Genomic DNA, 57,671 nt, shown 5'->3' with positions numbered 1-57,671 from the left:
TTGTGTAGGCGAAATCAAACTATGTGACAATAGCGATACTTAAGCCTTTTTTTGATATTTCAGCATAAATAATTCAATGCTGCTGGTAATAATCTGCTGCCTTTCCTCAGCAGTCGGCACAGTCCGAATCCCCAGCAGGACTTCATGATGACGCATGCCAAATAACAGGGAAACAATCAGTAAGGTCAGGGTTTTTACATTTTCAGTCTGGATAAAACCCAGTTCAATCGCCTGTTGAAAGAAGTTTTCCCACAGGGCTTGCATGCGCAGATGCGAAGCATTGTAAAACTCTAGTGCCAGCGGGTTTTGTTCATTGGCCAGTTCCAGCTTGATGGCTTCAGGCAAATTGGTGATATTCAAAGACAGTTCACAGGCATACGTAAAGGCTTTATGAAAATCACTGTCTGCATGTAAATGCAGGGGGCGGGCATTGATCAATTCTTCACAGGTGGCAGCAATGGCACAGACAAAGAGATTGGCTTTATCCTGAAAATGATTATACACCGTCAGTTTGGTAACACCGGCTTCCTGGGCAATCTGATTCATGCTGGAACCATGATAGCCAGATTTCAAAAACAAGCTTTTTGCCGCATTTAAAATCCGCTGACGTTTTTCCAGGTCTTTGGGGCGCCCCACATTTATTTGCACAATTTTTTCCAAAAAAATGAAAAAGGTCATTGATTTGACCCGATAGTTCTAATTAATGTACCGATAAGTATATTAATTAAAAAACGATCAATTTAAGATACTCCTTATTTTGCCCTAAAAAACATTTTTAAATAAGAGCGAACTTCATGAGCACAATCAAGATTGCCGTGGCCAGCATGATTATCGTTTGCAGTGTGACCTTAAGTGGATGCAGCACGGATGCAACTGAAACAGAACAAGTCCCGTTTGTGATGGTGACGCAGCCCAACAGTAGCCATAATGAACAGAAAAGTTATGCCGGTGATGTACAGGCTCGCCAGCAAACCGCTTTGGCATTTCGAGTGGGCGGACAAATCACCGAGCGTTATGTCGATGTCGGCGATCAGGTCAAAGTGGGTCAGGTACTGGCAAAACTGGATGTCAAAGATGCTCAGCTGCAACTGAATGCGGCCAAAGCGCAATTGGAAAGTGCGCAATCTGCAGCACAGATTGCTGAAGATGAATTGAAACGCTTTAAGCAGTTGCTGCCGATCAATGCCGTGAGTCGCTCGCAATATGACGCGGTAGAGAACCAATATAAATCGGCGATGTCGTCCTTAAAACAGGCGCAGTCTAATTATGCAGTCAGCAGTAACCAGACCGGTTATAACCAGCTGATGGCCAATAAAAATGGCGTGATAACCGAGCGCAATATTGAAGTGGGGCAGGTGGTTGCGGCAGGTCAGGTAGCCTATCAAATGGCGATTGCCGGTGATCGTGAAGTGGTGATTGGCGTGCCTGAACAGGCCATTTCAGAGATTAAAGTCGGGCAAGCCGCTTGGGTCACCTTATGGTCTCAACCGGAAGATAAATTTGCCGGCTATGTGCGAGAGATTTCTCCGGCAGCTGATCAGTCTCGAACTTTTAGTGTCAAAGTCGCTTTGCGTGAGGGTAATGCCGCCATTCAGCTGGGGCAAAGTGCACGGGTGTTTTTTAGTCACATTGAACACAATGTACTTAGCGTGCCTTTGTCCAGCGTTTCGGCCAATGACCAGCAGGCCTATGTCTGGGTGGTGAAACCGGATCAGACTATTCATAAAGTTGCGGTGACTTTAGGTGCCTATGGTCGTGACAGCGTACCGGTTTTATCCGGTTTAAAGGCGGATGATTATGTGGTGATTGGCGGCGTACACTTACTGCGTGAGAAACAGAAAATCCAGCCGATTGACCGTGAAAATCGTGCCGTACATATTCAGGCAGGGACTACATCATGAAGCAAGACATAAAGTCTGAATCTCGTTATAACCTGTCTGAATGGGCACTGAAAAATAAAGGCTTGATCCTTTATTTTATGCTGTTACTGGGCATTGTCGGAATGGTGTCCTATTCCAAGCTGGCACAAAGTGAAGACCCGCCCTTTACTTTTAAGGTCATGGTGATCCAAACCTATTGGCCGGGTGCAACTGCACAAGAAGTTTCCTTGCAGGTCACTGATCGTATTGAAAAAGAATTGATGAGTACCGGTAACTACGAGCGCATTATGGCCTATTCACGACCGGGTGAGTCCATGGTGACCTTTGTGGCTAAAGATTCGTTGCGTTCCAGTCAAATTCCAGATGTCTGGTATCAGGTGCGTAAGAAAATCGGAGACATCAAACAGCAATTGCCCAATGGTGTACAAGGCCCTTTCTTTAATGATGAATTTGGCGATACTTTCGGTAATATTTATGTGCTAACCGGTAAGGATTATGACTACGCGGTATTGAAGGAATATGCCGACCGTTTGCAGTTGCAGCTGCAACGGGTCAGGGACGTTGCGAAAGTCAATCTGGTGGGCTTACAGGACCAGAAAATCTGGATTGAACTGTCCAATACCAAAGCAGCACAACTCGGTATTCCAGTCACGGCCATTCAGCAAGCGCTACAACAGCAAAATAGCGTGGCCAGTGCCGGTTTCTTTGAAACAGGGACGGACCGCATTCAGATGCGGGTCAGTGGACAGCTCAACAGTGTCGATGAACTGAAGCAAATGCCATTATTGGTGGCGGGGAAAACCATTCAACTGGGCGATGTCGCCGAGGTCTATCGCGGTTTTAGTGAACCGGCTCAACCGCGGATGCGTTTTATGGGAGAAAACGGTATTGGCATTGCCGTTTCGATGCGTAAAGGCGGAGATATTCTGGCTTTAGGCAAAAACCTGGAAACAGAATTTTCCCGTTTGCAAAAGTCTTTGCCTTTAGGCATGCAGCTGCAAAAAGTGTCTGATCAGCCGGTTGCGGTAAAACGCAGTGTCAATGAATTTATGAAAGTGCTGGCAGAAGCGGTGATTATCGTCCTGTTGGTGAGTTTCTTCTCTCTTGGTTTCCGTACCGGTTTGGTGGTGGCATTCTCCATTCCCTTGGTGCTGGCCATGACTTTTGCCGGTATGAACCTGTTTGATGTCGGTCTGCATAAAATTTCACTGGGTGCCTTGATTCTGGCACTGGGTTTATTGGTCGATGATGCCATTATTGCCATCGAGATGATGGCGGTGAAAATGGAGCAGGGCTATAGCCGGATAGAAGCGGCAGGTTTTGCCTGGAAAACTACTGCTTTTCCAATGCTGACCGGAACTTTAATTACAGCTGCCGGTTTCTTACCGATTGCCACTGCGGCTTCAAGCACCGGTGAATATACCCGTTCCATTTTCCAGGTGGTGACTATTGCCTTGATCGTCTCCTGGTTTGCCGCCGTACTGTTTGTTCCTTATCTGGGCGATAAACTGCTACCTGATTTTAATAAGGATCTGATCCAAAAAGCACCGTGGTATCAGCGTCTATGGGCCCGTTTGCGCAAGCAGCCAGAACCACAGCCAGTCGTGCATCATGCCGGTGAGCATCATGATCCTTATCAAAGCGGGTTCTACCAAAAATTTAGAGCCTTGGTGAATAAATGTATTACCTATCGTAAAACCGTGATTGCGACCACAGTGGGTATTTTTGTACTGTCGGTATTGATGTTTAAACTGGTGCCGCAGCAGTTCTTCCCGCCGTCCAACCGCGCTGAAATTCTGGTGGATTTGAAACTCGAAGAAGGGGCATCGTTGACCTCAACCGAACACGCAGTGAAGAAAGTCGAGAAATTCCTGTCGACCCAAAAAGGGATCGACAACTATGTGGCCTATGTCGGCACAGGTTCAACCCGTTTCTATTTACCGCTAGATCAGCAACTGCCACAGGCCAGTTTTGCCCAGTTTGTAGTTTTAGCTTCATCACTGGATGACCGTGATGAAATCCGTAAATCTCTGGATGAACAAATTCGTAAATTGCTGCCGGATGTGCGTACTCGGGTTTCACTGCTGGAAAATGGTCCGCCAGTCGGTTATCCACTGCAATATCGTGTGTCTGGTGAAGATCTGCACTTGGTCCGTCAATGGGCACACAAGGTGGCTGCTGTGATTGCGGAGGATCCGAATAACACCAATGTGCATCTGGACTGGGGTGAGCCAAGCAAGGTGATTCATTTAAATATCGATCAGGATCGTGCCCGTCAAATGGGGGTATCTAGCCTAGATTTGGCCAATTTCTTAAACAGTTCGATTAGCGGTGCAACTATCAATCAATATCGTGAAAAGCGTGAACTGATTGAAATTCGCTTGCGTGGTGATCAAAACGAACGGGTCAATGTCGAGTCTTTATCCAGTCTGGCGGTACCGACAGCCAGTGGAAGTTCTGTCCCTCTGGCGCAAATTGCGAAAATTGAATATGGCTTTGAAGATGGTTTGATCTGGCATCGTAACCGTTTACCGACTATTACAGTACGTGCCGATATACGAACCAAGTTGCAGCCCGCGACCGTGGTGGGGGAACTCGCCGACAAAATGGATCAATTGCGTGCTGAATTGCCAAGCGGATATCTGGTTGAAGTCGGAGGTACGGTGGAAGAGTCAACTCGAGGACAAAGCTCGGTGAATGCCGGAATGCCATTCTTTCTGGCTGTGGTGATGACCCTGTTGATGATCCAGCTGAAAAGTATGTCACGTGCATTTATCGTCTTTTTGACCGCACCTTTGGGCATTATTGGCGTGGTGTTATTCCTGTTATTGTTCAACAAACCGTTTGGTTTTGTCGCGATGTTGGGCACCATCGCACTTTCCGGCATGATCATGCGAAATTCTTTAATTTTAATTGATCAGATTGAGCAGGATATTCAGGCGGGACACGATCCATGGACAGCAATTCTGGATGCAACGGTTCGCCGTTGCCGTCCTATTGTGCTGACAGCACTGGCTGCGGTACTTGCGATGATTCCTTTATCACGCAGTATTTTCTTCGGTCCGATGGCCGTGGCCATTATGGGGGGATTGATTGTGGCTACCTTGCTCACGCTGTTCTTTTTACCAGCATTGTATGCACAATGGTTTAAAGTGAAAAAAAATAGTCAGAGTGTGTAAATTTTGTCAATAATCAGGTGCGAAATATTGAAAAGTTCAATATAGTAGCACCTGGTATTTGTATACATTTTTATAAAGCAATTTACTGCATATTAAAAAATAAATCGTGTGGTAAATGGGGTTAAAAAGCACATGACGCAAGACAACTTAATTCGACTTCGCCGTTCTATTGCGATTTCCTATGTCTTCATGTTCTTTGCTTTATTTACTGTGATCGGTGGCATATTTGCTTACTGGTTTGCGCGTAGAGTCACACAAGTTGAAGATGTTGAAGTCTGGCTTCAGGCCCAAGCGCTTTGGGTGATGCGTAATATTACGATTTATTTAATTTTGGTTTGCTTTGCTGCACTTTGGTTTATACCGCTGATTTTCTTTTATTGGGATAGCGCACTTTGGGTGACAGGCTGTACGGTCGCCGGTGTGGTGTTTAGCTTGATCGCCTTTCTATTTTTATTAAATGCCTGGCTCAAAGGGATTTCCCGTTTCTTTAAAAATAAAGCCGTTTTCTAATCTGGATAAATTTTTTCCGGTATTGCCCTTGTAAAATTGGTTTTGACCCCCAATTTCACTCCACAGTTAAGTATTAAACAAAATTCCGTGAGGAGCATCGCCAGACATGGCTAAACGTGATTATTATGAGGTTTTGGGTGTCGCTAAAACCGCTAGTGATGATGAAATTAAAAAAGCCTACCGTAAGTTGGCGATGAAATATCATCCAGACCGTAACCCGGATAACCCTGAAGCTGAAGAAAAATTTAAAGAAGCTGCAGAAGCGTATGAAATTTTATCTGACAGCGAAAAGCGCAGCATGTATGACCGTATGGGCCACAATGCGTTTGAGGGTGGCATGGGCGGCGGTGGCTTCGGTGGCGGTTTCAGCGCAGAAGACATTTTTAGTCAGTTTGGTGATATCTTTGGTGGTGCATTTGGCGGTGGTGGCCGTGGCCAGCAACGTGCACGTCGTGGATCAGACCTGCGCTATGTGATGGAACTCACCCTTGAAGAAGCTGTGAAGGGCGTTAAAAAAACTATTACCTTTACTGCTCCTGCACCTTGTGATGCCTGTGATGGTAAAGGCTCTAAAAATCCGAATGATGTGGAAACCTGTAAAACCTGTCATGGTGCTGGCCAAGTGCGTATGCAGCAAGGTTTCTTCTCTGTCCAGCAAACGTGTAGTACCTGTCGTGGACAAGGCAAGATCATCAAGAACCCATGTACCAAATGTCATGGTTCAGGTGTTTCTGACCGTCAACAAACCCTTGAAGTTACCATTCCCGCCGGTGTGGACAATGGCGACCGTGTACGTTTAAGTGGTAAAGGCGAAGCCATTCGTGACGGCCAGTCAGGTGATCTATACGTGGAAGTGGTGGTGCGTGAGCACGAAATCTTCCAGCGTGATGGTGCAGACCTGTATATGGATGTGCCTGTTAGCATTGCCGATGCCGCTTTGGGTAAAGAAATTCAGATTCCAACACTGGATGGCCGTGTCAGTTTAAAAATCCCTGAGGGAACTCAGACCGGCAAACTGTTCCGTTTGCGCGGTAAAGGGGTGAAACCGGTACGTACCAGCATGCAGGGCGATTTGCTTTGCCGTGTCGTGGTCGAAACACCGGTCAACCTGACTGCACGTCAACGTGAGTTGTTGAAAGAATTGCAAGAAACGATGGAAGGTGATGACAACAAATCATCGCCGAAGAAAAAATCGTTCTTTGGTCTGTTTGATTAATTTCGAGCAGTAATCAAAAAAGGGTGATCGTAATATCACCCTTTTTTATCTGCGCTGAATGCATTATTGGGCGATGGGTTGATCAATCGCATCAACATCGACCATTTGTGCTGCGGGTTCCGTGGTCGGTTTTTGCTGCGTTGCTGGCTGATTATTTTCAGTTTGAGCAGGTGTAGAACTATGGGTACGAATATCTATTTTTACCTGAGATAAGCTTTCTAAAGTATCTCCTGCCTGAATTGCAGGCTCTGCCCACGCAGCAGTAGTCACCATTGTTACCATTAAAACAGCGAACGCAATTTTTTTCGAATGCATCTTGATCTCCTTATAATTCATCTTTTTATCATTCGTGATCGCTAGTCTGCGTAGTAATGTTTACAGTGAGATGAAAATCTGCAACTAAAGCATTTATTATTTTAGATTAAAGTTTGCATCGTGGATGGTGCGGACGTGTGACAGGCCTGCCGCATGTATGCTGGGTGAATATTCAGATAAGTAGGTAAAGTTGATAAATTTTGGATGAAATATTTGAGCTTGCAACTTAGTCTTGCTACAGAGTTTTGATATAGTAAGAACAATTTAGAATCAGCATTAGGAATATGTTATGTCAGCAGCTCCACGCATTGGTGTATTAGGTGCAGGCGGTCGTATGGGACGCATCCTTATTCAAGCCGTGAAAGAAGCGGGTTATCAGCTTGCAGCAGCAGTTGAACGCCCTGAAAGCAGCTTGATTGGTGCAGATGCCGGAGAGATCGCGGGTATAGGGGCTGTAGGGGTCAAGGTTGTTGGCAGCTTGCAAGAAGTCTTAAAAGATTGCGATGTGGTGATTGATTTTACTGCACCGGTTGCTACTGCACAGCATTTAAAATTATGCCGTGAAGCTGGTGTGGCCATCGTGATTGGTACCACTGGTATGAATGACGAACAAAAAGCCTATCTTGAAGACACTGCAACTGAAACACCGGTTGTGTATGCAGCCAACTATTCTGTCGGTGTCAACGTTTCGATCAAACTGTTGGAACTTGCTTCTAAAGTGTTTGGTGATACAGTCGATATTGAAGTGATTGAAGCGCATCACCGTCATAAAGTCGATGCTCCATCTGGTACTGCACTGATGATGGGTGAGGCAATTGCGGGCGCTTTGGGTCGTGATCTGAAAGAAGATGCCGTGTATTGCCGTGAAGGGCATACCGGTCCGCGTGAGCGCAAAAGCATTGGTTTTCAGACCATTCGTGGTGGAGACATTGTCGGTGAGCACACAGCAATGTTCATTGCAGATGGCGAACGCGTTGAAATTACTCATAAAGCGACCAATCGTATGAACTTTGCTTCAGGTGCTGTACGTGCTGCTGCTTGGGTGGTGGGACGTGAAGCGCGTAAATATGATATGAAAGATGTACTTGGTTTTAACGAGATTGAAGTATAAAAATCTGTCAAAATCATTTATAACAAAACAACAAAATTAAAATAAGAAGATCAATGGAATGAAAAAAGTGATATTGATGGCGTGTACTGTAGCGATGTTGGCTACAGTACAGGCTAAACCTGTCGATAATGCCAAGCTCAGTATTAATAAAAATAATATTAAAGTCTGGACCTATCAAAATAGTCAAAACCCGGTGTTTTTATACAAAGCGGAAACCACCTACGATATTCCTTTAGAAAAAGCAGTTGGCCTGATTTTAGATGTCGATCATGCGGTGAAATGGGTGCCGTATATGGGCAGTGTCAAGGTACTGTCGCGAGATGACAAAAAAGGCGAATTTTTACTGTATATGGTGCTGGATTTTCCTTTTCCACTGAAAGATCGTGATTTGGTGGTGCAAGGAAAAATGGTGAAAGATGCTCAAGGGATCATCAGTATTAAAAATAAAGCCGTGGATAAAGGCTATGCTAGAAACCCCAATTTTGTGCGCTTAACTCATTATGAAGGCGACTGGACGTTCCAGAAACTGGCCAATAATAAAGTCAAAGTCTCGACCTATGGTTATGCCAATCCTGAAGGCTCTATTCCTTTAACCTTTGTAAATATGTTTGTGCAGCAGCAGCCTTACCAAATGCTGCAAAAGATGAAAGTGGAATTAAATAAACCGACGGCTATTCCTGTTTTGCCCGAAGTATTACGTTAATCCGCAGCATCCAAAGTCCGCATCAGGTGGACTTTGGATTTCATTATTTTATGAACACTGTGCGGCGTTCATTTCCTTCTGGGCTACAAGCTTCATCTGAACTAAAACCAGCACCAAGGCCAGCGCGCTTAATCCTGCTCCCGCAAAGGACACTGCCGTATAGTTGAGTCCCATATTCAGTACACTCGCTCCGGCAATGGCACCCAAGGCATTACCCAGATTAAATGCGCCAATATTTACGGAAGAGGCTAAGCCAGGCGCTTCGTGGGCCACTGACATTACCCGCATTTGCAGTGGTGGAACTACAGCAAAAGCCGCCGCACCCCAAATGATTAAAGCCAATCCCGCACCAATCGCAGTGGTCGCTAACACAGGAAATAGCAGCATCATCAGCATGAGCAGCACTAAAAAGCTGATCAGGGTTTTATCTAGAGACAAATCGGCAAATTTACCGCCCAGATGATTGCCAATGGAAAATCCGACTCCAATCAAGACCAGCATCAGGGTAATCAGCTCGGGAGATGCCTGAGTAAAGCTGTTTAGGCTTGGTGCAATATAGGTATATAAGGCAAACATGGCACCCGCACTCATCACGGTGGTCAGCAAGGCCAAGATCACAGGCAGACGGGTTAAAACGCCCAGTTCCTGTCTGACATTGGGTTTCATGCTGCTTTGCCCTTCGGGTAGCGCTTTCCATAAAGAGAAGATGGTGATGAGACCGAGCAGGGATATCCCCAGAAACGCCATGCGCCATCCAATATGTTGACCCACCCAGGTAGCAAGCGGTACCCCACCAATATTGGCAATGGTCAGCCCCATAAACATCATTGTGACCGCACTGGCCTGTTTGTCTTTCGGCACTACACTGGCTGCCACCACCGATCCAATACCAAAGAAAGCGCCGTGATTTAAACTGGTGATGATACGTGCACCTATCAAGCCTAAATAGCTCGGGGCTAGCGTGGCCAGAAGATTGCCCAGCGTAAAGATCATCATCAGTAAAATTAAAGATTTACGTTTGGAATAGTGACTCAGCCATAGCGTCATCAGCGGCGCACCCAGCATCACCCCCAAGGCATAGGCACTAATCAAGATCCCGGCACGGGGAATGGAAACGCTCAGGTCCTGTGCAATCTCCGGCAGAAAACCCATCGGTGAAAATTCGGTGGTGCCAATCGCAAAGGCGCCAATTGCCAGCGCCAGTAAAGGAAAATTTATTTTCATCGCTTAATCTTCATCCCAAAGTGGGGCCAATGCTTCCGGATTTACCTCACGGCCATTACGTTCCAAATGCCTGATGGCCGCCATTTCCTCTTGAGTGAGCTGAATGTCCTGAGCTGCAAAATTAGCCATCATGTGCTCGCGTTGGGTAGAAGATGGAATCACGGCAAAACCTTGCTGTAAGGCCCACGCCAAGGCAATTTGGGCACTCGATGCCTGATGCTGGGCCGCAATTTCCTGCAGCACAGGATCGTTCAGCACTTTGCCATAAGCCAAGGTCATATAAGAGGTCACATCAATATTTTGTGACTGTAAAAATTCTATCAGACGATGATTTTGCAGATAGGGACTCAGTTCAATTTGATTGGTTGCAATATGCTCGCGCCCAATACATTCAATGGCTTGCTGAGTGAGTTCAATATTGAAGTTGGAAATCCCAATATGTTCAGTTAAGCCTTGCTGTTTAGCCTGTAAAAGTGCCTGCATGACTTCAGCAATAGATACTCCCAGTTTCGGTGCCGGCCAATGAATCAAGGTCAGATTGACCGCATCGGTCCGCAGTTTCTGCAAACTGTCTTTTAAACTCGAAATCAGCTTTTCCGGAGCATAATGTTCAGTCCAGATTTTGGTGGTGATAAACAGATCATTCCGCTGAACGGGACTTTCAGCAATCGCTTGACCCACATCTGCTTCATTGGCATAAATCTGCGCGGTATCGACTGCACGGTAACCGACCTCAAGTGCAGTCGTGACTGAATCAATGAGAGTTTGGCCGGACAGACGAAAGGTGCCCATCCCAAATTTTGGAACAATCATAATGCAATCTGTAAGTTTTGAAGATAAGTGCAATTTTGAAGCTTTTATTGTTGCTAAAAAATACGTTAATTTGCAAAATATTATTGACTAAAAATCAAAAAATGAGTGGCAGATGAAATCAACCATTGAGGAACTCCATGCTTTTGTCAGCATTGTCGATAGTGGCTCTATTGTCATGGCCGCAGAGCGTCTGGGGCAGACCACTTCGGGGGTGAGTCGTGCCTTGCAACGACTGGAAAACAAGCTGCATGTGACCCTGCTGGAACGGACCACGCGTAAACTTAAACTGACCCAGGAAGGGCAACTGTTTCTTGAAAAAGCCCGTAAAATTTTAAATGATTTGTCTGAAGCGGAAGATGCCTTGCTGAAATCGGATAGTGATACTGCCGGTCTGATTCGGGTGGATTCAGCCACACCATTTGTTTTGCATGTGATCGTGCCGCTGATTCAGGAGTTTATCCAGCACTATCCGCATATCGAAATTGAACTGAACAACCATGATCAGGTGATTGATTTACTGGAACATAAAACCGATGTTGCCATCCGCTTTGGTGAACTGCACGATTCCAGCCTGCATGCCCGATTACTGTGTCGCAGCCGTTTATATGTGGTGGCGAATCCTGCTTATTTGCAACAACATGGCACACCGCAATCTCCGGCCGATCTATCTAGCCATACTTTACTGGGCTTTAGCCAGCCGACACATTTAAATACCTGGCCGATTCAGGTCAATAGCGAACAGGTGAGGGTTCAGCCTAAAATCAAGGCCTCAAATGGAGAAACCGTTCGACAGCTGACTTTGGAGGGTATCGGGATCAGCTGTTTATCTCAATTTTTGATTCAGGAGGATGTGCGTTCTGGTCGTCTGGTGGCCTTATTTGAAGACTCTATTCAGCTACAGTATCAACAAATTCATGCGGTCTATTATCGCCAAGAGCATCTGCCGAAACGGGTGCATCTGTTTATCGAGTTTCTGGCGCAGAAGCTAGCAAGTTATTTATAAGGGATTGAATGGATGTAATGTCCGAGTCATCTGCCAAGCCATCCAGTCTTGGCAGATGAGATTCACATTTTAATTAAAATCCAGAAGCAATTAAAAATCAGCTTTTAATACAATGCGATAACGGGCTTGGCCTGAATGCAAATGTTCAATGGCCTCATTGAGCTGTGACATCGGGAAGACTTCAATTTGTGGCGCGATATTTTTACGTGCTGCAAATTTTAATAACTGACGCAGGGCAGCAGGAGAACCTGTGGGAGAGCCCGTCACCGATTTTGCCCCGCCAATCAGCATTCCGGCAGGAATTTGCATCGGTTCAAGTGCCAGACCCAGCATATGGACAGTGCCGTTAGGCGCCAGTGTATTTAAATAGGCAGGCCAGTCCAGAGTCACATTCACGGTACTGAGTAACAAATCGAATTTACTGCGCTGGGCCTTCAGTGCAGTTCCATCACGGCTATTAACCACATGATCTGCACCCATGGCTTTCAGTTCATCGGTTTTGTCTAAATTGGAGGTAAAGGCGGTGATTTCACAGCCCCAGGCTTTGAGCAGTTTAATCGCCATATGACCCAAACCGCCAATGCCAATCACACCCACATGGTGAATTGCTTGAATCTGATGTTTGAGAATCGGGTCAAATACGGTAATACCGCCACAAAGTAGTGGACCAGCGCTTTCAGGATCCAGATCTTCGGGCAGGGGAATCACCCATTGCCAGCCGGCACGGACTTTGTCGGCAAAACCACCGGCATGACCAACAATCGTCGCTTTTTTCTCACCGCTACACATGACTTGCTGACCAGATACACAGGGATCGCAATACTGGCAACTTTCAGCTGTCCAGCCAATCCCGACCCGTTGCCCAACTTGCAAACCTTTGGCTTCTGAACCCAGTTGAGTGATAGTACCGATAATTTCATGCCCAGCCACCACCGGATAAACTGAAGATCTCCAGTCATTATTGATCACTGAAATATCTGAATGGCATAAACCGCAGTATTCGACTTTGACTTCAACTTGATGGGGCAGTAGTTCACCTGCATCAAACTGATAGGCTTCAAGTGCTGCACCGGCTTGCATGGCTGCATAGGCCTGAATGATGTTATCGCTCATGGTAAAATCCTTTTATAATCCAATCGATGAATCAAGATGTTTTAAAATGGCAATGGTTTTCGTGGTCATTGACCATGCCGACGGCTTGCATAAATGCATAACAGGTGGTCGGTCCCACAAATTTAAAACCTTTCTTTTTTAAGGCTTTGGAAAGTGCAATGCTGATGTCAGTTTGGGCAGGTGCTTGGCGGTAATCCGCAACATCATTGTTAAGTGGCTGCTGCTGAACAAAATGCCATAACCAGTTACTGACAGTCAGCTGTTGGGGTTTTAATTCCTGGATTAAATGTTGCCAGGCAATCGCATTATCCCGAATCGCTGTCAGCTTGCCGATATGCCGGATCAGACCTGCATCTTTAAGTTTCTCTTGCAGATCCGCATCACTGAATTGGGCAATCTTGGCAATTGGATATTGGAAAAAATGTTGCCGATAGCTGTCCCGTTTTCTTAGCACGGTAATCCAGGATAAACCGGCTTGCTGACCTTCCAGACACAGCATTTCAAATAAATGCGCTTCATCATGACTGGGAACTCCCCACTCATGGTCATGATAAGCAATATAAAGAGCATCATTTGAGCACCAACCACAGCGTTGAATCGACATATTTGATGCTCCATGGATGGTTTAGAGTTTAAATTCGGTCCATTGATCTTGCTGGTTATCCCAGTAATACAATTCTGCTTGCGGTAAATCACTGAACTGAATCCACATGTCTTTGCCGGTTTTTTCTGCAAAACCGGTACTGATCAAAAGCGCGTCTTCGGTAATTTCCATCACCCAGCCCTGGTAGGTTTGTCCCGCCAAAACAATTTTCTGTTGATTGCCTGATTCAGCAAATTCGACCAAACGGTTGATCAACGCTTCTGACATGAATAGTTCCTAAAAAATTAACGTAAATACGGATAGGGATTGACCACGCCACGACCTTTACCGTCAAGATAAATGCCGTAATGCAAATGGGGAGCGGTATGCCGCGCATTGCCGGTATTGCCGACATAACCAATCAGATCACCCTTTTTGACATAATCTCCAACGCTTAAACCGCGTTTATGCTCATCAAGATGTGCATAGTAATGCCAAGAGCCACCCGGTCCCATAATCCACACCACTTTACCACCCAAATTGTTATTGCGTAAGTCGGCAATTAAGCCTTCGGTTGCACTAAACACTTTTGTTCCACGTGGAGCCATGATGTCAATGCCTTCATGGGTACGACCACTGCTGCGGGATGCTCCCCAAGTATCCTTTAACTGTTTGGCTTTTACATGCTGTACCGGAATAGGCAAGGATGATTTCAGCTGCATACTTTTCAGTTTTTTGACTTGCTCGGCTGGCAGTGGGGTAGTTGAAGGCTTTTGGGGGCTAGAAGTACAGGCAGCAATCCATAAAATGCTAAAACCCAACAATAAGGTCGAAATCAAACGTCGCACTGTGCATCCTTTTTCATTCTAATTAATGTGAAAATTCTTCGAAGTACAGTGCCTGACTATGTCATAGATTCACGGCAGAGATCAATTTTTTCATGGCCGTAGGAATACCCATACTCGTTACTGTTTCTGGGCTGAGCCAACTGCCGCTCAGTTCAATAGCCAGATGTTCTTGCTGATCCGCTTCGACTTCAAAGCAGACGGCTTCCAGTTGCCAGGTAAAATGGGTAAAACTATGCGTGATTTCAGCACGTTGAAGGACTTTTTTGAGTCCTAAAGATTGGCAGAGTGCCGTAAACTCGGTTGGATCTTCAATAATCGGCAAGCACCATAAACCGCCCCATAAGCCGCTATTCGGGCGCTGTTGCCATAACCATTGCTGCTCGGACTGAATCAGCAGAACCTGTGCCGATTTTACTGGAACAGGCTTTTTGGCTTTTTTAAATGGCAGTTCAGTTTCCAGCCCTTGTTGATGGGCTTTGCAATGTGCTTGCATCGGGCAATATAAACATAACGGTTTTTTCGGTGTACAGATGGTTGCCCCCAGATCCATAATCGCCTGAGTGTAGTCATGATTGCGCTCTGTGGGGCAAAGCTGTTCAGCCAGTTGCCACATGGCACGTTCATGCACAGGTTTGGATAGATCATCCTCAATGGCAAAAAAACGCGCCAATACCCGTTTGACATTGCCATCCATAATGACACCATACTGACGCAGACCCAGCGACATCAATGCTCCCGCAGTGGAAGGACCAATCCCGGGCAGTTCCATCCATGCTTCACGTGTAGCGGGAAAATGCGCTTGACGGGCCACGATGCCTGCTGCTTTATGCAAGTTGCGTGCACGTGCATAGTAACCCAGTCCAGCCCAATAGGGAGCGACATCATCCCAACTGGCGTGGCCTAAATCTTTTACAGTCGGAAAGCGCTGAATAAAACGCTCGAAATATTGCAGCACTGTTTTGACCTGGGTCTGCTGTAACATGATTTCAGAGACCCAGACCTTGTAAGGATCATCTGCCACTTGCCAAGGCAAATCATGACGACCATGCACGTCAAACCAGGAAAGAAGGGCGGTGGCAAAAGAAAACTGTGACATGTGAACCGGGTATGAGGGATAGATGAATAGTATAACGAAAATTGGCGTGACACTGTGCTTGTCACCCGACATAAAAAATGATGCCGAAGCATCATTTTTTTATTTTGGATGAGCGTTTAAAACGATATTTTATTTACTGCTCATGCCCCAGCGTTCATCCAGTTGCAAGGCTTGACCTTCATAGCGCGGAATAATATGAATGTGCAAATGTTCCGAAGCTTCACCAAAGACCGTACCATCATTGAATCCAATATGAAAACCCGCAGGATGGTGGCGTAATTGCAGCTCGTTACGGGCCAGCTCGAGTAAGGACATCAAACTTTTACGCTCATTTTCGGTAATATCAAAAAAAGAGCTGACATGACGTAGAGGAACGATGACGGAATGACCTTTCGATAAAGCATGTGGTTCAGGCAAAATCACACCGAAATCATTTTTATCAATGATGTCATATTCATCAAAGTTGCAATAGGCACAATTTTTTTCAGTCATTATCGAATCCTCTTTTTAAAATACCCAGATCACTGGATGGGTAAAGATAGCGAAACTATCTTTACCTGCATTATTATTCACCAAGTCGATTTTTTAATAATTCGTACATGGCAGATAAGCCTTGTTGTTCTGCAGCAGCATTATAGCCCAGATCAACACCATTGGCTTTGGCGCGCTCATCGGCAAGCGGGTTGCTAAAGCCATGTTTTGCACCTTCAAAAACAATTACTTGATGCTCAACTTGGGCAGCATGCATTTCCTCTTTAAAGCGTGCCACATCGTCCAGGCTGACCATGCTGTCAAGTTCACCATGCAACACTAAAATTTCTGCCTTGACCTGTCCGGGTTGTGCAGGGGCTTTGGGAGTCAAGTTGGCATGGAAAGTCACCACAGCTTGTAGATTTGCACCAGAACGTGCCAGATCAAGCACCACTTTGCCACCATAACAGAAGCCTATTGCTGCCAGTTTATCTGCATTTACTTCTTCTTGCGCAGCTAATGTGCTTAAACCTGCAGACGCACGAGTCACAATTGTTTCAGGATCTTCAAAGGTTTGCATCATCCATGCACTGGCTTGAGGCACGGCAGTGGTGACTTTTTTATCACCATACATATCAATGGCTAAGGCCGCATAACCATGTTCAGCCAGTTCTCGTGCACGCTGCTCAGTATATTCATTTCGTCCCCACCATTCGGGTGAAACGATCACCCCCGCGACTGGTTTTGCTGATTCAGGTGCTGCAAAGTATCCAATTAAATGTGTTCCATCTGCTGCAGTGTACTGAATTTCGCGAGTTTTAATGGTGAAAGCCATGAATTCAATCCTTGTAATGAGTATGTAAAAGTTTTGATTAAATTAATTTCTTAATTGATTGTACAAGATTGGGAGAATTTTGATGGCATACAATTATCAATAAATTGAAACATGCTTTTAATGATGGCTGATCTTAACTAAATATTTAATACATATGATTTTAGTGGTATTGAAGCTTTAAAAAAGTGAAAAATAGTGAGATGGAATTGAAATAATGGCTGGAGAATGTCAGCTTGGAATTAAACACAGATTGAAGCATTTTTAAAGTATAGTGAGTAGGACTCAGGTCATAGAATCACGCTACTCGCTATTTTCAAAACTCATTTATTATTTAGAGGGTTGAGGTGAAACTTCAAGCAATTCAACGTCAAAAATTAAAGTGCTATTGGGTTCGATGACATCACCGGAACCAATTTGGCCATAGCCCAGTTGTGCTGGAATGAAGAAACGGTATTTTGCTCCTTCTTTCATCAGTTGCAAGCCTTCAGTCCAGCCTTGAATCACTTGGCTGACCTGAAATTCAGCAGGCTGATTTCGGGCAATCGAACTATCAAATACAGTACCATCTATGAGTCGGCCTTCATAATTGACTTTAACTGTAGAATTGGCCTTAGGTGATTTCCCCGTGCCTGGTTTCAAAATTTGATATTGCAAGCCAGATTTGGTGACTTGAATACCTTCTTTTTTTGCATTGGCTGCTAGAAATTCCGCGCCAATTTTGGCATTGGCTTCGGCTTTTTGTTTGAGTTCAATCAGTTGTTTGGCTTCACTCTGCTTTTTATGCAGGGTCAGGACACGTGCCATTTCTTCATCAGTTAATGCTGATTTGCCGCCTTCACTGGCTGTTTTCAAACCCAGCATGAAAGCATCCAGATCTAAATCTTTAATTGATTCAGCATTGCTGCGCCCCATTAAATAACCAAAGCTGTAACCAACCTGTTCTTTTTGACTACTGGTATTGGTCACGGTTTTTGTAAAACCTGTTGTGCTAAAGATACATAAACAAAGTAATGTTATAGATGTTTTCATTCTGATATCTCAAGATAAATAAGGAGAGCAAGCGCTCTCCTCTGAGTTTGTTATTTTACTTTGATCAGTTCCACATCAAAAATTAGGGTGCTATTAGCAGGAATCATGCCTGGAACGCCTTGTTCGCCATAGCCCAATTGCGATGGGATATACAGCGTTGCTTTACCACCTTCTTTCATTAACTGAAGACCTTCAGTCCAACCCGGAATAACTTGATTTAATGGAAACTCAATCGGTTGACCACGTTCAATGGAACTGTCAAACACTTTACCATCAACCAGCTGGCCTTTGTAATGTACAGTGACTACAGAATTGGCAGTAGGTTGTTTACCTGTACCTTCTTTGGTGATTTTGTACTGTAAACCGGAAGCTGTGGTTTTTACACCAGGTTTTTTGGCATTTTCAGTCAAGAATGAATCGCTAGCAGTTTGCACTTGCTGAGCTTGCTGAACTTGCTTTTGCTGCATTTCCTTCTGGAATTGCTGGTAAGCCTGTTGTAACTCTTGTTCAGTATAAGCGGGTTTGTTACGAGCATGGCCTTCGCGTACACCTGTAACAAAACTGTTAATATCAAGTTCAGGTGGTGTTTGATGTGCAACTTCATAGCCAAGTGCATAACTGATTTTTTCCACAGCAGAGGCATTTTTTGATGCTTTTGATGTCACAGTAGCAGGGTTTTGAGTTGCATAATAAACAGGTACAAGAGCAGCACCGCCTAAAATAATAGCGACAGCGATGGGTAAGGCTTTACTCATAGGTTTTCCCAAATTCATTTTATATTAAAAAAGTTGCATTAATTTTAGCAGACTTTTCTATCCAACACCTTTTGTGTATGTCGTATTGGTAGAAATCCAATATATTCTTATCAACACCAATATTCTATAACAGTCTGAATATATAAAACATTTCTCATACAATAAAATATTTATTTTATTTAGAAAATGAAATGTTCAGTTTTAAAAACTGTAGACTGAGCGTTTCATGGCGGCAGTTAAATAACACCAAAAACAAAAGCCAGCGCTGGGCGCTGGCTTTTGAGTATAAGTTTAATCAGTAGATCTCAACTCATTTTACTTAATCATGATCTTTGGATGCTTTATAGCCATAAGCATAGTTGTAGCCATAACCATAACCCGCGCTACCACGCTGGATATCATTTAAAATGAAGCCATTCACCTTGACATCAACTTGTTCGAATCGGTTAATGGTCAATTCGAGTTCTTTCATTTGTGATTTAGCATAACGTGCAATGACCAGATTCACGCCAGCATATTGTGAAATGATAATACCATCTGTCACAGCTAATACTGGTGGGGTATCAATAATAATATGGTCATATAGCGGTGAAATTTTATCTAGAAGTTCAACAAATTTTGCAGAACTGAGTAGCTCGGATGGATTTGCCGGACTTTTACCCCGTGTAATCACATCTAATTGAGGCACTTCTGTGGATTTGACAATACTTTCGAGTGCTTGTAGGCCATTTAAATATTCAGCCAGACCTGATTGATTATCCTGATTAAAGTATTTATGCAAATAACCACGACGCATATCACCATCAATAATTAGCACCCGTTTATTGCTTTGTGCCAAAATTGTTGCCAGGTTGGTCGAAATAAATGATTTACCCACTTCAGGAGCAGGGCCAGAAATCATGATGATATTGTTTTTGGCTTTACTTAATGCAAAATGAATTGCAGTACGCATGCTGCGTAAACTTTCAATGGCAATATCATCACCATTTTTAATGGCTAAAATAGGAATATGCTTTTTCTTCTTCAGCAGTTTAATACGGCTTTCCTGAATCGGTGAACGAGGAACTGTTGCATAAACCGGCAGATCCAATTCATTTTCAATCTGCTCGGAATCTTTAATTCCTGAGCGCATCATGTTACGTAGTAATGCTAACAGGGTACCGAGGAAGCCACCGACAAAAATAGATAAAATCAGAACAATCAGTTTCTTCGGTTTAATCGGTTCAATTGGCAATACTGCGGTATCGACAACTCGGACATTACCAATTTCACCCGCTTTGGCAATACGGAGTTGTTGGTACGAGTTAAGTAAAGCAGTATACAGTTGTTGCTTAACCTCAACTTCACGATAGAGCTGTAAGTAACGGCGTTGTAAATCAGGTAATTGTTTGAGGGTGTTATTCAACTCAGCAATTTTTGTGTTAATTGCTCCCAGTTGTGCGCTCATTTGCTGCATCACCGGATGTTCATTGGTGTATTTGGCTGCGGCTTCTGCCAGTTTTTGTTCCAATTCAGCTTTCGATGTTTCAAGTTGAATGCTTTGGGTCAAATACAGTTCTGATTCTTTGGTGACATCAACGGTATTATATTGTTGACGGAATTTGTTGAATTCTCGTTCAGCAACGTCCAGTTGTTGTTTTAATTCTGGTAATTGTTCTTCAAGGAATTTCAGCGTTTGGGCAGTTTCGGCAGAACGACGCTCAATGTTCTGATGGCTATATGCGACCAAAATAGCGTTAAGGACTTGGGTAATATGTTCTTTATCTTGACCTTGATAATTTAAACCTAAAATACCGGTCAGTTTGCCTTTTTCAGCTACAGAATAATTGTCCGTAATTGATAGCATAGCCGCTGGTAACGACATTTTTTGAATTTGATAGCTGTCTTTTAGTTGGTCACGGGTATAAATGGCGACTTTCCAGATTCCAGATGCAGTAGAAAGCTGACTTTCTTGGTTAATTGGTGCAGTCAAAACAACTTGACGTGTTTTTGCATCTGTTAAGCTAAATTTATTGGCTTCAAAATTCAGCAATAGCTCTTTGTCGAGGTAGTCGACAGGAACATCAAATTTTCGTACATCAAAAGATTGAGTATCGTCTTTAAAAAGGACTGATTTGTGTTGGTATTGAGTTTGATATTCATGTGGATTTAACAAGCGATCAAAAAAGCTATTTTCTGTGCCAGAAATGCTTAAATCCAGATTCAAGTTTTTGATGACAGAGCCTAGGACTAAACGGGACTTTAGCAGTTCAATTTCAGTCTGAGCAGGTTGTTTCTGCTCAATCATGTCTGACAAATCACCCAATAATGCAGCAGAAGCACCTTTGCTTTCTTCCACTTGTACTAAAGCATCTACTGAATAGGTGTCAGGTGTTGTTCTAAGATAAAGTAATGCACACACCAAACTTAAAATGATACAGAGTGCAATGAGTTTCCACTGAGCAATCAGGGAAAAGAAGAGTTCTTTTAAATCAATGGTGTCTTCAGTATTGGTATTTTGGCTCATAATCTTGCTATCAAAAAGTTAAATATGTTGTGTCCAGTCGCTAATACAATCTTGGATTAACTGACAGGTTTCATCAAAGATCAACTGATCATGCTGGAAAGGGTCGGGAACATTTTTACCCTGCCAATGCCCCAAGCGGAAAGTTTTGCCCTTTGCAAAGGGCCAGGTTTGCTCGATATGCTTTTGCTGGTTTTGACTCATGACCAAAACCAAGTCCGCCTTTTTGATCTGGCTTGCATTCAGTTTTTTGGCAACATGTGCACTCATATCAATACCCAAACGCTGCATGCAAAGATGAGCCTTTTGATCCGCTGCATGACCGGTTAAACCGGAAATACCAGCTGATTCAATATGAAGATTCGGGTATTGCTGTTTTAGGAAATATTCTGCCATAGGGCTACGGCAGATATTACCCACGCAAACGACAAGAATACTTTGAATATTCATATTAGTTGCCTAAATTGTTGGCGGTATTCACTAGGCTAGAGAATGGAACCATTTGGTTAACAATACGTTGCCAGCGTGCCAAGCCTGAAGCATCAATATATACAATATCATTGCTGTGCATTTTGAACTTATTGGCTAAACCGAAATCAGCAATACTGGTGAGATCCAATTGATATACTTCTGTAGAAGTATCAACGGCATTGCTACGCACTACATAAATTTTGCTGCGACTTGCAGAGTTTGGATTTAAACCCAAACTTTCCCCCAATACATCACTTAAACTCATGCCTTGATCACGCATTGGAATAGACTGGTTTTTGCCAGATTCACCCATCACATAAATTTTTTGATTTTCACGTGAATTGACATACAAAGTGTCATTCGGCTGAATCAGCAAGTTATGTAGCGACAGTCCGGCTTTTTCCAGCTCGATACTATTGAGTTTATAGGTACGACCTTGTCTGACCAGGGTAATGGAGGTGTTATCTCCTTGTTGAGCATTTACCCCGCCTGCCATACCTAATGCAGTATAGACACTGACAGGTTGATCACTCAGCGCAAATTGACCGCCTTTCATCACATTACCTTGTACTGAATAACGTTGTCCCTGATAAGACAGGACGCGAGCAATGACATCCGGCGTTTTTAAATAACGAGAAAGTTGGCTACGCAATTCCTGATTAACTTGTGTTAATGATTTTCCTGCAGCTTTGTATCGGCCAATCATAGGAAATTGAATATAACCACCTTGGTCAATTTGATAACCATTGGCCTGAATACCTTGTTCGTTATTAATGTTATTTGTAGGCGGAGTAATTTCAGGATAGGCCCATAGATAAATAGAAAGAATATCTCCAGGACTTAATTTGTAATTTTTATGTGAGCTATTAAATAAATGTGCGTAATCCTGACGAATATTGATTTCGGCTGGTTGTACTGCAAATAAGGATTCCTGGGTGAGTTTGACTACATTGACCTGAGTGCCCAAATCAGTTTGATAAACCCCTTCGCTTGGTAAGTCATAAGTTTGAAGACCTGATGTAATGGCACAACCAGTCATTCCTAAACTAAGTACAAACATAATGCTATAACGGTAGTAACTCACTCGAAATCCTGTTTATAAAAATAATTTGAAATTAAAATAGAGGCACAATTAGCCGGAAATATATAATTTTAACACGATTATTTTATATTATTAATCTCTTGTTACATAGCATAATATGTTATTGAATCGTAAGATGTTTAATATATCAAGGAAATCAAGGTCTTCTTGTGGTTAAATAGAAGAATTATGAGAAATTTAAAATTACTGTAACTGCGCATATTCTCAAGTATCATTTTAAGATCGAGCTAAATTGCCCCTTTGAATGGTCAGGCATATAAAGACAATATTTTACAATTAAAATCACTGAAATTTCTGCTATATTATAATGCTATTTACAACGTCACGATGAGTCAAAATTCATCGATCGCATAGGCTTCTATATGTTACAACTCTCTGAACTGAAAATAGCAATTATTGGGCTAGGTTATGTAGGTTTACCCTTAGCTGTAGAGTTTGGAAAACAAGTCCCTGTTGTTGGTTTTGATATCCATCAAAAACGCATTGATGAATTAAAAAGCGGTCAAGATCATACCTTAGAGGTATCACCTGAAGAATTAAAACAAGCGAACCAATTAGCTTATACTGCAAATCTAGAAGACTTAAAAGACTGTAACTTCTTTATTGTTACCGTACCAACGCCAATTGACCAATATAAACAACCGGATTTAACCCCGTTGGTGAAAGCCTCGAACAGTATTGGTAAGGTGTTGAAAAAAGGCGATATCGTCGTTTATGAATCTACGGTTTATCCGGGAGCAACAGAAGAAGTCTGTATTCCTGAACTGGAAAAAGTCTCAAACTTGAAATTCAATCAAGACTTCTATGCTGGTTATAGTCCAGAGCGCATTAACCCGGGTGATAAACTGCACCGCGTGACCAATATTCTCAAAATCACTTCAGGCTCAACCCCTGAAGTGGCTGACTTTGTCGATCAAGTCTATAACCTGATTATTCAGGCAGGCACACATAAAGCGGCCAGCATTAAAGTGGCGGAAGCCGCTAAAGTGATTGAAAATACCCAGCGTGATGTCAATATTGCCCTGATTAATGAACTTGCCTTAATTTTCAACAAGATGGGTATTGATACTGAAGCCGTACTTCAGGCGGCAGGAACCAAATGGAACTTCCTGCCTTTCCGTCCAGGTCTGGTCGGCGGTCATTGTATCGGTGTCGATCCTTACTATTTGACTCATAAAGCACAAGCGATTGGTTATAACCCGGAAATTATTTTAGCTGGTCGCCGTCTGAATGATGGCATGGGCGCTTATGTGGTGACTCAGCTGGTGAAAGGAATGCTGAAAAAACGCATTCAGGTTGAAGATGCCAAAGTGCTGATTTTAGGCCTAAGTTTTAAAGAAAACTGTCCTGATATCCGTAACACCCGCATCATCGATATCGTCAATGAACTGAAAGAATATCACGTGAATGTGGATGTTTATGATCCATGGGTGAGTGCCGAAGAAGCTGAACATGAATATGGTATTCGTCCGGTGTCGACTTTAACAGACAACAGTTATGACGCAGTCATTCTGGCAGTTGCACATGAGCAGTTTAAAGCGATGGGCGTAGAGAAAATTCGTACCTTGGGTAAAGCACAACATGTTTTATATGATTTAAAATATGTGCTTGCGCAGTCTGAATCTGATCTTCGTTTGTAATTTAAAAAGTGTTAGGAAGCATAGCCATGAGTCAATATCACCTCGTTTGTGAACAGTTAAAACAAGCACCGAAAACGTGGTTGGTCACGGGCGTAGCCGGTTTTATTGGCTCTAATCTGTTAGAAACGCTGTTGAAACTCGATCAGACCGTGGTTGGTCTGGATAATTTTGCCACAGGTCATCAACATAATTTGGATGCCGTGCAACAGGCAGTATCATCTGAGCAATGGGCGAAATTCACTTTCCATGAAGGCGATATTCGTAAACTGGAAGATTGCCAAAAAGCCTGTATCGGTGTGGATTATGTGCTGCATGAAGCAGCGCTGGGCTCTGTGCCTCGTTCAATTGCTGACCCGATTACCACCAATGACACCAACATCAGCGGTTTCCTGAATATGTTGACGGCTGCACGCGATGCCAAAGTGTCCAGCTTTACCTATGCCGCCAGCAGTTCCACTTATGGTGACCATCCGGCATTGCCTAAAGTAGAAGAAAATATTGGCAATCCTTTGTCGCCTTATGCGGTGACCAAGTATGTCAATGAGCTGTATGCCGATGTCTTTGCCCGTTGTTATGCCTTTAAAGCCATTGGCCTACGCTACTTTAATGTCTTTGGGCAGCGTCAAGATCCTGAAGGGGCATATGCTGCAGTGATCCCGAAATGGACCGCAGCCATGATTGCAGGCGATGATGTCTTTATTAATGGTGATGGTGAAACCAGCCGCGATTTCTGCTTTATTGAAAATACTGTGCAAGCCAACATTTTGGCAGCGACCACGCAAGACGATGAAGCAAAAAATCAGGTCTATAACGTTGCCGTGGGTGACCGTACCACCTTGAATGATTTGTACCGTGCCATTCAAAATGCACTTGCGGAAAATGACGTGAACTATGTGAAAGATGCGGTCTATCGTGACTTCCGTGCCGGAGATGTGCGACATTCACAAGCCAGTATTGCCAAAATTGAAAACGCCTTGGGTTATGCACCTGAATTTCGAATTGATGCCGGTATTCAGCTGGCTATGCGTTGGTACGTTAAAAATCTGACATGATTGCGCGTATTTTTGCCAAATATCAATCTATTGGCTTAATCACGTCGAGTTTATTAGTAGGTGCGATAATTACATTTATCGCACTTCCTTTTTTAACGCGTCTCTATTCGGTTCAAGATTTTGGTGAATACGGCATTGCCTTGGCCGTTGTCAGTGTTTTATCCACCATTGCCAATTTACGTCTCGATCAAGCCTTATTGGTCGCGGAAGAGCAGGACAAGAAAAGTCTGATCTTTGAAGGAACCATGTTCTCTGCAGGTATTGTCGCGGTCAGTGCCATCATTTTAAGTTTTATTTTTGATGCTGCTGTGGTCGCTGCAATTTGCAGTGGCGTGTTGGCCAATACTTTGATTCAAAGTGTCTATAACTACAAGTTTGCTGCACATGCCGAATATTTTTGTGCCGCATTAAATATTTTCCGTAGCCTGATTGTGGTGGTGGTACAGCTGGGCTTGCCCTTCTTGATGAGTATTAGTCTGGTCAACAGTTATAACGTCAGCTCGGTGCTGATGCTGCTGTTTGTATTGCTGTATATTGTGAAAAATCAGCTCTATCAGGTCAGCTGGCAAGCGTTTAAGCATTATAAAGATTTTATTTATTCCAATACCCCGCATGCCTTGCTGAACAGTTTTTCGCATAACTTGCCATATTATGTGGTGTCGCATTTTGTCGGTGTTCAGGCGATGGGCTTCTACGCCATTGTGGAACGGACATTGCGGGTGCCGATCAATTTAATGTCGCAAACCATTCGCCAGTTCTTTATCCGCAAATTTAAAAATGTCGAACAGAGTCAGGAAGCCCTGAAAAGCAGTATGCTGCTCAGTGTGCTGTCTTTGCCCCTATTTGCCGTGTTCTTTGTGTTGCCGGAATCCTTGTATCTCTGGGTATTTGGCAAAGAGTGGGTAGGCATCTCGACCTATTTCCAGATTTTGGCCTTGGGCTATTGGGCGATTTTCTGTAATCCGCCCAGTTCGGCCTTTTTGATTGCGCAGCGCCATAGCCACATTCTGTTTAGATTGCAGGTGATTGAGTTATTGATTAAATTTATTTTATTTTTCGGCTTATATGTATTGCTGGAAAATAAAATCTATATGCTACTGGCCGTCCCGGTTGCGCTGATTTTCTATAACTTTGCCATTTTATTTTCTGTGTGGAGTAGCAAAAAGTGATGTTTTTTAAAGTTTTAAAACTCATGAACTGGTTCACCGCGCAATGCCGTAAAGCCCTATATAATCAGGCTTTTAGCACGAATTTTAAATACTTTGGTAAAGGTAGTACGCTTGAAATTGCCGGGCAGGTGAAGATTGGAAAAAACGTCTATATTGGCGATCACGTCAGCCTGATTGTGGAAGCGGGCGCATCGCTTACTATTGCCGATAACAGTTTTATTGGTGAAAGTTGTTATATCAAATGTTTTGGCGGTGACATTGCCATTGGTCGTGAAGTCAGTATCAATTCCAAGTCGTTTATCAATGGCTGTGGTGGGGTCAGTATTGGCGATAACACCCGTATTGGCACGCAAAGTATCATCATTGCCAGTAACCATAAATTTGATGACCCGGATACCTTGGTGAAAGATCAGATTTCCAAGCAGGGGGTCAGCCTGGGTGAAAATATCTGGCTGGGTGCCCGGGTAACGGTACTGGATGGCGTGCATATTCCGGATAACAGTGTAATCGGTGCCTGTAGTTTGGTTTCCAAGACACTGAATGAATCTGGGGTGTATGTAGGTGTGCCTGCCCGAAAAATCAAATAAGCCTGTCAGTGCAATCATATGCCTCATACCAATTTAGGCGTAAAATACTGCACTTGTCTTCTGTTTTTGTTTCGCTGCTATAAAAGGTCATGCGCATGGCATTGATAAAATCCGTTTTCAATACGCTATTGGACTTGGTCTATTTTATGGCCAAAGGCAGTGTGGCTTTTGCGCGGAAAAAAGGCGTCAACGTGGGCGAACATTGTCGCATCTATATTAAAAGCTGGGGTTCAGAACCGTTTCTGATTTCCATTGGCGATCATGTCACGGTAACTTCCGGGGTGAAATTTATCACCCATGATGGCAGTACCTGTCTGGTCAAAGATCAGAATGGCAAACGCTATCAACGCTTTGTGCCGATTCAGGTCGGTTCGCATGTGTTCATTGGGGTCAATAGCATTATTATGCCGGGTGTCCACATTGGTTCCAATGTAGTGATTGGTGCGGGGTCGGTAGTGACCAAAGATATTCCGGACAACAGTGTGGCGATTGGTGTACCGGCCAAGGTGGTTTCAAGCTTTGTGGACTATGCCGCCAAGATTCAAGCCAGCTGTGCCAGTGATTCTGAACTTGCTGGCATCCCCGATTATCAGCAACGTGTGCAACGTGCGATGGATCTGCAAGCCTCCAAAAACGCTCATTAATCTCTCCCATTTTCAGGTACTGTTATGCTCAATAAAATCATGTTTTTTTTGCCGACCTTAGGGGGCGGCGGAGCAGAACGTACCGTGATTCAATTGGCCAATAATCTGGTCCAGCAAGGGCGAGCAGTAGATGTGGTGGTCTGTGATATTACCGGGATAAAAGGCACTTTACTGCCCGAAGTAGACCCACAGATTCAATTGATCGACTTAAGCTGTGGCCGTGTTGCCAATGCCATTTTCCCACTGAAAAAACGCTTGCAAGCGGTGGACTATGATGTGCTGGTGGCGACCCAAACCCATACGAATATCATTGCAGCATTGGCCAAGCGTTTAGCCAAAAGTCAGGCCCGATTGATTTTACGCGAGGTTTCAACCCCTTCGAAAAATATGAAATTACAGGGCATGGCAAAATGGCTGCTCAAAACACTGGTCAACATGAGCTATCCATCTGCCAGTCAGGTGGTCTGTGTATCCCAAGGCGTAATGGAAGATTTTCGTGAATATTATGCTTATCGCAAAGACAATTTAGTCACCATTTATAATCCGGTCATCGATGATGCCTATTTTGAGAAACTGCAAGTGCCGGTGGAGCATCGTTTCTTTCAGCCTGAAAATAAAGTGATTCTGGCGGTGGGACGTTTAACCGAAGCCAAAAATTTTGGCTTTCTGATTCGTGCTTTTCATGCCTTACATCAACAACATCCGGAAACCCGATTGATTATTTTGGGTGAAGGTGAATTAAGAGCGGAGTTTGAATCTCTTATTCAAGAACTGGGTCTAAGTGAAGTGGTGGATTTGCCGGGCTTTGATCCTAATCCCTATGCTTATTTTAAATATGCGGAGCTGTTTGTCTTAAGTTCTAACTGGGAAGGCTTGCCAGGCGTACTGATTCAAGCTTTAGCCTCAAAAATTAAAGTGGTGAGTACCAATTGCCCGAGTGGTCCCATGGAAATTTTAGACCATGCGAAATTTGGCTTATTGGTGCAATGTAATGACCAAGCCGGTATGACCGCGGCGATGCAACAGGCGATTTTCGGGGATTATGTTCATTATGATGAAACTGAATTGACTGCACATTGCCTGCAATTCCATAAACATACGGTGCAACAGCGTTATTTGGAGCTGATGGAGAGCTCTGCATGAATCAGCAAAAACAGACTATTGTGCATGTGATTACCAACTTTGCCGGCGTGGGTGGGGCAGAGATGATGCTGGCACGTCTGATTCAGCAGACTCAGGACCAGTATGCGCATGTGATTATTGCGCTGATGAAAACGTCGGATGTTTATGCAGAAACTTTAGTGCAATGTCAGTCCTATTATGCATTGGGTTGGAATGGTCTGAATACGTTGGGGACGATCGCCAAACTGCGGCATTTACTCAAATCCATCGCGCCAAAAACGGTGCAATGCTGGATGTACCATGCCAATGTCTTGACCAGTTTAAGCTGTATTGGGCTAAGCTCAAAACCGAAGATTTTTTGGGGTATTCATCATTCGCTGGCCTCTCCCAAAGAAGAGTCGCTGAGTACCAAAATCGCCTTGGTAATGAGTAAAGTCTTGGCACAGCAGCCGAGCGGCGTGATTTATTGTGCGCATTCATCCTTGCAGCAACATCAAAGCTTTGGCTTGAACAATAACAATGCCCAGGTGATTGCCAATGGCGTGTTTTTGGACATGTTTCAGCCCAATCCTGAATTACATGAACCTTGCGTGATTGGTTTTGCTGGACGTTATCACACAGCAAAAGGTTATCCCTATCTGTTTGCTACCATGGCCCAACTGAAAGATCAGCCGATTATTTTTAAAATTGCCGGTAGCGGCGCAAGTCTGAATCATCCGGAAGTGAAAGCCTTGTTTGAGCAATATCAACTGGATGAAAGCAAAGTCCATCTGCTCGATCAGATTTCCGATATGCCGGCATTTTATCAGTCCATAGATGCCTTTTTGATGACCTCGATTACCGAAGGTTTTCCCAATGTTCTGGTCGAAGCAATGGCATCCGGTTTGCCTTGTATCAGTACCGATGTTGGGGATGCCAAATATATTGTTGATGAGCTGGGCAGCATTGTGCCACCGCGTGATCCTGAGGTCTTGGCGAAGGCGATTCTCGATTATGTGAAGCTTAGCCAGACTGAAAAATTACAACTCAAACAAGCCACGCGTGCTCGGGTAGAACAGAATTTTAGTATTGCCAGCGTGAGTCAGCAATATATGCAGATGTGGAGCAAAAACGCATGAGATTTTTAATGATTTGTAGTTATTTGCCTTCAGCTTTGAACTTTCGGGGAAAATTATTAGAAGCGATTCATGCCAAAGGCTATGAAATTCATGTGTTTGCACCGGACTTAACGGATTTTCCTGATGAATTAAACCGGTTGCAACAACTCGGTTATCAGGTGCATGCGATTCCCATGCAACGCGCTGGCACCAATCCACTGGCCGACCTGAAGTTGCTGAAAACCCTATATCAAATGATTCGTCAGATTCGGCCGGATGTGGTGTTGTCCTATACCATTAAACCGGTGATTTATGGCACCTTGGCGGCATGGCTGGCGCGAGTGCCGCGGCGTTTTGCCCTGATTACCGGTCTGGGCTATGCTTTCCAAAATGTGGAATCAGGCCAACGCAGTCTGTTCCAAAAACTGGTGCATGGCTTATATGCACAAGCTTTAAAATATGCCGATAAAGTGTTTTTCCAAAATCCGGATGATTTAAAGCTCTTTCAAGACATGCAGTTGCTTGACGTGAATAAGCCGACTGTGGTGGTGAATGGTTCAGGGGTGAATGTACAGGATTTTGCAGTGCTGCCGTTACCAAAAAATGCGCAAGGTCAGGTGAAAGCATCCTTCCTGTTGATTGCCCGTTTGCTGGGAGATAAAGGCGTACGTGAATATGCCGAAGCGGCACGCATCATCAAAGCCCAATATCCTGAAGTGGAATTTCATCTGGTCGGCTGGATTGATGACAATCCCTCTGCCATTGCCCAAGCGGAACTGGACACGTGGGTGGCTGATCAAACCCTCAAGTTTTGGGGTAAACTGAGTGATGTACGTCCCGCCATTGCGGCAAGTTCAGTCTATGTGCTGCCATCCTATCGTGAAGGAACGCCACGTACCGTTTTAGAGGCCATGGCGATGGGTCGTGCCATTATTACCACAGATGCTCCGGGCTGCCGTGAAACGGTAACTCATGGCGTAAACGGTTATCTGGTGGCGGTTAAATCTGTCGATGATCTGGTCAGCAGCATGCAGTATTTTATTGAAGATCCCAAACTGATGGCGTATATGGGGCAGCGTTCACGTGAAATAGCACTCAATAAATATGATGTGCATCAAGTGAATAAACATATGATGACGGAAATGGAGCTGATCTGATGCTGAAACGTGCTTTAGATATTGTGGTTGCTTCAACTGCCTTGTTGATGCTGTCTCCGTTATATCTGTTTGTAGCTTATAAGGTACGTAAGAATTTAGGCTCACCGGTGCTGTTTCGTCAGGTACGTCCGGGTTTGAATGGCAAACCGTTTGAAATGATCAAGTTTCGCAGCATGAAAGATGCCGTGGATGAAAACGGAAATCCATTACCTGACAGTGAGCGTCTCACTCCATTTGGTCAAATGCTGCGTTCAAGTAGTCTGGATGAAATGCCAGAACTGTGGAATGTGATTAAAGGTGAGATGAGCATTGTCGGACCACGTCCGCTATTGATGGAATATTTACCCTTATATAATCGCGAGCAAGCCAAACGCCATAATGTCCGTCCGGGCATTACTGGCTATGCGCAAGTGAATGGCCGTAATGCGATTTCTTGGGAAAAAAAGTTTGAACTCGACACCTGGTATGTGGAGCATCAATCTGTGTGGCTAGACTTTAAAATTATGCTGAAAACCGTGCAAAAAGTGCTCGCCAAGGATGATATCAGCGCCGAAGGCGAGGCAACCATGACTAAATTTACCGGCACACCGGACCATAAAAATGACTAAACTCTATGCCGTATATGGCGCCTCGGGCTGCGGCCGGAGTCTGATGCCTGTGGCGCGTCAGCAATTGGTCCGTGCACAGGACGCTTCTGAAATTGTGTTTATTGATGATTCACTGGCAGAAATTACTCGGGTCAATGGTCATCGTGCCATGAATTATACGACTTTCTTAGATGAAACCGCGGATGAGAAAGCTGTACAAATTGCGATAGCCAATAGCCGTGTACGTGAAAAAATTGCCAATCGTCTGGAAGCTGATGGCATTCAGCTCTGGTCGATTATGGCGGATAATGTGGTGCTGATGGATCAGATCGAGCTTGCAGCAGGTGCCGCCTTAAGTCCCTTTGTCAGCATTACCTCGAATATCAAGATTGGCAAATGCTTCCATGCCAATTTATACAGTTATGTGGAGCATGATTGTGTGATTGGGGATTTTGTTACCTTTGCCCCGGGGGTAAAATGTAACGGCAATATTCATATTGAAGATCATGCCTACATTGGTGCTGGTGCCATGATTAAGCAGGGCACGCCTGATCAACCCTTGGTGATTGGGCGTGGTGCGGTTGTCGGTATGGGCGCCGTGGTGACTAAAAGTGTCCCTACAGGTGTGACCGTGGTGGGGAATCCGGCTCGTATAGTCGAATCCAAATAGAATTTAAAGCTAGGAAAAGTCCATGTTAAACAGTGCATTTGAGCCGTGGCCAAGTTTCACGCAAGCAGAGGCAGATGCGGTCTCAAAAGTTCTTTTATCCAATAAAGTGAATTATTGGACCGGTCAGGAATGTCGTGAATTTGAAAAAGAATTTGCACAATTTGCCGGAACGAATTATGCCGTTGCTGTCGCGAACGGTACTGTAGCACTAGATTTGGCTTTAAAAGCACTCGATATTGGCGCCGGTGATGATGTGATTGTCACCTCGCGGACCTTTCTGGCATCGGCCAGTTCGATTGTCACTGCAGGGGCCAACCCGGTCTTTGCCGATGTTGAGCTGGATTCTCAGAATATCTCGCGCCGTACCATTGAAGCAGTGATCACCCGGAATACCAAGGCGATTATTTGTGTGCATTTGGCTGGCTGGATGTGTGATATGGACCCGATCATGCAATTGGCCGAAGAAAAAGGCCTGTATGTGATTGAAGACTGTGCTCAGGCGCATGGTGCAATGTATAAAGGTAAATCCGCCGGTTCGATCGGTCATGTCGGTGCCTGGTCATTCTGCCAAGATAAAATCATGACCACAGGCGGTGAGGGTGGCATGGTCACCACCAATGACGAAAGCCTCTGGAAAAAAATGTGGTCCTATAAAGATCATGGTAAAAACTTTGACAGCGTGTATAACAAACAACATCCACCGGGATTCCGCTGGTTGCACGACTCGTTTGGCACCAATTGGCGCATGATGGAAATGCAGGCCGTCATTGGACGTATTCAGCTGAAAAAAATGCCTGAATGGACGGCAAAACGCAATGCCAATATGACACGCATCCAAGCCGTGTTTGAAAATAATCCATATTTCACTGTCGCGAAACCATCATCTGATTATGTACATGCAGGTTATAAATGCTATGTGCAAGTCAATACGGCTGCTTTACCTGAGGGTTGGTCTCGTGACCGGATTATGAATGAAATTAGTGCTTTAGGTGTGACGTGTTTTAGCGGTTCATGTTCAGAAGTGTATTTAGAAAAAGCCTTTGATGACACACCGTGGCGTCCTGAAACGCGCTTGCACAATGCCCAGCAATTGGGTGAAAGCAGTCTGATGTTCCTGGTACATCCAACCTTGTCTGAGCAAAGCATCCAGAAAACGCTGGATGCCATTCACAGTGTAATTGCAAAAATTTAACCCAGGATTGGCGTATAATAGAGCGCCAATCTCCTCTTCCTTCAATAGACTTCATTGAGCCCTGTGTGAAAGACATTATCCGATATTTAGCATCTTTGCCGCGTCGTCAAAAACAAATCGTGTTGGTGGCGATGGATATCTGTGTGTTGCCTTTGATCATGTGGCTGGTTTATGCCATCCGTTTGGCAAAACCGAGCGTTGCAGTGATGCCCGGACTGGATTTTTGGTATGTCTATGTTGGGGTGTTCGGCATCCTGATTTTTACCTTATTGGGTATTTATAGCGCCATTGTGCGTTCATTTAATGAAGATTATTTACTGCGTTTATCTATTGCGACCTTTATCCAGATTGTCGCTTTATATGCCATCAAAAAACTCAATCTGGCATTTATTCCCATGAGTATTCCACTCATGTACGGCTTTGTGCTGTTTTCATGGATGTGGTGGAGCCGGGCAGTGATTCGTTATGCAACGCTGCGCACTTTTGCCAAAAAACAAAACCGCAAACGCGTGGCAATTTATGGCGCCGGGCTTGCAGGTCAACAGATTGCCGCTGCCTTGCACCGCTCGGATGATTATCTGCCCATTTGTTTTATTGATGATAAGGCATCCCTACAAGGTCAGTCCTTGAGTGGTTTAAAAATTTATGCACCTAAAAAAGCCTTGGTTAAATTAGGTAAATTTCATATTGAAGAAATTTTATTGGCCATGCCCTCGGTTGGCAGAGCGCGTAAAAAAGAGCTGATTGAGTCTTTTGAGCAGGCCCAGGTCAAAATTATGGAGTTGCCGGGGGTCACCCAACTGGTGGACGGTAAAGTGAAAGTCTCCGATATCCGTGAAGTAGATATTGTGGATTTGCTGGGTCGTGATCCTGTACCCCCTAAACCGGAACTTTTAGAAAAAAACATTAAAAATAAAGTGGTGATGGTGACCGGGGCAGGGGGCTCGATAGGCTCTGAGTTATGTCGTCAGATTGTCAAACATCAGCCGAAGCTTGTGGTGCTGTATGAAATGTCGGAATTTGCCCTGTATTCGATTGATCGTGAACTGCAAGATTCCAATATTCAGGTGATTCCGGTTTTGGGTTCGGTGACCAATCAGGTGAAACTGGAACGGATATTGCATCAATACGCAGTACAAACTGTTTACCATGCGGCAGCGTATAAGCATGTGCCTTTGGTGGAGGCCAATCCTTATGAAGGCATTTATAACACTTCGATTGGTACTGCCCGCAGTGTCGATGCAGCGGTGAATCAGGGGGTGGAAATTTTTATCCTGATTTCAACGGATAAAGCGGTGCGTCCAACCAATGTGATGGGTGCATCCAAACGCATGGCGGAACTGTATTGTCAGGGTTTGGCTGCAACAAAACCGCAAACACAAATCAGTATAGTACGTTTTGGCAATGTTTTAGGCTCTTCTGGTTCCGTGGTCCCGCTGTTTAAAAAGCAGATTGCCCAAGGTGGGCCGGTGACAGTAACTGATCCGGAGGTAACACGGTACTTTATGACTATTCCTGAAGCTGCACAGCTGGTGATTCAGGCTGGTGCAATGGGTACTGGTGGAGACGTATTTTTGCTGGATATGGGCGAGCCAGTGAAAATTGTCGATTTAGCCAAGCAAATGATTCGTTTAAGTGGGTTTAAACCTATAGATGATAAAGGGTTTGGAGATATTAAAATTCAATTTACCGGATTGCGTCCTGGGGAAAAACTGTATGAGGAATTGTTGATAGATCAAGAGGATACTGAAACAACATCGCATGAGCGGATTTTAAAATCTTATGAAAAATATTATGAATTGAGTGAGATTTCATTAATTTTTGATCAAATGCAACAAGGTTATGTGCATGAAATAGATATAGATAGTGTATTGTTAATTTTTGAAAATTATGTTGATGGATATAAAAATAACAATAAAATACTGTCAAATTAATGTGATTTAGGTGGGATAAATGTATATTATATCCCCATACAATGATCATACCTGATTTTATATATTAGAGATTGAATTAATTTAATCTCTTTTAAAGATAAATAATTTGAGTTTTATATTAAATGATTCACTAGTTTTGTATTTTTTGCATGTTCTCTAGTTATCTTCAAGATACAGGATGAAACATCATAATCATGCGTAAATTGAAAGTGAGTCCTAAATTTATTAATAAATGGTGAGTATTGATGTTTAAGATAACCGTTGTTGGCACGGGTTATGTGGGGCTTTCAAATGCCATGTTATTTAGTCAGAAGCATCAAGTTATCGCCTTAGATATAGATGCATCGCGTGTTAATCTATTACATAAAAAGAAGTCACCAATACAAGATGAATTAATTGAACAGTATTTGGTTAATCAAACAAATTTTTCTGCGACTTTAGAGCAAGATTTGGCTTATGGTGATGCGGATTATATTATTGTTGCGACACCTACAAATTATGATGAAACGACAAATTATTTTGATACCAGTTCAATTGAACAAGTATTGTCAGATTTAAACAAAATTAAAAGCACAGCGATTATCATTATAAAATCAACCATACCTGTAGGTTTTACTGAAAAAATGCAGGATCAATTCCCTGCTTTAAAAATAGTATTTTCTCCAGAGTTTTTACGTGAAGGAAAAGCCTTATTTGATAATTTATATCCTTCCCGTATTGTTGTTGGTGATAAATCTGAAATTGGAAACAAAATTGGCAATCTGTTTAAAAATGCATGCTTAAAGGAAGATGTAGATGTTCTTTTAATGGATGCGACAGAAGCGGAAGCGGTAAAACTTTTTTCAAATACTTATTTAGCCATGCGGGTAGCCTATTTTAATGAACTTGATAGCTATTGTGCGATTCGCGGTTTAAATGCCAAGGATATTATTCAGGCGGTGGGTTTAGACCCCCGTATTGGGACGCACTATAATAATCCTTCATTTGGTTATGGGGGATATTGTCTGCCTAAAGATACCAAACAGTTATTGGCAAACTATCAGGATATTCCTCAGAATTTAATTTCCGCCATTATCCAGTCTAATACGACTCGCAAGGATTTTGTTGCAGAGCAAATTCTAGCTAAACAGCCTAAAACAGTAGGTATTTACCGTTTAGTGATGAAGGCAGGTAGCGATAACTTTAGGCAGTCGGCAATTCAGGGGGTCATGAAGCGCTTAAAGGCCAAAGGTATCGAGATTGTGATTTATGAGCCTGTATTAAATGAAGAAACTTTTTTTAATTCAAGTGTCATCCACGATCTGGAGAAATTTAAAGAAGTGTCAGACGTGATTGTTGCTAACCGGATTGTAGCTGATCTTAATGATGTACTAGATAAAGTTTTTACTCGCGATTTGTTTGGTTCGGATTAATACGGATGTCAGCAAATATAGATCTTAAAGATATCAAGAAGAAAGCAATAAAAGGAGGGGTATTAACTATATCTTCCCGTCTGCTTACTATTGTTATTCAAATTTCATCAATTATTGTTTTATCACGTCTACTTAGTCCTACAGATTTTGGTCTAATTGCAATGGTGACAGCCATTACTGCATTTATGGGTATTTTCCGTGACATGGGTTTATCAACGGCAGTTATTCAAAAGAAAGATTTAGAATATAAGCAAATTAACACTTTATTTTGGTTAAATACAGGTATAGGTGTATTTTTAACTTTACTCACGATTGCCTTATCACCATTTATTGCTAGTTTTTATAATCATCCTGAATTACAACCTGTAGTGATGTTGCTCGCAATCACTTTTGTAATAGCAAGTATTGGTGCACAACATGCTGCATTACTGCAACGTGAGTTAAATTTAAAACCAAAAGTCATTGCTGATATTGTTGGTGCAGCAATAACATTATTAACCTCAATTGGGATGGCATATTTAGGTTATGGTTTTTGGTCTCTCGCATGGGGAACAGTTATCGGGGCAATTGCGACAACATGTCTATATTTTAGAGGTTCCTCATTTACACCGAGTAAGCCAAAAATAGTTGAAGGTACTAGAGATCTTATTAATTTTGGTCTGAACGTTACTTTATTTGAAATATTAAATTATTTTCATAGAAATTTAGACAATATTTTAATTGGACGAGTATGGGGGCCTTTGATTTTAGGTTTGTATAGTCGTGCTTATCAGCTCATGATGTTGCCTATATCGAGTTTAAGGGAACCTATAAATGCTATTGCACTACCAGTATTAAGTCGTTTGCAGGATGACCCTGATAGTTACAAGGCCTATTATAAAAATATAGCAACATTATTGGCTTTTTTGTCAATGCCATTAATGGCTTTTCTTGTTGTTAATGCTGAAAATATTATATATCTTGCATTAGGTAAGGGATGGAGTGGGGTAGTTCCAATATTTGTTCTGCTAGGTATTAGTGGATTTATACAAGCTGTTGCAAGTTTGAGAGGTCTAGTTTTATTAAGTTTAGGTTTATCTAAAAAATATGTGATATGGGGTATAGTTAATACCTTATGTGTTAGTGTTGCCTTTATATTGGGGGTTAAATGGGGGGCGGAAGGGATAGCTATATCTTATGCAATTGTAAACTATGCTATTTTATATCCTTCATTATGGTATTTCTTTAAAGGAACTCCTTTAAGTCCAATTGATTTTTTTATTCCTATACTTGTTCCCGTAGTATCATCTATTATGGCTGCTTTATTGTCATTTAATATTATGCTTAACTTTATTGTAAATTCTATACTTCTACATACTATTATTTCTGCTTTTGTATTTTTTATAATATTAATTTTGGTGATTATTATGTTACCTGGCGGGTTAAAGACAATTCTAGGTTTTAAGAAATTAGCTAAGGTGATTAAGACATGAGTTTAAATACTATTAAGAAATATGTTAAAAAAAATCTGAAAAAAATTGATGGTTTTTTAGTTGATATCTCAGTTAAAAGTTTCTTATTATCAAACTTATATTATTTGTTGCGCTTTAAATTTAGCTGGGAACATCGAGCAGTCCTTGCTGGTAAAAAAAGATATAATGAATCTTTAAAGAATCCTTCTACTAATACTAGTTTGCTTAGAAGAAATGTACATCGACTGGAAAAAGGTCTATTGATGCAGCCACGTAGAGTTCCGTTTGGCTTGGATTATATAGAAGATACGGTATACGCTTATGAAAGAGCAGTTCAATCCGATTCAGAAATAAGAGAGTTAACCTGGGCACGGGATGTAATTAGTGAATATATGTTAATTACTCCTATGCATCCTAAAATAGAACCTTTAAGAAATATTGTTAAAAATACAAATAAAAAATTAAATATTTTTTCTAAAGAAGAAAAGAGTATTCCATATAAACGTTCTTTAATAAATGCACCTGATATTAGCTATGATCAGATGTTAAATCTAGTTAAATATAGACGTTCTGTAAGATGGTTTTTGCCTAAAAAAGTGGATAGATCCATTATAGAGAAAGCAGTTTGTATTGCTTCTTATTCACCTACTGCATGTAATAGACAGCCTTACGAATTTCGTATTTTTGATGATCAAGCATTAGTTTCTGAATTGATTAAGTTGCCTATGGGTAGTGGTGGTTTTGGGCATCAAGTTACTAATTTAGCAGTAGTTGTTGGAAAATTGCGGAACTATTTTGATGAGCGTGATCGTCATTTAATTTATATAGATGGATCTTTGGCTATTATGTCTTTTATCTATGCTCTAGAAGTTCAAGGGATAAGTTCATGTTGCCTAAATTGGCCTGAAGTACCGGAACTTGAAAAAAAAATGTCTGATTTTTTGAAATTAGAAGCTGATGAGCGACCTATTATGCTAATTGCATTTGGTTATGCAGACATGGAGGGTATGGTTGCAAATTCAATGAAGAAACCTATTGAATTACTAGTAAAGTATAATTTTGATGGACATATGAAATGATTAAAAATACTACTCCAATTATTGAAATTCATGGTACAGGTATTCACAATCGTGGTGCTGAGTTAATGGCAATTGCAATTTCTGAGAAAATTTGGTCGCTATACCCAAATGCTAAAATTGTTGTTCCTTCAACTTTTGGATTCCCTAGTGATATTAGTCGTTATGGTTTTTTTACTAGTTCTACTTTAGAGTTGTTGGCAAAGAGAGCAGTATTTTCACTAACTATAGCAGGTTTAACTGGAAAAATTATTAAATCAAAAAAGGTGGATGTTGTTTTAGATGCTTCTGGCTTTGCATTTTCTGATCAATGGGGAGAATATTTTCCTAAGCATCTTTTTCAAAAAATGATTGCAAAACATAGGGTTCATCAAAGTCTTATTTTAATGCCTCAGGCTTTAGGTAAATTTGAAAAAAAAGATGTTAGCGATTGGACCAAAAAATTATTTTCTAGAGCAGATATTGTATTTGCTCGAGATGAGCAATCTTACAAATATAGTGAGCCTTTAATAGATTTATCGAACAAACTTAAATTAAGCCCAGATTTTACAATTGCGGTTAAGCCATTGGAGAACTCTAGCATTCAGTTACCAGAAAAATTTGTAGCTATTGTACCTAATTTACGTATGTTAGATAAGTCAGATGATCCTGAGGCTTATTTAAATTTTTTAAAGAAATCAATTGAGCTTATTTTAAAAAATGGATTAGTTCCTTTATTTCTAATTCATGATGCAAAAGAAGACCTTAAAGTTGTTGCTACATTAGGAGAAAATTATAGCAATATTGAGGCCATTCAGCATCAAGACCCACGAGTGTTGAAATGGATCTTGGGGCAGGCTCAGTTTGTTATTGGTTCTAGATTCCATGCATTAGTAAGTACCATGTCACAAGGAGTTCCGTGTATTGGTGCGGGTTGGTCGCATAAGTATCCAGAGTTATTTGCAGATTTCTCTAATAGAGATGGATTAATTGATAACTTGGCGGATTTAACAAGTTTGGAAAAGCAGATCACTATTTTTTCAAATCAGGTAACTTATGTAGAACGTTCTAAACAAATTCAATCTGCAGCTAATGAACTAAAAAATAAAGTAGATCAAATGTGGAAATTGATTATTGAAAACATTAATCAACACTTAGAGAAAAAAGTAAATTAGTTTGCTGCTTATAAATCTTGTTTAATAAACTATATACTTCGAGTTGAAAATGAAGCTATTAATTACTGGTGGTGCGGGTTTTATTGGTTCTGCTGTAGTACGCCATATTATTCAAAATACAGATAATCACGTATTAAATTTAGATAAATTAACTTATGCAGGTAATTTAGAGTCTTTAGCAGCAATAGAAGATAGTGAACGCTATACATTTTCACAAACAGATATTTGTGATCGTGCTGCAGTAGATCAATTGCTGCAAAAATTCCAACCTGATGCGGTAATGCATCTAGCTGCCGAGTCACATGTAGATCGTTCAATCTCAGGCCCAGCAGATTTTATTGAAACGAATATTATTGGTACTTACCAGCTTTTAGAAGCAACTCGGCAATATTGGAACACCTTGTCTGAAGGTAAAAAGCAAGCATTCCGTTTTCATCATATTTCAACTGATGAAGTGTATGGTGACCTAGAGGGAACAGAGGATTTATTCCTTGAAACAACCCCTTATGCACCAAGTTCGCCTTATTCAGCAAGTAAAGCCAGTTCAGATCATTTAGTGCGTGCTTGGTATCGTACATATGGTTTACCGGTGGTTATAACCAACTGTTCGAATAACTATGGTCCTTATCATTTTCCTGAAAAATTAATTCCACTGATTATCCAGAATGCTTTAGTGGGTAAAGCTTTACCTGTATATGGTAATGGTCATCAAATTCGTGATTGGTTATTTGTTGAAGATCATGCACGAGCTTTATATAAAGTTGTTACTGAAGCAACTGTTGGTGAAACTTACAATATTGGTGGACATAATGAGCAAAAAAATATTGATGTCGTGAAAACGATTTGTGCACTGTTAGAGGAATTGGCACCGAATAAACCTGAAGGTGTTGAGCACTATCAAGACCTGATTACCTATGTGACTGATCGTCCAGGACATGATTTACGTTATGCCATTGATGCCAGTAAAATTCAAAAAGATTTAGGTTGGGTGCCTCAAGAGAGTTTTGCTACGGGTTTACGTAAAACAGTTGAATGGTATTTGAGTAACCAAAAATGGGTTGCACGTATTCAAAGTGGTGAATATCAAAATTGGATCAAACAGCAATATCAAACTGAAAAGGCTTGATAGACGTAATGAAAATTTTGATCTTAGGAAAAAACGGGCAGGTTGGCTGGGAATTACAGCGTGCTTTACAGCCTTTGGGTGAAGTTACTGCTCTGGATCGTTCAAATAACGAACAATGGCTTTGTGGTGATATTTCAAATTTTGATGCAATTCAGCATGTATTAAATGAAATCAGGCCCGATGTTGTGGTAAATGCTACAGCTTATACTGCAGTAGATAAGGCTGAATCTGATAGAGAACAAGCAGATTTAATTAATCATCAAGCAGTTGCTCATTTGGCAGGCTTATGTCATCAGCAAGATGTGTTATTCATTCATTACTCGACTGATTATGTTTTTGATGGCACGGGTACAACATCTTGGGTCGAAGAGGCACCTATACAACCAGTGAATTATTATGGTCAGACCAAGCGTGATGGTGAAATTGCCTTAGAGATGAGCCAAGTACGTTTTATAAATTTTCGAACCTGTTGGGTCTATGCCACACATGGTCATAACTTTATTAAAACCATGTTAAAGCTGGCACAAAGTAAGGAAGAGCTAAGTATTATCCATGACCAAGTGGGTGTGCCTACTGGAGCTGCTCTAATTGCAGACGTAACTGCGCAAGCAATACGTTACTATTTTTTACAAAGTGTAGAGCAACAGCAGCAGTTACATGGTCATTATCATTTAGCGCCATCTGGTGAAACCACATGGTATGACTATGCAAATTATATTTTTGAACAAGCGCGTAAAAGTGGCATGACTTTGGCTGTACAAAAGTTAAATCCAATTGAAACGACAGTTTATCCAACACCAGCACAACGCCCTTTAAATTCACGACTAAATACACAAAAGTTACAACAGACATTTAAGCTTCATCTACCGCATTGGCAGCAGGGTGTGGCTCAAGTTATTGATGAGATTTTATAACATGACAACTTCAACAAAACGTAAAGGTATTATTTTAGCCGGTGGGTCGGGGACACGTTTATACCCGATTACAATGGGCACATCCAAACAACTGTTGCCAATTTATGATAAGCCAATGATTTATTATCCTTTATCTGTATTAATGTTGGCTGGTATTCGTGAGATTTTAATTATTTCTACCCCTGAAGATTTACCAAACTTTGAAAAGTTATTAGGCACAGGTGAAGAGCTTGGTATTCAGTTGTCATATAAAGTTCAGCCATCACCGGATGGTTTGGCTCAAGCTTTTATCTTGGGTGAAGAGTTTATTGGCGAAGATAATGTTTGTCTGATTCTGGGCGATAATATTTTTTATGGCCAGCATTTTAGTGAACAGCTAAAGCGTGCCACTCATCAAGCTTCAGGTGCAACCGTGTTTGGCTATTATGTGAATGATCCTGAACGTTTTGGCGTAGTCGATTTTGATGCAAACGGTAAAGCTTTAAGTATTGAAGAAAAACCCGCTCAACCAAAATCGAATTATGCGGTAACAGGTTTATATTTCTATGACAATGAAGTTGTAGAAATAGCCAAAAATATTAAGCCTTCACATCGTGGTGAGTTGGAAATTACTGATGTGAATAATATTTATCTGGAAAAAAATGCATTAAATGTTGAAGTATTGGGACGTGGATTTGCGTGGTTGGACACAGGTACACATGACTCGTTACTCGAGGCAAGTCAATTTGTGCAAACCATTGAAAACCGCCAAGGGCTAAAAGTTGCAAGTCTGGAAGAAATTTCATTTAACAATGGTTGGATTAATGCTGACCAACTAAAAGCTCGTGGAGAGTTCTTTAAGAAGACCGGTTATGGGCAATACTTATTAAAACTTCATCAAGAACATAGCTGCAAAGCATAACCATTTATAAAGAGCCTTTTTATAAGGCTCTTATATCATTTAAGCAGGTCATAAAAAATGAATGTAATTGAAACCAAAATTAAAGATTTACTAATTTTTGAACCACGTGTTTTTGGGGATGATCGTGGCTGGTTTATGGAGAGTTTTAACCAGCAAGTATTTGAAAAAGCATTATCTAATCGTGGTTTGGAAGTACCAAATTTTGTTCAAGATAATCATTCCTTTTCTAAAAAAGGTGTATTACGCGGTTTACATTATCAATTAAATCCACATGCACAAGGCAAGTTAGTGCGTGTCGTGCAAGGTAATGCATGGGATGTTGCTGTTGATATTCGTAAAGGTTCAGAGACCTTTGGGCAATGGGTGGGTGTAGAACTCAGTGGGGAAAATCATAAGCAATTCTGGATTCCAGCAGGTTTTGCTCATGGGTTTATTGCACTTGAAGATAATACGCAGTTCTTATACAAGACCACAGATTGCTATTCTAAAGAATGTGAACGTTCAATTTTGTGGAATGATCCTGAGATTGGTGTTGAATGGCCGATTGAATCAAAATTAGATTTATTGCTTACAGAAAAAGATGCAATTGCAAACTTGTTAAAAGACGCAGATCTTTTTTAATAATATTTATTCAAAGAATTTAGGATTGATTGAATGAGTTTAGTAAAAACTACAGAATCATTAGATTTAACGGTAGTTATCCCCTTCTATAATCGCTCAAATTATGCCAAACGATTATTGGATTCTGTGATTCAGCAGTCCTTAACTCCTAAATTTATTTTCTTTGTTGACAATGGCTCCAAAATTGAAGAATTAGAACGACTACATGAAATTATTAATTCTGTAGATCATAAAGACATCAATATTCAGTGCTTAAAAACCGAGAAGTTTGGGAATGCTAATTATGCTCGTAACTTAGGCCTGGAACAGGCAAATACGCAATATGTGGCATTTTTGGATTCCGATGATTGGTGGGAGCCTTGTCATCTTGAAAATTCTTTAAAGATTTTAAATAAAAGTAGTAAGGCTGGTATTTATGGTGGTGCTATTATTCATTATGGGAATTCGAAAGTGGTAAATTCTTCCGGTGACATAGCTTTAGTTGATACTCCATACCATATTCTTTTTTCAAATGCAGGCTGGTCTGCTCAAACATCAAGTTATATTGTTAATAAAAATAAATTAAAAAACTTGAAATGGGATGAAAGTTTAAAAAGACATCAAGATTATGATTTCTTTTTGGCATTGCAATATTTAACAGAAGGCTGGGTTTTTAATCCTATTCCAACAAGTCATTTGGAAAGAGATGATGCAGTTTCAGGAAGAAATTTTGATATAAAATCAATGATTGGTTTTTTAGAGAAATGGAAACAAAAATTTCCTGAAACTTGCTTAAAAAAATATTTAGTTGATCAAATGGATTTATGCATTATTGCTAATATTGATAAAAAATATTATGAATATTATGAAAATATTTATTTGAATTTAGTCGATAGTGATTATGTTTTTCATGTGGAGTATATATACAGAAATCTAAGACAAAAAATAATATTTTTTTTAAAAAAACATGGTTTATTTTCTTTGTTTAAAATAATTTTGAGAAAGCATAAATGAGAAGTGTAGCTACAATTAGAATTAGTACTCTAAGATGGTTGTTGCCTATCATATTTTTGTATGTTTTGGCAGGAAGTCTTCAATACATTGGAATTTTATCTGCAACTTTGTGTAATTTCATAGTATTATTTCTTTTTTTACATGTATTTCAGTTTTATTCCAGTTGGAAAGCTCTCAGATTGGAATGGCCACTATTATTTTTTATAATATTGATTTTTCTGCTACATGATTATTATGGCTCTCCTTTATCATATACTTTGACATATTTTTATTACTTAATGTGTACTGTAATTGTAGCGGTAAGTGGTCGATTATATGCAGAAAGATTTTTTAAAAATTATTCTAATAAAACTAGCGAAATTTTTTTTAAAATATCAAAATGGTTTTTATTTTTGCAAGTAGTTATGACGATAATACAATCTACATTTACGCAAAGCTATATTGACTTTTCTAGAGCATCTATCGGGTATGAGGATGCTATATTTGGTACATTATTTTTGCAATCAGATGCAGCTCTTGCAACAGTATGTGAGCTAATGATATTAGCAGTTTATATATTGCCTTCAAACTTTAGAGATAAATTTATTATTACTATAATGGGTATTATTGTAATATTTTTAGGAAATTCAAAAGCTGCACAATTTGTGGTTTTAGGATTGTTAGCTATTATTTGGCTTAATTTCTTCTTTCAGAAGACTAGATTATATAAATATGGTTTTGGTTTCTTAATTGGTATTTTGGTGATATTTTTGGGACTTGTATCATATACTAGCTTGTCTAGTTATATTTTTGATTTTATTCAACAAGCCCAATATGATTATGATAGAAAAGATGAATGGGTTACGGCCCCTCGTTTTGCGCCTATAGGTGAGATATTTCAATCAGGTATCAGTTGGTTAGGTCAAGGACCTTTAACTTATTATAACCCTATTGATAAAACTTGGTTATATAACTCTGGTTTTAGTACTATTTATGTACTTTATTTTGATTATGGTTTATTAGGTTTTATTTTATATTTTTCTTATCAATCATTTTTGATAATGAAAATTGGATTAAATTTTGTCATTAAGTTATTTATGTTTATTGTCCTATTGACTTATACAAATTTCAATTTCGCATTAACAGATATTAGTTTTATATTTATTTTTAATTTTGTTTTATTCTTAATTTATAAGATAAAAACATCTACGAATGTAAAAGGAAAGATTGTATGTTGACGTCATCTAATATTGATTTAGATAGAAGAAATAAAAATGAAAGTTCTATTTTAGATATATCTGTTGTTGCAGCTAATTATAATAATGCCCCATTCCTTGAGGATTTTTTTGAGGCTTGGAAGAATAGTTCAACATTACCTATGGAACTTATTTTTATTGATGATGGTTCCAAAGATAATTCATTAGAAATTGCTTATAAGTACGAGAAAGAAATTCCGACTCTAATTATCTTACCTTTGGGGCAAAATCAAGGTTTTGGAAATGCCTTAAATGCTGGAATTAAAAAAGCTTCTTGTAAATATATTTTGCGTATAGACCCAGATGATATTGTTTTGCCTGAACGCTTAGTAAAACAATATGAAATTTTAGAGAGTGGAAAAGCAGATGTTGTTGGTTCTGATGCAATAATTTTTCAGTCGAAGACAGGTAAAGATATTGGTTTAACAAATTTTCCTCAAGATCATGAAACGATCAGTAAAGTTGTTCACAGGGGTGAGCATGGTGTATTACACCCTACAGTGATGGCAAAAACTGAGCTATTTAAAAATAATCCATATATTCAAGCAAATGTCCCAGCAGAGGATTATGATATTTTCGCTCGTATGCTGAATTCGGGAGCAAAATTTTACAACATTAAAGAACCTTTATTACGCTACCGTATTCATCAAAGAAGTGCATCTAATGTATTACCTTTTAGTACAATTGAAAAAACGTACCGCATTCGGGATGAAATATTTTCAACCAAAACAAATAAAGCTTTTGTGATTTGGTATTTTCTTCATATTAAATGTTATAGAAAATACTTATTCTCTGATAATAAATTTAAAGGTTTATTTTATTTAGGTTTGGCATCTTTTCTACGTCCTGATAAAGTATTAAAGAAATTATTATCCTTGTAAATTTTTGAAGATAAATTAATGAAATTACGTATTTTAGGTATTCGTGGTGTACCAGCAGCACATGGTGGTTTTGAAACATTCGCCGAATATTTATGTTTATATTTGGTCGAAAAAGGCTGGAAACCTGTAGTTTATTGTCAGGAAGATGGTGATGGAGAAATGTGGACTGATGAATGGGAAGGTGTAGAGCGTATACATATTCCCGTAAAACAGTCTGGTCCATTAGGGACTATTATTTTTGACTGGAAAACTAATCTACACGCAGCCAAGTCGCAAGAGCCGTGTTTAATTTTAGGATATAACACAGCAATCTTTACAGTGTTATTACGTCTAAAAGGTATTATCTCTATTATTAATATGGATGGTATTGAATGGTCTCGTGCGAAATGGGGGCCAATTGCTAAATTATGGTTCTGGTTCAATGATTGGGCTGGATGCTGGTTAGGAAACCATTTGGTTGCAGACCATCCTGAAATAAAAAATCATTTATCAACCCGTGCAAATCCTAAAAAGATTACCATGATTCCATATGGTGCGGAGGACGTGGTCGATATTTCACCGGAGCCACTCGCGAAGTGGTCATTGGAACCGAATCGATATTTAACTGTTATCGCTCGCCCAGAGCCTGAAAACTCTTTGCTAGAAATTGTTGAAGGTTTTTCGAAAGAACAAAGGGGAATTAAATTAGTAGTTCTTGGTAATTATGATTCAACAAATCCTTTTCATAAAAAAGTGTTAGATGCGGCAAGTAATGAAGTGCTTTTTGTAGGTGCTATTTATGATAAGTCAATTGTACAGGCGTTGCGTTACTATAGTTTAGCTTATGTTCATGGACATCAAGTTGGGGGAACAAATCCATCATTGGTCGAGGCTTTAGGTGCAGGAAATGCAATTATTGCTCATGATAACCGGTTTAATAAATGGGTTGCTGGTCAGGGTGCTGTGTATTTCTCAGATGCCACAACATTCTCGGCAGAATTAGATATGCTATTGCATGATTCTACTAAGTTAGAAACAATGAAAAATGAAGCGAAAGCCCGTTTTCTAAAAGATTTTACATGGATTAATGTTTTGAAACAGTACGAAGACTTAATTATTCAGCAAGGTGGATATATTAAATAAGAGAGTAGCGTAGAATTTTTTTAATCTTGTTTTAGGTACCTAAAATGAATTAGCTTGTTTTCTATTAATAGGCAGAATTAGAATAAATAAAGCAGGGTTAAATCAGCTTTATTTATTCTAATATTTTAAAATTACATAATAAAGTTATTAGGCTCGGCCATACAAATCTTCAAATCGTACAATATCATCCTCACCTAAGTAAGAACCAGATTGTACTTCTATGAGCTCTAAAGGCACTTTGCCTGGGTTTTCCAAGGCATGAATTTCACCCAGTGGAATATAGACTGACTCATTTTCAGTGAGTAAAAATGACTCTTTGCCCTTATGGATTTTTGCGGTCCCGCTGACCACAATCCAGTGTTCAGCGCGATGATGATGCATCTGCAAAGACAATTTTTGACCTGGATTGACCACAATGCATTTCACTAGATAACGATCACCGCTGTCAATTGAGTCATAGCTGCCCCAAGGACGATACACTTTTCGATGCTGTTCTACTTCTGAGCGTTGGGTACTTTTGAGCTTTTCAACAACTTTCTTAATATCTTGAACTTTATTTTTGTTGGCAACTAAAACAGCATCTGAAGTTTCAATGACAATGACATCATCTAAACCAAGTACGCTAACTAAGCGATGTTGAGCATGTACAAGGGTATTGTTAGAACTTTCAATAATGGTATCACCACGAAGAACATTACCATTACTGTCTTTATCACTCACTTCCCAAACACTTTTCCATGCACCCACATCGCTCCAGTTTGCATTCAATGGTACAACCACAACTTTGTCCGTTTTTTCCATCACGGCATAGTCAATCGAATCTTCAGGTGATTGCTCAAAATGGTTTTTGTCCAGACGAACGAAATCCAGGTCATTTTTACTATGCTCAACAGAAGCTCTGGCATTTTTAGCAATCGCTGGATTGTATTTTTCAAGTTCCTGTAAATATACAGATGCCTTAAACATGAACATGCCACTGTTCCAAAGGTAAGAACCCTCGGCAACATATTTTTGGGCAGTGTCTAAATCGGGTTTTTCTACAAATTTTTCAACTATATAAGGTTGAGTTGTCGCAGCAGTCTGAATCGTTTCAGCGGCTTTAATATAGCCATAACCTGTTTCCGGTGCAGTAGGAACTACACCAAAAGTGACCAGTTGACCAGCTTCTGCAGCAGCCAATCCAATTGCAATGGATTTGTTAAACTCCTCTTGTTGCTGGATCACATGATCGGCAGCGAGGATAAGTAAAACAGGGTCTTCCCCATAAGAAAGTGCCAATTCAGCCGCAGCTGCAATCGCGGGCGCTGTATTTTTAGCTATTGGTTCTAATAAAATTTTTGCATTGACATTTTGTTGCCGAAGTTGCTCTGCAACAATAAAACGATGTGATTCAGTGGTGACAATAATCGGGTTTTGGAAATTGATTAATGATTGATTTAAATTAGAAATACGTTCAAGTGTTTGTTGGAATAATGTTTTTTCCCCAGTAATAGGTAAAAATTGTTTTGGATAACTCGAACGGGAAAGAGGCCAAAGACGAGTACCGGAACCACCAGATAAAATTACAGGTATCATTAGGATCTGTTGACACTTACTGTTCATAATTAACCCTATAAAGGTAGCCATAAAAATATACAGGCTAAAGCAACAGAACTTTGATAATTTCTTTTGAGCTTGTCATATCGAGTAGCTATTCCTCTAAATTGCTTTAATCTACAAAACATATTTTCAACTAAATGCCTGATTTTATATAAATACCAGTCCATATGGTCATTGTTCGATTGGCTATTCGTTTTCTTTGGTATATTCGCTTTAGTCCCTGTTTTCCTGATCTGTTCACGCAGTGGTTCTGAATCATAGCCTTTATCTGCGCATACCACTTTTGTCTCTTTTAAATCTAATGTTGATATTAAATCAGGTGCAACTTTAACATCATGTGTGGTTCCATCGGTAATCATGAAATCAATAGGATTGCCATGTGCATCAACAATCAAATGTATTTTTGAGGAGTTTCCTCCTACACTTTTAGAAATAGATTGATTCGCTATGCCGGCAGAATGTTGATGAGCACGTACATGAGAGCCATCAATAAAAATCCACTCCATATCGGGGCATGAGGCTAGTAATTTGAATAATCTAAGTAACTTACCGCTGCTTGACCAACGATTAAAACGTTTGAAAATAGAGTTTGAATGACCAAAACAAGAAGGAATATCTCGCCACGGACAGCCTGTTCTAATTCTATAGAGAATAGCTTCAATAAAATTGCGTAAATTTGAGTTGTGGTGAATGGATAAATTACGCAGAATAACTTTCAACTTTTGCCAGTGTTGATCTGTCAGCATGGTACGAGGCATAGCGAATAGTAAAATTGGGTTTGGCGATTTGATTTTACTACTTCGCTATTTTTTTAAGCTAAAAGTGTCAACACACCCTATTAATCTCTGAGTTTTTGTAGGTCTAATCCTATAACCACTATAAATTTATTTCAAATATTCAAGTAAAAAAATATAAATTAAAATTATGATTTTTTTGTATTTAGAAACATATATTTAATAATGTATATGCATAATCATTATTTTTAATTAAGAAAAAAGATCAATATCATGTAATAATTCAGTAAAATACAATATCATAGTTAGAACTATTGAGTGATAACACTCAAATAGAGCTAGCGATATATTTTTAATTCATTGCCCGACCCTTTGGACAATACTTTATACATAATAAATTTACTTTATAGGTCTAAGATGGCATCAAGATTAAACGCGTCTTACGTCTCAATTTTACAACGATTTTGTGATGTAATTGCTATTTATGGCGCATTGTATGTTGTTTTTAATTTAAATTCGCTTGAAATTACCCATAAGGCAATGCTTATATTTTTAAGCATGGTCAGTTTTTTTCAATTGATAGGCGGTTTAACAGACTTTTATAGATCATGGCGTGGTGTAAGTCTTTTTAACGAATTGATTGCATGTGCCAAAAATATTTTTCTAAGTTCTTTACTGTTATTACCTTTAGTCTGGTTTTATTCTGATATTGATATTGCACTTCTCATGCAATATTTTTGTGCTGTATTATTTTTAATGGGGGCTATGAGAATAGCGATCAGACTGGTTTATGCGCTGTTCTTTAAAATATTTAAAAAATCTAGAAATGTAGTCATTCTTGGGGATTCAGATAAAGCACTTAAACTCTTTCAGGATTTAAAAAAATCTGAGTGGATTGGATTTAATCCTTTAGGTATTTACTCCTTTAAACAGGATTTTGATACAGCTGAATTTAATGGAACTATAGAAGATGCCGTTACATTAATTCAATCTCAAGATATCAATCAGGTTTATCTGGTGACCAATCAAAACAATATAGAACAAGTAGATAGCTTACTAAAAATTTTGTCGGACACGACATGCTCAACTGTGATTATTCCTGAATTATTTAGTTATGACTTCTTATATTCACGTGTTGAAGATATTAATGGTACACCGATTATCCCTATTATCGATACGCGGATTAAAGGGATTAATATTTTCTTAAAACGGGTAGAAGATATTTGTGTGGCATCTGCAATTTTAATTCTGATCTCTCCAATTTTATTATGCATTGCAATTGCGATTAAGCTGACATCTAAAGGCCCTGTTTTCTTTAAACAAATCCGTTATGGCTTAAATGGTAAGCCGATACTGGTTTATAAGTTCAGAAGCATGTCAGTTATGGAAAATGGCGCTGAAGTAAAACAGGCGGTCAAGAATGATCCAAGGGTAACGCCAGTGGGTAGTTTTCTGAGAAAAACCTCACTAGATGAACTTCCTCAGTTTATTAATGTCATTATTGGCAATATGTCGGTTGTAGGGCCGCGTCCACATGCTGCAGCACATAATGAAGAGTATAGAAAACTGATTACCGGCTATATGCTGCGCCATAAAGTAAAACCTGGTATTACAGGATTGGCTCAAATACGCGGTTGGCGTGGTGAAACAGATACTTTGGATAAAATGGAAAAACGGGTGGAATGTGATTTGGAATACATCCGTACATGGAGTCTACTACTAGATCTTAAAATTATATTTTTAACAATATTTAAAGGTTTTATTAATAAAGCTGCATATTGATATCAACTAAAATTCTACGGTTTAGTTGATTTATTAAAATCTGGCTTTAGGCTGTAATGAAGATAATGGTAAATTTAAACTTAGAAGCGTGATGAGATGATCAAAAAAGCAATTCTTCCGGTCGCAGGTTTGGGTACTCGTTTTTTACCTGCAAGTAAATCTATTCCTAAAGAAATGGTCACGGTCATCGACCGTCCTGCAATTGAATATGTGGTACGCGAGGCGGTAGCTGCAGGGATCGAACAGATTATTTTGGTGACTCATTCCTCTAAGGCATCTATTGAAAATTATTTTGATCGTAACTTTGAGCTTGAAACGACATTAGAAAACAAAAAGAAATTTGATCTCTTAAAAGAAATTACAGAAATCCTTCCTCCCCATGTCAGTATTATTAGTGTGCGTCAGCCACAACCCTTAGGTTTGGGGCATGCTGTATTGTGTGCTAAAGACGTCATTGGTGATGATGATTTTGCGGTTTTGCTGCCAGACGTATTGGTAAAAGACAATTCTGCAATGAATGACTTAAGCTTAATGATTCAGAGATTTGATCAGTCATCAGCATCACAGATTATGGTTGAAGCTGTGCCAGAGCATCTGGTCGATCAATATGGCATTGTCGATGTGGCAGCTTCGCCTGCAGAAGGTGAAAGCATTGTGATGCAGGGTATTGTCGAAAAGCCTAGCGTTGCAACAGCACCATCGAACCTTTCAGTGGTAGGGCGTTATGTACTGCCTGCCAAAATTATGCAGCTTTTGGAACAGACACCTAAAGGTGCGGGTAATGAAATTCAGTTAACTGATGCAATTGCTCAGCTGCAACAAACCGATAGCGTAGAAGCCTATCGTATGAAAGGCCAAACTTTCGATTGTGGTAGTAAACTGGGTTATCTTAAAGCCGTTCTACACTATGGTGTAAGCCATCCGGTATTGGGTGCAGACTTTAAAGAGATGATCCGAGAGCTAGCACTATAAGCGAAGAGAACCCGCATGAAAATCGCAATATTTGGAACCACACTTTATGCTGCAGTCATGGCAGCATTACTTTCAGAATATGGGCATGAGGTCTATATCTGTCATGAGTCTAATCATACAGCTGTTTTTGACATTAAAGAACAGGATGTATTGGATGCACTAGACAAGCAGCTTAAAAGTGGCTTTCTCAAGTATTGCGATTTTGAACATCTCAGTTTGGAGATGGATGTTTATATCTTTAGTTTTAATGTTGTACAAGAACCTTTAGCACGAGATGTTCTGCATAAGTTGAAACAACGGACCATTATTCATCCTAAACTGATGATTAACGCATCTACCTTTGGCTTAAACGGGACACAAATTTTTAAAGATTTCCTTCCTCAAGATGACTGGGTCTATTTTCCAGATACCATTCAGGAGGGACATGCATTAGGAAGTCTGAGTCGTGCGAGTCGTCTTATTATTGGCTGTGAAAGTACCCGGGTGCAGCAGCAGATACAGGAAATGCTGAGACCCTTATTCCCGCGTTCACAACAATATCTCTTTATGCCGGTGCGGGATGCTGAATTCACCAAACTCAGTATTTCCGGCATGCTGGCAACGCGCATCAGTTATATGAATGACCTGGCTGTGGTTGCAGAAAAAATTGGCGTTGATATTGCTTATGTACGTGAAGGTATGGCTGCCGATACGCGCATTGGCGGTTCTTATCTTTATCCGGGTGCCGGTTTTGGCGGAGAAAATTTTTCTCAAGATATTTTGACCTTAACCAATGCAGTGTCAAATACAGGGGTTAAAAGTCAGCTTTTGGCTCAGGTTTGGGATATTAACGAACAGCAAAAAGAATTTCTATTTCGGAAACTGTGGAATTATTTCCATGGCAATTTGGCAGGTAAAACGGTTGCTATTTGGGGTGCTGCGTTTAAAGAAAACAGTTCAAGTACACATTATTCGCCTATTCATACCATGCTTGAAGCATTATGGGCGCAGGGTGTGACGGTAAAACTGCATGATCCGCAGGCATTAGAAGAAATAGAAGAAATATATGGGCAACGGGATGATTTGATCCTGTGTTCAGATCAGTATCAAGCGGTTGATCAGGCACATGCATTATGTCTGTTAACAGCATGGAAACAATATAGATCGCTTGATTACGCACAACTAAAACAACGTATGCAGCATCCACTAATTTTGGATGGACGCAATATTTATGATCCTGAGTATGTAAAAGCACAGGGTTTTGCTTATATGGGGGTAGGTCGATAATGATGAATTTACATCTTTTTCCCAAAAAAGATTTAACATCAACCATGTCACACTTAACAGATTTAAGTGCAAGCATTGGGCAAAAGCATCTGAATGATTTTTTTGCAGAAAATGAGCAACGTTTTGAACATTTTTCAGTTCAGTTTGATGATCTTATTTTTGATTATAGTAAGCATCGTGTCGACCAGTCGGTGATGAGCGGTCTTTTAGACCTAGCCAAAGCACGTGACTTGGCGACCTGGATCAAGCGTTTATTTTCAGAAGAAGAAATTAACTATACCGAGCAGCGTGCTGCGATGCATTGGGCCTTACGCTTACCCCCAAAAGATGAAATTCATCCTAAACTGGCTGATCAGGTGCATGAGCAGCTGGAGCGTATGTATGCCTTGGTGGAAAAAATTCATGCAGGACAGTATCGGGGCGCTACCGGTGAAGTGATTCAGGATGTGGTCAATATTGGCGTAGGCGGCTCAGATCTGGGACCAATGATGGTCAGTCATGCTCTATCTGATTTTAAAGTGAAAACCGCTAAACCATTGAAGGTGCATTTTGTATCGACAATGGACGGAAGCCAGCTTTCGGATATTTTGCATCAGCTGCGCCCTGAAACGACGCTGTTTATTATCTCTTCTAAATCCTTCGGCACGATTGATACCTTATATAATGCGCAAACCGCACGTCAGTGGTTAGAAAAGCAATTGGGGCAATCAGAAACTGTAAATTGTCATCATTTTGTTGGGGTTTCGACCAAGCCTGAAAAAATGACCGAGTGGGGAATCTGTCCGGACAAGCAATTCCGGCTTTGGGACTGGGTGGGTGGTCGCTATTCACTCTGGTCCTGTATTGGCTTACCCATCGCATTGAATATTGGTGTAGAGGGTTTTAAAAAGCTATTAGCGGGTGCTTATGCGGTCGATGAGCATTTTAAAAATGCAGCATTCCATCAAAATATCCCTGTATTGATGGCTGTGCTAGGTTTATGGAATTTAAATTATCTTGATATCCAGACCCATGCGGTGCTGCCTTATGATGGTCGATTGAAGTATTTTTCTGCTTATTTGCAACAGTTAGAAATGGAATCGAATGGTAAGTCGATACAACGTACGGGCAAAAAAGTGGAAACCAATACCTGTCCAATTGTATGGGGTGAAGTTGGACCGAATGCGCAGCATGCCTTTTATCAATTGCTGCATCAGGGTACGCATGCTGTGAGTTGTGACTTTATTGCACCGGTACAGCGTTATACTTCGAATCAATTTACCTATGTTGAAAGTGCAGATGCCTTAATTGATCAGCATCATTTGGCATTGTCGAACTGTTTGGCGCAGTCACGTCTTTTGGCATTTGGTAATCAGGCACTGGATACCGAAGAAGTTAAAACCTTGCAAGAATACAAGCAGTATGAAGGCAATCAGCCAAGTACCACCATTTTAGTGAAAGAATTAAATCCATATACACTCGGTATGTTGGTCGCATTGTATGAACATAAAGTTTTTGTTCAATCGGTGTTATGGAACATCAATGCCTTTGACCAATGGGGTGTTGAAAAGGGTAAAGAAATAGCCAATCAGGTTTTGCCAATTTTAAATGGAACTGCCAAAGAGTATTCAGACTTTGACAGTTCAACACGTGGTCTTTTAGATATTTTGCTTGGGAAATAATATGGCAAACATTTTGGTGACAGGCGGAGCCGGCTATATCGGCTCGCATACCTGTGTAGAACTATTAAATGCAGGACATCAAGTGGTAGTTCTCGATAACCTATGTAACAGCTCAGAAATATCATTGCAACGTGTACAAGAACTGACAGGAAAAAGCTTAACTTTTGTAGAAGGGGATATCCGTGATGCACAAGTTCTGGATCAGCTCTTTCAGCAATATTCAATTGATGCAGTCATTCATTTTGCTGGTTTGAAAGCGGTCGGTGAAAGTCAGAAAATTCCTCTGACTTATTTTGATCATAATATTGCCGGTTCAATCAGTTTGGTCAAAGCCATGGAGCGGGCAGAAGTCTTTAATCTGGTGTTTAGCTCTTCAGCAACAGTATATGATGAAGCGAATGTCTCTCCACTGAATGAAGAGATGCCAACAGGCATGCCAAGCAATAATTATGGTTATACCAAGCTGATTGTTGAACAATTATTGCAAAAACTGTCAAATGCAGATCAGCGTTGGTCCATTGCCTTGCTGCGTTATTTCAACCCGGTCGGGGCGCATAAAAGTGGTCGAATGGGTGAAGACCCGCAAGGGATTCCCAATAATCTCATGCCTTACGTGACGCAAGTGGCGGTCGGTCGTCGTGAAAAACTTTCCATTTTTGGTCATGATTATGACACGGTGGATGGCACCGGTGTACGTGACTATATTCATGTGGTCGATTTAGCCAATGCACACCTGTGTGCCTTGAATAATCGCTTAAATGCAACAGGTTGTCGCGTCTGGAATATTGGTACCGGACAGGGTTCATCTGTGCTGCAAGTGAAAAATGGTTTTGAAAAAGTTAGTGGAGTCGCTATTCCGTTTGAATTTTCACCACGACGTGAGGGAGATGTAGCAACGACTTTTGCTGATAATGCGCGTGCTGTGGCTGAACTTGGCTGGAAGCCTCAATATACGTTGGAAGATATGCTGGCAGATAGCTGGAACTGGCAGAAACAGAATCCTAATGGTTATAGATCTTAAATTTTAAGACACTTAGATTCTCAAATGAAGTGCAACAGAGATTAAATTATTGGAAGGAAGCAAGATGAGCTAGCATTTTGCTTCCGACCGACCAAAGTCAAAGTTGCATCATGAACTATACTCATCTCACTCTAGAAGA

At 40.9% G+C, this 57,671-nt stretch carries 53 protein-coding genes and 1 pseudogene; 36 read left to right on the top strand and 18 right to left on the bottom strand.

Annotation, left to right across the window (positions count from 1 at the left end; translation table 11 throughout):
• Window positions 1-39: 39 nt before the first annotated feature.
• Entirely contained in the window at window positions 40-648 is a 609-nt protein-coding gene (locus FB6_RS13285) for a TetR/AcrR family transcriptional regulator (protein WP_174560436.1), read from the bottom strand.
• Window positions 649-794: 146 nt separating this feature from the next.
• Between FB6_RS13285 and FB6_RS13280 the strand changes: the two genes are divergently transcribed.
• The 4 genes from FB6_RS13280 to dnaJ all read left to right on the top strand — a co-directional run bounded on the left by FB6_RS13280 (window position 795) and on the right by dnaJ (window position 6,785).
• A complete protein-coding gene (locus FB6_RS13280) occupies window positions 795-1,901 on the top strand; it encodes an efflux RND transporter periplasmic adaptor subunit (protein ID WP_174560435.1) in 1,107 nt (368 codons plus the stop codon).
• Window positions 1,898-5,059 (top strand): efflux RND transporter permease subunit, encoded by a 3,162-nt coding sequence (locus FB6_RS13275; protein ID WP_174560434.1) that lies wholly within the window; start codon window positions 1,898-1,900, stop codon window positions 5,057-5,059. Before FB6_RS13280 ends, FB6_RS13275 begins: the two co-directional genes overlap by 4 nt.
• A gap of 132 nt (window positions 5,060-5,191) precedes the next feature.
• On the top strand, window positions 5,192-5,569 hold the full coding sequence (locus FB6_RS13270; protein ID WP_174560433.1) for a hypothetical protein: 378 nt from the start codon (window positions 5,192-5,194) through the stop codon (window positions 5,567-5,569).
• Between the two features lie 106 nt (window positions 5,570-5,675).
• Window positions 5,676-6,785 (top strand): molecular chaperone DnaJ, encoded by a 1,110-nt coding sequence (dnaJ, locus tag FB6_RS13265; protein ID WP_174560432.1) that lies wholly within the window; start codon window positions 5,676-5,678, stop codon window positions 6,783-6,785.
• 63 nt (window positions 6,786-6,848) lie between these two features.
• Here dnaJ and FB6_RS13260 read toward each other — a convergent pair whose 3' ends face one another.
• Window positions 6,849-7,100, bottom strand: coding sequence for a hypothetical protein (locus FB6_RS13260; protein ID WP_254592245.1), 252 nt, complete (start codon window positions 7,098-7,100; stop codon window positions 6,849-6,851).
• Window positions 7,101-7,389: 289 nt separating this feature from the next.
• Between FB6_RS13260 and dapB the strand changes: the two genes are divergently transcribed.
• Both dapB and FB6_RS13250 read left to right on the top strand, forming a co-directional pair.
• On the top strand, window positions 7,390-8,211 hold the full coding sequence (dapB, locus tag FB6_RS13255; RefSeq protein ID WP_174560431.1) for a 4-hydroxy-tetrahydrodipicolinate reductase: 822 nt from the start codon (window positions 7,390-7,392) through the stop codon (window positions 8,209-8,211).
• A gap of 58 nt (window positions 8,212-8,269) precedes the next feature.
• Window positions 8,270-8,914, top strand: a complete 645-nt coding sequence (locus tag FB6_RS13250) for an START domain-containing protein (RefSeq protein WP_174560430.1) — start codon at window positions 8,270-8,272, stop codon at window positions 8,912-8,914.
• A gap of 48 nt (window positions 8,915-8,962) precedes the next feature.
• Here the strand turns inward: FB6_RS13250 and FB6_RS13245 are convergent, their stop codons facing one another.
• Window positions 8,963-10,138: an MFS transporter gene (locus FB6_RS13245; protein WP_174560429.1), complete on the bottom strand. Its 1,176-nt coding sequence runs from the start codon at window positions 10,136-10,138 to the stop codon at window positions 8,963-8,965.
• A gap of 3 nt (window positions 10,139-10,141) precedes the next feature.
• Complete coding sequence (dkgB, locus tag FB6_RS13240) at window positions 10,142-10,954, bottom strand: 2,5-didehydrogluconate reductase DkgB (RefSeq protein WP_174560455.1); 813 nt, start codon at window positions 10,952-10,954, stop codon at window positions 10,142-10,144.
• A gap of 109 nt (window positions 10,955-11,063) precedes the next feature.
• Here dkgB and FB6_RS13235 point away from each other — a divergent pair, with 109 nt between their 5' ends.
• Complete coding sequence (locus FB6_RS13235) at window positions 11,064-11,954, top strand: LysR family transcriptional regulator (protein ID WP_174560428.1); 891 nt, start codon at window positions 11,064-11,066, stop codon at window positions 11,952-11,954.
• Between the two features lie 90 nt (window positions 11,955-12,044).
• On the opposite strand, the gene ahr is transcribed toward FB6_RS13235, so the two are convergent.
• From ahr to FB6_RS13175, 12 genes are all read right to left on the bottom strand, one after another.
• Window positions 12,045-13,067, bottom strand: a complete 1,023-nt coding sequence (gene ahr, locus FB6_RS13230) for an NADPH-dependent aldehyde reductase Ahr (RefSeq protein ID WP_174560427.1) — start codon at window positions 13,065-13,067, stop codon at window positions 12,045-12,047.
• A 31-nt stretch (window positions 13,068-13,098) separates the two neighbouring features.
• Window positions 13,099-13,671, bottom strand: a complete 573-nt coding sequence (locus FB6_RS13225; protein WP_174560426.1) for a DNA-3-methyladenine glycosylase I — start codon at window positions 13,669-13,671, stop codon at window positions 13,099-13,101.
• Between the two features lie 21 nt (window positions 13,672-13,692).
• Window positions 13,693-13,938, bottom strand: coding sequence for a hypothetical protein (locus tag FB6_RS13220; RefSeq protein WP_174560425.1), 246 nt, complete (start codon window positions 13,936-13,938; stop codon window positions 13,693-13,695).
• Between the two features lie 17 nt (window positions 13,939-13,955).
• Window positions 13,956-14,498 (bottom strand): M23 family metallopeptidase, encoded by a 543-nt coding sequence (locus tag FB6_RS13215; protein ID WP_174560424.1) that lies wholly within the window; start codon window positions 14,496-14,498, stop codon window positions 13,956-13,958.
• A 61-nt stretch (window positions 14,499-14,559) separates the two neighbouring features.
• The gene (gene mutY, locus FB6_RS13210) at window positions 14,560-15,594 is read right to left on the bottom strand and encodes an A/G-specific adenine glycosylase (protein ID WP_174560423.1); all 1,035 of its coding nucleotides are present in this window, start codon (window positions 15,592-15,594) and stop codon (window positions 14,560-14,562) included.
• Window positions 15,595-15,723: 129 nt separating this feature from the next.
• A complete protein-coding gene (locus FB6_RS13205; protein WP_174560422.1) occupies window positions 15,724-16,086 on the bottom strand; it encodes an HIT family protein in 363 nt (120 codons plus the stop codon).
• A gap of 73 nt (window positions 16,087-16,159) precedes the next feature.
• A complete protein-coding gene (locus tag FB6_RS13200) occupies window positions 16,160-16,900 on the bottom strand; it encodes a dienelactone hydrolase family protein (protein ID WP_174560421.1) in 741 nt (246 codons plus the stop codon).
• Between the two features lie 327 nt (window positions 16,901-17,227).
• On the bottom strand, window positions 17,228-17,929 hold the full coding sequence (locus tag FB6_RS13195) for an FKBP-type peptidyl-prolyl cis-trans isomerase (RefSeq protein ID WP_174560420.1): 702 nt from the start codon (window positions 17,927-17,929) through the stop codon (window positions 17,228-17,230).
• Window positions 17,930-17,979: 50 nt separating this feature from the next.
• A complete protein-coding gene (locus FB6_RS13190) occupies window positions 17,980-18,684 on the bottom strand; it encodes an FKBP-type peptidyl-prolyl cis-trans isomerase (RefSeq protein ID WP_174560419.1) in 705 nt (234 codons plus the stop codon).
• 319 nt (window positions 18,685-19,003) lie between these two features.
• Window positions 19,004-21,190 (bottom strand): polysaccharide biosynthesis tyrosine autokinase, encoded by a 2,187-nt coding sequence (locus FB6_RS13185; protein WP_438819973.1) that lies wholly within the window; start codon window positions 21,188-21,190, stop codon window positions 19,004-19,006.
• A gap of 18 nt (window positions 21,191-21,208) precedes the next feature.
• Window positions 21,209-21,637 carry a low molecular weight protein-tyrosine-phosphatase gene (locus tag FB6_RS13180; RefSeq protein ID WP_174560418.1) on the bottom strand — a complete coding sequence of 143 codons (429 nt, stop codon included), beginning with the start codon at window positions 21,635-21,637 and terminating at the stop codon, window positions 21,209-21,211.
• 1 nt (window position 21,638) lies between these two features.
• Entirely contained in the window at window positions 21,639-22,718 is a 1,080-nt protein-coding gene (locus tag FB6_RS13175) for a polysaccharide biosynthesis/export family protein (protein WP_174560453.1), read from the bottom strand.
• Between the two features lie 404 nt (window positions 22,719-23,122).
• On the opposite strand from FB6_RS13175, the gene tviB reads away from it, so the two are divergent.
• From tviB to FB6_RS13055, 24 genes are all read left to right on the top strand, one after another.
• Window positions 23,123-24,400: a Vi polysaccharide biosynthesis UDP-N-acetylglucosamine C-6 dehydrogenase TviB gene (gene tviB / locus FB6_RS13170; RefSeq protein ID WP_174560417.1), complete on the top strand. Its 1,278-nt coding sequence runs from the start codon at window positions 23,123-23,125 to the stop codon at window positions 24,398-24,400.
• A 26-nt stretch (window positions 24,401-24,426) separates the two neighbouring features.
• A complete protein-coding gene (locus FB6_RS13165) occupies window positions 24,427-25,452 on the top strand; it encodes an NAD-dependent epimerase/dehydratase family protein (protein WP_174560416.1) in 1,026 nt (341 codons plus the stop codon).
• Window positions 25,449-26,621 (top strand): lipopolysaccharide biosynthesis protein, encoded by a 1,173-nt coding sequence (locus tag FB6_RS13160; protein ID WP_174560415.1) that lies wholly within the window; start codon window positions 25,449-25,451, stop codon window positions 26,619-26,621. Before FB6_RS13165 ends, FB6_RS13160 begins: the two co-directional genes overlap by 4 nt.
• Entirely contained in the window at window positions 26,621-27,208 is a 588-nt protein-coding gene (locus FB6_RS13155) for an acyltransferase (protein WP_174560414.1), read from the top strand. Before FB6_RS13160 ends, FB6_RS13155 begins: the two co-directional genes overlap by 1 nt.
• A gap of 95 nt (window positions 27,209-27,303) precedes the next feature.
• Entirely contained in the window at window positions 27,304-27,852 is a 549-nt protein-coding gene (locus FB6_RS13150; RefSeq protein ID WP_174560413.1) for an acyltransferase, read from the top strand.
• A gap of 24 nt (window positions 27,853-27,876) precedes the next feature.
• Complete coding sequence (locus FB6_RS13145) at window positions 27,877-28,995, top strand: glycosyltransferase (RefSeq protein ID WP_174560412.1); 1,119 nt, start codon at window positions 27,877-27,879, stop codon at window positions 28,993-28,995.
• On the top strand, window positions 28,992-30,092 hold the full coding sequence (locus tag FB6_RS13140) for a glycosyltransferase (protein WP_174560411.1): 1,101 nt from the start codon (window positions 28,992-28,994) through the stop codon (window positions 30,090-30,092). The genes FB6_RS13145 and FB6_RS13140 overlap by 4 nt, the downstream gene beginning before the upstream one ends.
• Complete coding sequence (locus tag FB6_RS13135) at window positions 30,089-31,228, top strand: glycosyltransferase family 4 protein (RefSeq protein ID WP_174560410.1); 1,140 nt, start codon at window positions 30,089-30,091, stop codon at window positions 31,226-31,228. Before FB6_RS13140 ends, FB6_RS13135 begins: the two co-directional genes overlap by 4 nt.
• Window positions 31,228-31,836: a sugar transferase gene (locus FB6_RS13130; RefSeq protein ID WP_174560409.1), complete on the top strand. Its 609-nt coding sequence runs from the start codon at window positions 31,228-31,230 to the stop codon at window positions 31,834-31,836. Before FB6_RS13135 ends, FB6_RS13130 begins: the two co-directional genes overlap by 1 nt.
• Complete coding sequence (locus FB6_RS13125; RefSeq protein WP_174560408.1) at window positions 31,829-32,485, top strand: NeuD/PglB/VioB family sugar acetyltransferase; 657 nt, start codon at window positions 31,829-31,831, stop codon at window positions 32,483-32,485. Before FB6_RS13130 ends, FB6_RS13125 begins: the two co-directional genes overlap by 8 nt.
• Before the next feature lie 22 nt (window positions 32,486-32,507).
• Window positions 32,508-33,677 carry a DegT/DnrJ/EryC1/StrS family aminotransferase gene (locus FB6_RS13120; protein ID WP_174560407.1) on the top strand — a complete coding sequence of 390 codons (1,170 nt, stop codon included), beginning with the start codon at window positions 32,508-32,510 and terminating at the stop codon, window positions 33,675-33,677.
• Between the two features lie 65 nt (window positions 33,678-33,742).
• Window positions 33,743-35,611 (top strand): polysaccharide biosynthesis protein, encoded by a 1,869-nt coding sequence (locus FB6_RS13115; RefSeq protein WP_174560406.1) that lies wholly within the window; start codon window positions 33,743-33,745, stop codon window positions 35,609-35,611.
• 245 nt (window positions 35,612-35,856) lie between these two features.
• Complete coding sequence (locus tag FB6_RS13110) at window positions 35,857-37,023, top strand: nucleotide sugar dehydrogenase (RefSeq protein WP_174560405.1); 1,167 nt, start codon at window positions 35,857-35,859, stop codon at window positions 37,021-37,023.
• A 5-nt stretch (window positions 37,024-37,028) separates the two neighbouring features.
• Complete coding sequence (locus tag FB6_RS13105) at window positions 37,029-38,495, top strand: lipopolysaccharide biosynthesis protein (RefSeq protein WP_174560404.1); 1,467 nt, start codon at window positions 37,029-37,031, stop codon at window positions 38,493-38,495.
• Window positions 38,492-39,553: a nitroreductase family protein gene (locus FB6_RS13100; RefSeq protein WP_174560403.1), complete on the top strand. Its 1,062-nt coding sequence runs from the start codon at window positions 38,492-38,494 to the stop codon at window positions 39,551-39,553. The genes FB6_RS13105 and FB6_RS13100 overlap by 4 nt, the downstream gene beginning before the upstream one ends.
• Window positions 39,550-40,704, top strand: coding sequence for a polysaccharide pyruvyl transferase family protein (locus tag FB6_RS13095; RefSeq protein ID WP_174560402.1), 1,155 nt, complete (start codon window positions 39,550-39,552; stop codon window positions 40,702-40,704). The genes FB6_RS13100 and FB6_RS13095 overlap by 4 nt, the downstream gene beginning before the upstream one ends.
• A gap of 49 nt (window positions 40,705-40,753) precedes the next feature.
• Window positions 40,754-41,830, top strand: coding sequence for a dTDP-glucose 4,6-dehydratase (rfbB, locus tag FB6_RS13090; RefSeq protein ID WP_174560401.1), 1,077 nt, complete (start codon window positions 40,754-40,756; stop codon window positions 41,828-41,830).
• Between the two features lie 8 nt (window positions 41,831-41,838).
• Window positions 41,839-42,744: a dTDP-4-dehydrorhamnose reductase gene (gene rfbD, locus FB6_RS13085; protein ID WP_174560400.1), complete on the top strand. Its 906-nt coding sequence runs from the start codon at window positions 41,839-41,841 to the stop codon at window positions 42,742-42,744.
• Between the two features lies 1 nt (window position 42,745).
• Window positions 42,746-43,645: a glucose-1-phosphate thymidylyltransferase RfbA gene (gene rfbA, locus FB6_RS13080; protein ID WP_174560399.1), complete on the top strand. Its 900-nt coding sequence runs from the start codon at window positions 42,746-42,748 to the stop codon at window positions 43,643-43,645.
• 57 nt (window positions 43,646-43,702) lie between these two features.
• Window positions 43,703-44,266, top strand: coding sequence for a dTDP-4-dehydrorhamnose 3,5-epimerase (rfbC, locus tag FB6_RS13075; protein ID WP_174560398.1), 564 nt, complete (start codon window positions 43,703-43,705; stop codon window positions 44,264-44,266).
• 33 nt (window positions 44,267-44,299) lie between these two features.
• A complete protein-coding gene (locus FB6_RS13070; protein ID WP_174560397.1) occupies window positions 44,300-45,259 on the top strand; it encodes a glycosyltransferase family 2 protein in 960 nt (319 codons plus the stop codon).
• Between the two features lie 179 nt (window positions 45,260-45,438).
• Window positions 45,439-46,476: a hypothetical protein gene (locus tag FB6_RS13065; RefSeq protein ID WP_217427345.1), complete on the top strand. Its 1,038-nt coding sequence runs from the start codon at window positions 45,439-45,441 to the stop codon at window positions 46,474-46,476.
• Complete coding sequence (locus FB6_RS13060; RefSeq protein WP_174560395.1) at window positions 46,470-47,375, top strand: glycosyltransferase family 2 protein; 906 nt, start codon at window positions 46,470-46,472, stop codon at window positions 47,373-47,375. The genes FB6_RS13065 and FB6_RS13060 overlap by 7 nt, the downstream gene beginning before the upstream one ends.
• Before the next feature lie 18 nt (window positions 47,376-47,393).
• Window positions 47,394-48,497 carry a DUF1972 domain-containing protein gene (locus FB6_RS13055; protein ID WP_174560394.1) on the top strand — a complete coding sequence of 368 codons (1,104 nt, stop codon included), beginning with the start codon at window positions 47,394-47,396 and terminating at the stop codon, window positions 48,495-48,497.
• Window positions 48,498-48,644: 147 nt separating this feature from the next.
• On the opposite strand, the gene FB6_RS13050 is transcribed toward FB6_RS13055, so the two are convergent.
• Both FB6_RS13050 and FB6_RS13045 read right to left on the bottom strand, forming a co-directional pair.
• A complete protein-coding gene (locus FB6_RS13050) occupies window positions 48,645-50,072 on the bottom strand; it encodes a mannose-1-phosphate guanylyltransferase/mannose-6-phosphate isomerase (protein ID WP_174560452.1) in 1,428 nt (475 codons plus the stop codon).
• Between the two features lie 16 nt (window positions 50,073-50,088).
• Window positions 50,089-50,854 (bottom strand): annotated as a pseudogene (locus FB6_RS13045) (IS5-like element ISAba31 family transposase).
• Between the two features lie 393 nt (window positions 50,855-51,247).
• On the opposite strand from FB6_RS13045, the gene FB6_RS13040 reads away from it, so the two are divergent.
• The 5 genes from FB6_RS13040 (at window position 51,248) to galE (ending at window position 57,532) form a co-directional block, all read left to right on the top strand.
• Window positions 51,248-52,612: an undecaprenyl-phosphate glucose phosphotransferase gene (locus FB6_RS13040; RefSeq protein ID WP_174560393.1), complete on the top strand. Its 1,365-nt coding sequence runs from the start codon at window positions 51,248-51,250 to the stop codon at window positions 52,610-52,612.
• A 96-nt stretch (window positions 52,613-52,708) separates the two neighbouring features.
• Window positions 52,709-53,584 carry a UTP--glucose-1-phosphate uridylyltransferase GalU gene (gene galU / locus FB6_RS13035; protein WP_174560392.1) on the top strand — a complete coding sequence of 292 codons (876 nt, stop codon included), beginning with the start codon at window positions 52,709-52,711 and terminating at the stop codon, window positions 53,582-53,584.
• 15 nt (window positions 53,585-53,599) lie between these two features.
• Entirely contained in the window at window positions 53,600-54,850 is a 1,251-nt protein-coding gene (locus FB6_RS13030) for a nucleotide sugar dehydrogenase (protein WP_174560391.1), read from the top strand.
• Between the two features lie 44 nt (window positions 54,851-54,894).
• Window positions 54,895-56,511: a glucose-6-phosphate isomerase gene (gene pgi, locus FB6_RS13025; protein WP_254592246.1), complete on the top strand. Its 1,617-nt coding sequence runs from the start codon at window positions 54,895-54,897 to the stop codon at window positions 56,509-56,511.
• A 1-nt stretch (window position 56,512) separates the two neighbouring features.
• A complete protein-coding gene (gene galE / locus FB6_RS13020; RefSeq protein WP_174560389.1) occupies window positions 56,513-57,532 on the top strand; it encodes a UDP-glucose 4-epimerase GalE in 1,020 nt (339 codons plus the stop codon).
• Window positions 57,533-57,671: the final 139 nt, after the last annotated feature.

The sequence above is a fragment of the Acinetobacter bouvetii genome (assembly GCF_902753875.1).
Classification (GTDB): domain Bacteria; phylum Pseudomonadota; class Gammaproteobacteria; order Pseudomonadales; family Moraxellaceae; genus Acinetobacter; species Acinetobacter bouvetii_A.
Note: the sequence above shows the minus strand (reverse complement) of the source record. Positions and strands in the feature narration are given on the sequence as shown.

Excerpts from the sequence above, each read along its gene's own strand:
- FB6_RS13280 (WP_174560435.1), top strand. The coding sequence starts at position 795 with ATGAGCACAATCAAGATTGCCGTGGCCAGCATGATTATCGTTTGCAGT.
- FB6_RS13275 (WP_174560434.1), top strand. The coding sequence starts at position 1,898 with ATGAAGCAAGACATAAAGTCTGAATCTCGTTATAACCTGTCTGAATGG.
- FB6_RS13270 (WP_174560433.1), top strand. The coding sequence starts at position 5,192 with ATGACGCAAGACAACTTAATTCGACTTCGCCGTTCTATTGCGATTTCC.
- dnaJ (WP_174560432.1), top strand. The coding sequence starts at position 5,676 with ATGGCTAAACGTGATTATTATGAGGTTTTGGGTGTCGCTAAAACCGCT.
- FB6_RS13260 (WP_254592245.1), bottom strand. The coding sequence starts at position 7,100 with ATGCATTCGAAAAAAATTGCGTTCGCTGTTTTAATGGTAACAATGGTG.
- dapB (WP_174560431.1), top strand. The coding sequence starts at position 7,390 with ATGTCAGCAGCTCCACGCATTGGTGTATTAGGTGCAGGCGGTCGTATG.
- FB6_RS13250 (WP_174560430.1), top strand. The coding sequence starts at position 8,270 with ATGAAAAAAGTGATATTGATGGCGTGTACTGTAGCGATGTTGGCTACA.
- FB6_RS13245 (WP_174560429.1), bottom strand. The coding sequence starts at position 10,138 with ATGAAAATAAATTTTCCTTTACTGGCGCTGGCAATTGGCGCCTTTGCG.
- FB6_RS13235 (WP_174560428.1), top strand. The coding sequence starts at position 11,064 with ATGAAATCAACCATTGAGGAACTCCATGCTTTTGTCAGCATTGTCGAT.
- ahr (WP_174560427.1), bottom strand. The coding sequence starts at position 13,067 with ATGAGCGATAACATCATTCAGGCCTATGCAGCCATGCAAGCCGGTGCA.
- FB6_RS13225 (WP_174560426.1), bottom strand. The coding sequence starts at position 13,671 with ATGTCGATTCAACGCTGTGGTTGGTGCTCAAATGATGCTCTTTATATT.
- FB6_RS13220 (WP_174560425.1), bottom strand. The coding sequence starts at position 13,938 with ATGTCAGAAGCGTTGATCAACCGTTTGGTCGAATTTGCTGAATCAGGC.
- mutY (WP_174560423.1), bottom strand. The coding sequence starts at position 15,594 with ATGTCACAGTTTTCTTTTGCCACCGCCCTTCTTTCCTGGTTTGACGTG.
- FB6_RS13205 (WP_174560422.1), bottom strand. The coding sequence starts at position 16,086 with ATGACTGAAAAAAATTGTGCCTATTGCAACTTTGATGAATATGACATC.
- FB6_RS13200 (WP_174560421.1), bottom strand. The coding sequence starts at position 16,900 with ATGGCTTTCACCATTAAAACTCGCGAAATTCAGTACACTGCAGCAGAT.
- FB6_RS13195 (WP_174560420.1), bottom strand. The coding sequence starts at position 17,929 with ATGAAAACATCTATAACATTACTTTGTTTATGTATCTTTAGCACAACA.
- FB6_RS13190 (WP_174560419.1), bottom strand. The coding sequence starts at position 18,684 with ATGAGTAAAGCCTTACCCATCGCTGTCGCTATTATTTTAGGCGGTGCT.
- FB6_RS13185 (WP_438819973.1), bottom strand. The coding sequence starts at position 21,190 with ATGAGCCAAAATACCAATACTGAAGACACCATTGATTTAAAAGAACTC.
- FB6_RS13180 (WP_174560418.1), bottom strand. The coding sequence starts at position 21,637 with ATGAATATTCAAAGTATTCTTGTCGTTTGCGTGGGTAATATCTGCCGT.
- FB6_RS13175 (WP_174560453.1), bottom strand. The coding sequence starts at position 22,718 with ATGTTTGTACTTAGTTTAGGAATGACTGGTTGTGCCATTACATCAGGT.
- tviB (WP_174560417.1), top strand. The coding sequence starts at position 23,123 with ATGTTACAACTCTCTGAACTGAAAATAGCAATTATTGGGCTAGGTTAT.
- FB6_RS13165 (WP_174560416.1), top strand. The coding sequence starts at position 24,427 with ATGAGTCAATATCACCTCGTTTGTGAACAGTTAAAACAAGCACCGAAA.
- FB6_RS13160 (WP_174560415.1), top strand. The coding sequence starts at position 25,449 with ATGATTGCGCGTATTTTTGCCAAATATCAATCTATTGGCTTAATCACG.
- FB6_RS13155 (WP_174560414.1), top strand. The coding sequence starts at position 26,621 with ATGTTTTTTAAAGTTTTAAAACTCATGAACTGGTTCACCGCGCAATGC.
- FB6_RS13150 (WP_174560413.1), top strand. The coding sequence starts at position 27,304 with ATGGCATTGATAAAATCCGTTTTCAATACGCTATTGGACTTGGTCTAT.
- FB6_RS13145 (WP_174560412.1), top strand. The coding sequence starts at position 27,877 with ATGCTCAATAAAATCATGTTTTTTTTGCCGACCTTAGGGGGCGGCGGA.
- FB6_RS13140 (WP_174560411.1), top strand. The coding sequence starts at position 28,992 with ATGAATCAGCAAAAACAGACTATTGTGCATGTGATTACCAACTTTGCC.
- FB6_RS13135 (WP_174560410.1), top strand. The coding sequence starts at position 30,089 with ATGAGATTTTTAATGATTTGTAGTTATTTGCCTTCAGCTTTGAACTTT.
- FB6_RS13130 (WP_174560409.1), top strand. The coding sequence starts at position 31,228 with ATGCTGAAACGTGCTTTAGATATTGTGGTTGCTTCAACTGCCTTGTTG.
- FB6_RS13125 (WP_174560408.1), top strand. The coding sequence starts at position 31,829 with ATGACTAAACTCTATGCCGTATATGGCGCCTCGGGCTGCGGCCGGAGT.
- FB6_RS13120 (WP_174560407.1), top strand. The coding sequence starts at position 32,508 with ATGTTAAACAGTGCATTTGAGCCGTGGCCAAGTTTCACGCAAGCAGAG.
- FB6_RS13110 (WP_174560405.1), top strand. The coding sequence starts at position 35,857 with ATGTTTAAGATAACCGTTGTTGGCACGGGTTATGTGGGGCTTTCAAAT.
- FB6_RS13105 (WP_174560404.1), top strand. The coding sequence starts at position 37,029 with ATGTCAGCAAATATAGATCTTAAAGATATCAAGAAGAAAGCAATAAAA.
- FB6_RS13100 (WP_174560403.1), top strand. The coding sequence starts at position 38,492 with ATGAGTTTAAATACTATTAAGAAATATGTTAAAAAAAATCTGAAAAAA.
- FB6_RS13095 (WP_174560402.1), top strand. The coding sequence starts at position 39,550 with ATGATTAAAAATACTACTCCAATTATTGAAATTCATGGTACAGGTATT.
- rfbB (WP_174560401.1), top strand. The coding sequence starts at position 40,754 with ATGAAGCTATTAATTACTGGTGGTGCGGGTTTTATTGGTTCTGCTGTA.
- rfbD (WP_174560400.1), top strand. The coding sequence starts at position 41,839 with ATGAAAATTTTGATCTTAGGAAAAAACGGGCAGGTTGGCTGGGAATTA.
- rfbA (WP_174560399.1), top strand. The coding sequence starts at position 42,746 with ATGACAACTTCAACAAAACGTAAAGGTATTATTTTAGCCGGTGGGTCG.
- rfbC (WP_174560398.1), top strand. The coding sequence starts at position 43,703 with ATGAATGTAATTGAAACCAAAATTAAAGATTTACTAATTTTTGAACCA.
- FB6_RS13070 (WP_174560397.1), top strand. The coding sequence starts at position 44,300 with ATGAGTTTAGTAAAAACTACAGAATCATTAGATTTAACGGTAGTTATC.
- FB6_RS13060 (WP_174560395.1), top strand. The coding sequence starts at position 46,470 with ATGTTGACGTCATCTAATATTGATTTAGATAGAAGAAATAAAAATGAA.
- FB6_RS13055 (WP_174560394.1), top strand. The coding sequence starts at position 47,394 with ATGAAATTACGTATTTTAGGTATTCGTGGTGTACCAGCAGCACATGGT.
- FB6_RS13050 (WP_174560452.1), bottom strand. The coding sequence starts at position 50,072 with ATGATACCTGTAATTTTATCTGGTGGTTCCGGTACTCGTCTTTGGCCT.
- FB6_RS13040 (WP_174560393.1), top strand. The coding sequence starts at position 51,248 with ATGGCATCAAGATTAAACGCGTCTTACGTCTCAATTTTACAACGATTT.
- galU (WP_174560392.1), top strand. The coding sequence starts at position 52,709 with ATGATCAAAAAAGCAATTCTTCCGGTCGCAGGTTTGGGTACTCGTTTT.
- FB6_RS13030 (WP_174560391.1), top strand. The coding sequence starts at position 53,600 with ATGAAAATCGCAATATTTGGAACCACACTTTATGCTGCAGTCATGGCA.
- pgi (WP_254592246.1), top strand. The coding sequence starts at position 54,895 with ATGTCACACTTAACAGATTTAAGTGCAAGCATTGGGCAAAAGCATCTG.
- galE (WP_174560389.1), top strand. The coding sequence starts at position 56,513 with ATGGCAAACATTTTGGTGACAGGCGGAGCCGGCTATATCGGCTCGCAT.